Source organism: Vibrio sp. YT-18 (assembly GCF_033337345.1).
GTDB classification, from domain to species: domain Bacteria; phylum Pseudomonadota; class Gammaproteobacteria; order Enterobacterales; family Vibrionaceae; genus Vibrio; species Vibrio alginolyticus.
Map to the genome: position 1 here is coordinate 1 of NZ_JAWOQO010000009.1, position 57,671 is coordinate 57,671.

Here is a 57,671-nt window from a genome sequence, read left to right on the forward strand (position 1 = left end):
CTTTAAAATACAAAACGCCCGATGAAGTACATCGAGCGTTTTAGTTAAAAAGTGTCAACCCATATCAGGACGGGTCAGATTGATGAAACGACGCACTAACTTAGTACTGGTCCCTGATTGAGTGTGGAATCACTTTTTTGTGAGGATCTTGAAGCGATAGGCTCGGAAGCCACTGTTTTGCTTTCAACAAGCGGTTCAACAGGACCATCAAGTTTCTCTTGCTCTGGGTGAACATGCTCAGGCAGCATTGCCCATGGCTTAGGTTCGCGTCGAATACTATGAAACAGCGTTAAGCTCATCACCGCGATAAAAATGGCGATAGGGAAACCGGCAATAATGGAGGCCGTTTGCATTGCTTTTAACCCTCCTGCGTATAGAAGTACTCCCGCAATGGCTGCGATCATGATCCCCCACAATACGCGTATAGAGGTAGGAGGCTCACTGTGCCCAGCGGCATCGAGGGTACATAGAACCAAGGTACCCGAGTCTGCGGAGGTAATGAAATAAGTACCGAGCAATAGACACGCAAGTACGCTAAGTAGTTTACCAAACATACCTGTATCTAGATTGTCGAATAGCGTAAACAAAGCGCGTGTCGTATCGGCTTTAGTCGCTTCAAGAATCGGGCCGCCAGAAAAATCCGCAGGTGGTGTTTGTTTGGCTTCTTGTGCCGCAGTGACTTGCTCTTGATGAGCAACACGAGCGTCTTGCTCTACCTTCAACGCTGCACCACCAAATACTGAAATCCATAAGAACGTGATCAGCGTGGGTACGATGAGAGCACCGCCGATAAGTTCACGTATTGTGCGTCCTTTAGAGATACGAGCCACAAACATGCCAACGAAAGGTGCCCAAGTCATCCACCAAGGCCAGTAATAAGCCGTCCACCAGTTTTGCCAGCCAGAGTCATTCTGTGCATCGCTCCATAAGCTCATACCGACAATGTTTTGTGCATAAAGCCCCGTACTTTCGAGTAGCGTATTTAAGATATAGCGAGTTGGACCAATGTAAAGTACGACTAGCACGAGTGCGAGTGAAAGCAGCATGTTCCATTCTGATAAACGGCGAATACCTTTTCCTACACCAGATAGCACCGACGCAACCGCACAAGTACAAAGGGAAACGATAATAAAGAGTTGAATCCCCAAACTAATGTCTAGACCAAAGGCTTGATTCAAACCAGAGTTTATTTGGATAACTCCCATCCCCAAGGTTTGAGAGATACCGAAAGCTGTCACCGCGACTGTTAGGATATCAACCGTGTGCCCGATAGGCCCATAAATACGATCACCAATCAAAGGGTACAAGATAGAGCGTAGGGTAAAAGGCAGATCTTTACGGTAGGAAAAGTAAGCTAATGCGAGTGCAACAATGATAAAGACAGACCAAGGATGTAGACCCCAGTGAAAGAATGTCAGTTTCATTGATGTTGTTGCGGCTTCATTGGTCAGGCCTTGAGTAAATGGGTTGTCAGCGTAATGCCACATCGGTTCGGCGACCGACCAGAAAATTAAGCCTATCCCCATACCTCCGGAAAAAAGCATGGATACCCAAGACAAATAACTAAACTCTGGTTTTTCGTCATCTTTACTCAAACGAATATGCCCATATCGACTAACCATAAGGTAAAGAAGAAAACCGACAACGAGTGAAACAAGTCCGATGTAAAACCACTTCATATTCTGTAGCAAAATGCCAGAAATCGTTTCGAAGTATTGGCCCGCTTGATTGGCGAGAATGGCGCAGAAAAGTACAAAACCGATAACGACGATCTTTGATGCGATTGTCACAGTCGGATTGAGTCCTTTCAATATCCCAGATGTTGCTCTCATAGGCATCCCTCACAGTGCGTTTGTTTTAACGTTATTGTTTGTTGCGTTATTGTTAATTTTTGAAAGAGAGTAGAGAGAGGGCTTTTGTGTTTCAACTGATTAATACTCATCGGTTAATGAGTATTAATCATGACAAGAAGATCATTGTTAATTAAAAGGTTATTTTTTTGTTCGAGATCAATGCATGAATGACAAAAACTCATCCAAGCCCGGCGAAAAAGTCGTTTGTTTGTTGCCGGGTTGTTAATCACAATTATCTCCACTAACACAACACGATGTTGTACGCACTGGATGCAACTCGACTCTCGGAGATATGAATATGAGCAATGTCAACCAAACCATTATTCCTGTTGAACTTGTTGATAATGTACTGAACCCAATCAGTGAAGCAACAGGAATGCCGAATCAGGCCTACACCAGCGAAGAGTATTTTACTTTTGAGCGTGATCAGGTGTTTGGTAACACTTGGGTATGTATTGGTTTTGCATCAGACCTGCTTAAAAATGGTTATGTGATGCCACTTGATTTCATGAATCTTCCACTACTCATGATGAGAAATCGCCAAGGTGAAGTCCAAGTTTTCCACAACGTATGTAGTCATCGTGGTATGAAGCTGGTTCATGAGGCAGGCGAAGTTCAAGGCATGATTCGCTGTCCTTACCATTCATGGACGTACGATCTTGACGGCAATCTAAAAGGCACACCACACATCGGTGGTATCGCAAAACACAAAGATGACCGATTTAAGTGTGAAAAGCATGGCCTTAAGCCACTTCGTTCAGCCGTTTGGATGGACATGGTATTCGTCAACTTATCGGGCAAAGCAGAAAGCTTTGAAGAGCATATCGCGCCGCTAGAGCAACGTTGGCAGCAATTCTTAGGTGAAGAAGGATTAGGGCTTCTTCGCCGCGTGAACATGGGTGGCAACTTAGAGATAGAAGTGAAAAGTAACTGGAAGCTTGCCGTAGAAAACTATTGTGAAGCTTACCACTTACCTTGGGTGCATCCGAGTTTGAACAGTTATTCTCGCCTAGAGGATCACTACAACATCATGTTTGCAGAGCGTTTTGCTGGCCAAGGTAGTCTCGCATACAACCTCTCTGATACTGCAGGAACACACTTACCTAAATTTCCAAGCTGGCCAGAAGATAAACTGCGTCATGCAGAATATGTTGCACTCTTTCCAAACGTGTTGCTTGGTATTCAAGCCGATCATGCCTTTGCGATGATGATTGAACCAATCACTGCGAATAAGAGTGTTGAGCACCTACGTGTTTTCTATGTGGGTGATGAAGCAACGAAAGATGAGTTCGCTGCGTGCCGTACTGCTACCGTTGAGTCATGGCGAGTCGTATTCGGCGAAGATATTGGAGCGGTCGAGGGCATGCAGGAAGGTCGTTACTCACCTGGCTTTGGTGGTGGTGTGTTCTCACCAGAAATGGATGTTCCGACGCATTTCTTCCAAACCTGGTTGGCAAAGCAAGTGAAAGCGGCACTGGAGCAGTAATATGATGCATTACCTTAATTATATTGATGGTGAGTGGTGCGATTCAGAGCAAGCGCTGACCGTCATGAACCCTGGCACAGCCGAAGCGTATGCGACGATTGCAGAAGCCACTATCACCGATGCAGATCGCGCAATGGCAGCGGCACGCCGAGTGGTCAATCAAGGCCTTCTTTCGGACGTTCGTCCAGCCGTCAGAACCGAGTGGATGTTAAAAGCCGCCGCAGCTATTCGTGAAATGGTTGATGAAGGTGGGTTAGTTGCCTGTCGTGAAAATGGGAAATCTTTGCAAGATGCCAAAGATGAGTTTTTAGAGTCGGCACGTTACTTTGAATACTACGCAGGCATGGCCGACAAGCTGGAAGGCACATCAATTCCGTTGGGTAAAGACTATGTCGACTTCACTCAATATGTGCCGTTTGGCGTGTCGGTGCAGATTGTGCCGTGGAATTTCCCTGTCTCTATTTGTGCACGCTCATTGGCACCTGCATTAGCCGCAGGTAACGCAGTGGTGATCAAATCGCCAGAGATTTCCCCACTTGCCATGACTCTGTTGATTCAAGCAATTGAAAAAGCGGGCTTCCCGAAAGGTACGATTAACCTTCTATGCGGTAAAGGCTCAGTCGTTGGCAGTCATTTGGTGCAGCACCAAGAGGTCGATCAAATTGTCTTTACGGGTTCCGTTCCAACCGGCCAACACATCCTGCAAGATTCAGCGCAACGCGCTACTCCATCGGTGATGGAGCTGGGTGGTAAATCGGCTGCTATCGCGCTGAAAGATGCGAACCTCGAAACACTTTTGAAAAGCGTTCAGGTCGGTATTTTCTTTAACGCTGGTCAAGTGTGTTCGGCAATGTCTCGTTTGCTGATTCAAAAAGAGCGTTATGAAGAAGTAAAAGCGGCAGTAGTGGAAATGGCAAAAAGCCTAACCATTGGCCAAGGCGAAAGCCAGCCGGACATCACACCGTTGGTATCTGCTGATCAACAAGCACGCGTGCTTGAAATGATAGAACAAGCAAAAGCCGACGGCGCGAATATCCTAACGGGTGGCTACGCACCTGATCTATCGGGTTACTTTGTGGCACCAACAGTGATTGAAGCCACGCCAGATATGCGCATTGCACAAGAAGAAGTGTTTGGTCCTGTATTGGTGATTACACCGTTTGAAACTGAGCAAGAAGCAATCGAGATCGCGAATGGCACCGATTTTGGCCTGGTCGCTGGTGTTTTTGGTGAAAGCCTAAACCAAACATTACATGTGGCACAGCAACTGCGTGGTGGTCAAGTGTTCATCAATGAATGGTTTGCTGGTGGCATCGAAACACCATTTGGTGGCGTGGGCTTGTCCGGTTTTGGGCGAGAAAAAGGACAAGAAGCGATTTATAGCTATGTCCAGACACGCAATATTGCCATTCGTTTGCAGCAAGACAGCAACGTATAGCTACCGTGTAACTGTATTTTCATCACCTCGTACCGGCTTGGATTTCAGACCACAAGCTAGGGCGAGGTTGATGGAATCACAACAAATCTGACAGCGGTTTGTAAACACGGAAATTCTGAACAAGGTAGTTGGAGTATAAGTGATGAGAAAGTGGCTCTGTATTATTTGCGGCTTAATCTATGATGAAGCACAAGGTTGGCCATCCGATGGCATTGCACCAGGAACAGCATGGGAAGATGTGCCGGATGATTGGTTATGCCCCGATTGTTTAGTGGGTAAGGCCGATTTTGAAATGATCGAAATCACCGACGATGCGCCAGTAGAAGAGGTCGTGGCAGTGTCTTCGGTATCGGTAGAAGCGTCTGTTCAGCCAAATACGGCTCAGCCACTTCCATCTGAAGTCACTCAACCTATATTTTCAGCTGACCCTATCGTTATCATCGGCAGTGGCCACAGTGGTTACCAGTTGGCAGCGGCACTTAGAGCACAATCTGAAACGGTTCCGATCACTGTCTTTACCGCTGATGATGGCGCACTGTACAGCAAGCCTGCCTTGTCTAATGCACTGGTCATGAATAAAGACGGCGACGCGCTACAAAGTGAGAGCGCGTTGGAGTGGGAAAGCCGTCTCAACATCCGAGTTTACCCGCATACCCGTGTTGAACAGATCGATCGTGCCAATTCAACGTTACATACCTCCATCGGTAAACACGCCTACAGCCGCTTGGTACTGGCAACAGGTGCATCACCGATTGAAATCCCAATTGAGGGCGATCGCTCTTGGGTTATGAGTGTGAACGACTTAGTTGATTACCGCCGTTTCAGAGCGGAGCTGCAAGACAAAAAGCGCATCGCGATCCTAGGTGATGGCTTAATTGGCTGTGAGTTCGCAAATGATCTGATCGAAAGCGGTTATGAAGTAACAGTTATCGGGTTGGGTCAATGGCCAATGGAGCGTTTGATCCCGCAACAGTTGGGTGAATCATTACAAAGCGCACTTGCCGATCGAGGCGTGCAATGGGCTCTACAAGACAGTATCACCAGAATCGAGCCAAGGTCCGCATCCAGTGCGGTTTTACATCTAAACAGTGGCAAGCAGATTGAAGCAGATCTAGTGCTGAGCGCGGTTGGACTCAAGCCAAATGTTTCTCTGGCTGAGCGCGCGGGGCTTGAAGTTGGCCGGGGCATTAAAGTGAATCAATTCGGCCAGACGAGTGATGAGAATATTTACTCGCTAGGTGACTGTGTTGAAACTGAGCAAGGTTGGCAGCCCTATATTGCACCGATTAATCAAATGATCCCTTCTGTAGCGAAAAGCTTGCTAGGCGATGTCGCCCCTATCTCGTTAACACCAACTCCAGTGATTGTAAAAACGCCGATTCTTCCACTCACGATTTTCCCGGTAGCCGCTGAAGAACAGGGACAATGGTACATCGAGACCCAAGCAGATGAATTGACCGCTGCGTTTTATTCACCAGAAGGAGCAATGCTCGGTTTTGCGTTGCTAGGAAGAAAAGTACAGTCATTACGCGGCCCTTGGCTAGATCAATTGTCATTGAAACTGTCAGCAGCGTAGCGGAGAAAAAAGATGATTCATTTACCCAATGATGACGTGACGTGTGGTTGGTACCATGCGTTGCCAAGTATTCCAGAAAAATCGGCGTTAAAAGGTAAACAAAGTGCTGACTATGCCGTGTTAGGTGCCGGTTTCGCAGGCCTAGCTATGGCAAGACGTTTAGCTGAACTTATGCCTAATGCACGAATTATACTGATTGATGCGCAACGTATCGGCCAAGGGGCTTCAGGAAGAAATTCGGGCTTTGTTATCGATTTGCCTCATAAGTTTTCACTTGAGCATCCCGACCCTGAGCACAAACAAAAGTTATTGTCGCTCAACCGTTCTGCGATTGCTCAGCTAAACACTTTAGTGTCGAAGCACAGTATTTCTTGTCAATGGTCAGCAAAGGGCAAATATCAAGGAGCCGTAGGGGCGCGCGGTGAAGCGTATCTCGATCACTTTGAGCACCTAATGAAAGACCTTGGCGAACCATACTTCCATGTTAATGGCAGTGAGCTGGCGAAAGTCTTGGGAACCAACTACTACAGCCGCGCAATTTACACGCCAGGTGGTTATTTAATGCAACCTGCTGCTTTGGTGCGTGGGCTAGGGGAAAGCCTTCCAGAGAACGTCGAGGTGTTAGAGAACTCGCCAATCCGCAAGCTCAGTAAAGAAAACGGTTGCTGGGTATTACATGGAGATAGTGGCTCTGTTGAAACCCCTGAACTGCTGCTTGGGACCAGCATTTTTACTCGGGAGTTTGGTTATCTTAAAAACAGACTACTTCCAGTGATGACGTTTGCAAGCTGGACGCGTCCATTAACCGACGCAGAAATGCAACGATACGGAGGTGAGCTGAATTGGGGGTTAACTCCAGCTGATCATGCGGGAACGACGTTACGTATGACCGCCGATCGACGTATTTTGATCCGCAATACTTACAAACACGTGCCGAAATATGGCTCAAGCATGAACGATAAAGTCAGAGAACAAATTCGCGACGATCATCGTCAGGTCTTTCTGGCGCGTTATCCCGAGCTGGCCGACGTACCATTTACTCACACATGGGGTGGGGTGTATGCAATCTCTCGTAACTTTACTAACTTTTTCGGTCAATTAGATGAAGGTGTTTATGCCAGCGCTTGTGACAATGGTGTTGGTGCTGCGTGGGGAACCATTTCTGGAACACTGTTAGCTGACTATGTCGTTGGTGCGACATCTAAATCATTGGATGACATACAGCAAGTGACAGGAATGCCTTGTTTGAATCCGCCAGAGCCTTTTTTAGGTTTGGGAGTAAAAACGCGTATCCAATTAGCAAAATGGCAAAGCCGGAGTGAATTATGAAGCCAGTCAAACTTGTTGATAGTAAAAGTCTAGATTTCAATGTTCGTGGTGATACGCCAGGAATGGCGTATGTTGCCAGGGCGTTAAGCCCAGAAATTTCACCAAACATAGGCGTAGGCTTTGCTAAATGGGAAGGCGCTAAAGTGGCTTGGACAGTGCTTTATGATGAGGTTATTTTCGTGATTGAAGGCTGTTTCGAGCTGACCGCAAATGGTGAAACACATTTTGTGCACCCAGGTCAGATGCTGTGGATACCGGAAGGGACTGAATTGGTTTATGGTGGGCATGCTCTGTTCGGCTATGTGGTTCATCCAGGAAACTGGAAAGAGTTACATGGTATTGAATGACTTTTATCATTTAGTTGTGTTTCGGAAAGGCAAAATAAAAATCTGATTTTTAACCATAACTTTTCGCAAAAGAACTTAATCTCAATGGAGCAAGGGTTTCATACTTGCTATGTTTCTTGGTCACGTTTCCAGACGTGTTAGACCTTTCTCAATTGCTATTTTATCTATCAAAAAGGGAAGCCTTGGCTTCCCTATAATGAGTCTTCTTTTGGCTTGGCTAAAGCTTTTATTTTAGCTCAAATTTACCCTGCATGATTGCCCAGTGACCCGGGAACGAACAGAAGAATGAATAGTCACCGCCGGCTTTCATTTTCTCAGTACTGAACGTAATGCTGGTGCTTTCACCGCCACCAATTACTTTTGTGTGAGCGTAGACGCGATCATCATTTGGTTTTACGTAGTTATTTTCTGCTCCAGCTGCCATGCCATCAGTACCGACTGCTTGTAGGTTGGCTGTGTCAGAGATGACCACGTTGTGACCCATCGATTGCGCTGGCATCTTACCTGTGTGATTCAGCGTTAGTTTTACCTCTTTACAAGTGGCTGGTACGCTCAATGTTTTAGTAGAAAACTGCATCATATCGTTAGCATCTAATGACACTTCACACTCGGCACTGGCTTGGGCACCAAAGCTCATTCCTACTAATGCGAAGGTTGTTGCTAATAAACGTAAAGACATATAACACTCTCCATTTTGTATTTTAGGCTGACTTGGATTGATCTTATCCAATAGTTCTCATTATCAGCCAATTTTCACTCCAAAAACGTGCTTCAATCGGTATATTGACGTTTTGTTGCAAGCTTGTACTGGTCAGTTCCGCTATTTGATCACTCAAATGCCTTATTTCATGCGATTGCGTGAGTTAAATCAAAAGTCGTGATTAGCCAGAGTTAAGGTGAAAATAATCTCTCTAAACGGGTGGCAGAATTGTTTGGTTTTACGGTATTGGAGAGGTTTCAAGAAAGAAGCTCAGCTAAATTGCTGAGCTTCTAGAGAACAGACGACAAGTAAACCTAGCGAGTTTGCTTTAACGTGTGCAACACATCATGCAGTGAAGGTGCGACAGTATGGCCTAATTGTCTTATTTCGTTGCAAGGCTCAACCAAATCAGGAATTTGATAAGTGATCATGTTCGCTGCTACCGCAGCACGTACGCCATTATTTGAATCTTCAAAAGCGAGACATTTGGTTGGATCTACGCTTAGACGACTTGCTGCAAGCAGGTAGATCTCTGGATCAGGTTTGCCGTGTGACACTTCACAGCCTGTCGTTAAGTTGTCGAAATACTTGCTTAGGCCCGCTAACTCCAACTTCTTCTGTGCCACTTCTTTTGCTGTAGAAGTGGCGACTGCAATTGGCAACCCTTGGCCTTTCAACCACTCAAGCAGCTCAATCACCCCTTCTTTTACCGGTATCGCTTGGTGCTTAACCACAGCGTCGTAACGGTCGCGCCACTCTTGGTGTAAGCGGTCAAGATCATCCCCATAAGCTTTACGAAAAATCACTTCAATGCCCGCTGCATTGCGACCAATGATTGAAAGGTAAACATCTTTATAGAAGGGTAGGTTCTGGGCTTCACATGCTTCTTGGAAAATATGCATACAGACGCGCTCAGTATCAAGGAGCAAACCATCCATATCAAAAATAGCAGCTTGGTAGTTCATTACATTAAGACTTTTTGGTTGGGATGGCGCATTTTGACACAAGCAGATCGGTTTTTCTTCTAAAAATTAGAACTTGATTTTGATCCTATGAGTTCACATTGCCTCTGAACACACTATAAACAGAGTCTATAAATTAGGTGTGAAATATAATATTTTTAAAATTATAAAAATTTCAGTTAAATATATAAAACTCTATCTTAATATAAGCTAGAGTTTTATTAATATTCTATTGTAATTTTAACTATTGGATAATTTATTAATAGTTAAAATTAATAATAAAATAATACCAAGTCACGATTGTTTACGACTGCATGAGTGTACCAGCTCTTGACTTCAGATATTTGTTGCTCTGATAAGCCTCCGAAGTCAACGTTATCTTGGTGAATATCTTGATTTTTTATCATAAAAACAACAGGGAAATCGTCAGGGAATGGGAATTTTATAGGATAATCGGTATTAGTGAATGGAATATCGCAGAAATCGTTTACATCGCAAGGATACCAAGAGTTATTGGATAAGTAATAACCAGTTATCTTACATATAGCTTCAAGCAAGTAAGCATAGGCGTAACCCAAGTGACTGTATTTTATCTCTTCAGACAGCATCTGCATAAGAAGCTCTTCAGCTCGGATGCTTTCGCCACTACTTTCCAGCATTTCATTAATCACTTTAAAGGAGTCTTGACACCTTTCCATGATGGCTTTTTCTAGCTCTGGATTACGCTCATTCTTTAGTACGTTAAAAACCTTTTCAGTATCTAATGAATATACTGTCGCCCCATATCCCATATTTTATTCTCCTCACTTTTATACAGTTAAATTCATTTAAGTGTTTTTATCGAAGGGATTATATTTTGATGTTTTTTGAAGGTAAAGTGTATACATAGAGGTTGTATTTATTATGATGAACTTTGAAAGTTTAGATTCTTAAAATAAATACTATATATTTAATTTTATTAGAACTGGCTCATAAAAATACCTTAACTATTATTGTGTTTATTGTTAAGGGTTATTAAATCTGTGAGGTGGTTCAAGACAATAAAATTTAGAAGAAAATACCGTCAAACTTAGGTGGCTATTCTATCTGAGCACTCAGCTCACTACTTATAGTGGGCTGAGCGAGCGGTTGGGCATCGGCTCTTTATTTGGCGATGAATATGCCATATTAGGTGATATTCGTTAGTGTCTATTTTATCCCTAGCCGTTTTGCTAATCGGTGCAAATTGCCGTTATCTAATTCAAGCTGACGTGCCGTTGCTGCCCAGTTACCTTGGTTCTCTTCCAGAACTCGAACAATCATCGCTTTTTGGAAGGCGTCTGTGGCAGGCTTTAATCCGCCTTCTGGTAGCTCAAGCCGAGATTTTTGTTCCGTTTCTTCAACGTTCTTGATGTTCTGATTCGGCGTTCGGATGTCAAAATCTTGCTCAACTAACTCAATGTCCATGGCGTGGGTACGCGCTTTTGCCAAAACACCAGCACGTTTAATGACATGTTCAAGCTCTCGCACGTTGCCTGGCCATGAATAGTCTTTGAGTGCCTGCACCAAAGTGGGGGACAAACGAATGCTGTTCAATCCCAATTTGCTTCTTAAACGTTCGGCAAAAAAGCCTGCGAGTAACACCACATCGTCTTCACGTTCACGAAGAGGTGGAACATGAAGCGGGAAGACGCTTAGGCGGTGATATAAGTCGGCTCGGAAGCGACCAGCAGTCACTTCTTCATGCAATATACGGTTGGTGGCGGCGACAATGCGTGTATTGACTCGAATATGGCGGTCATCACCCACACGTTGAATGTCGCCGTATTGTAGGGCTCGAAGTAACTTGGCTTGCAGCTCTAACGACAGTTCGCCGACTTCATCTAAAAACAGTGTGCCGCCATCGGCTTGTTCGAACTTACCCTCGCGATTGCTGATTGCGCCTGTAAATGCGCCTTTGATATGGCCGAACAACTCGCTTTCCGCGACTGATTCTGGCAGCGCCGCACAGTTGAGGTAAACCAAAGTATTGCTAGAGCGGCTAGAGCGATGGTGAATAGCGCTGGCAACCAACTCTTTACCTACGCCCGTTTCTCCCATCACCAGCACAGACAATTCCGTATCGGCGACGGCATCAATCTGCTCTTGAAGATTCTTCATACCCTGAGAGTTGCCAATGATTTCATTACTTAAGGTGCGCTTCTCGGCGTAAGAGTCACGTGGCAGGCTCGCTTGTGTTTCTAATTGCTCTAACAGGAGTGCAGTGTGTAGGCCACCTGCTGCCAACGCGCTGACAAAACGTAACTCTTGGTTGCGTAGCCCATCAAATTGATTGGGGTCGAAGGCGTCAATCGTAATGGCACCAATCAGTTGATCGTCGATCAGCAGAGGTAAACCAATGCAGGAATGGACATGCAGTTTGTCATCGTGGTTTGGAATCAAGCCATCGTATGGATCAGGTAAGTCGCTGTCGGAGGGAAAGCGCACGATATCGCCTGCTCGGGCAATGGCTTCTAATCTTGGGTGCTGCTCAATGGAGAAACGGCGTCCAAGGACCTCTTTCGCCAATCCATTGATCGCTAAAGGTTTAAAGTGCTGGTCTTCATACAAAAGAAGGGCAGAAGAGTCACACTTCAATACCTCTCGAATCGTGGTTAATAACGTGTCAAAGCGAGCTTGTTGAGTGAGCGCCGAGTTAAGGTCTTGCGTGATGTGTAGCCATTGCGCGATTAAAGAAGTCATAGCCAATACCGATTGTGTCAATATGACTATTGTAGTGTCTAAATGACTATTTTCAACTGTGTCTAAATGACAGCTATTAAAGTTGGGTTTTAATTAAGCTATTGAAATATATAGAAATTAAAAGTTGGCACGCCCAGTGCAATACAAGAAGAAATTATTTTTGTTTATCCCGTCATTCAAGGTAGTAATTATGACAATTCACGTAAAAAACAACATCCACTGGGTAGGTCAACGCGATTGGGAAGTTCAAGACTTCCACGGTACAGAATACAAAATGACAAAAGGTACCAGCTACAACAGTTATCTAATTCGTGAAGAGAAAACCGTATTGATTGATACGGTCGATCATCGATTCAGTCAACAATTCATCCAAAATTTAGAGATGGAAATCGACCTTAAGTCTATCGACTTTATCGTGGTAAACCATGCAGAAGAAGATCACTCGGGCGCATTGTCTGCATTGATGGAGAAAATTCCGAACACACCAATTTACTGTACAGAAGCGGCGATTGATTCGATTGTGGGTCATCACCACCATCCTGAGTGGAACTTCAAAACCGTAAAAACGGGCGATAGCATCGATATCGGTAATGGCAAGCAACTAGTGTTCGTGGAAGCGCCGATGCTGCATTGGCCAGACAGCATGATGACTTACCTAACGGGCGATGCAGTGTTATTCAGTAACGACGCATTTGGTCAGCACTACTGCGATGAACGCTTATTCAATGATGAAGTGGATCAAAATGAGTTGATGGAACAGTGTTTGCGTTACTACTCAAACATCCTAACGCCATTTAGCAGCTTGGTAACCGCAAAAATCAAAGAAGTGCTGAGCTTTAATTTGCCTGTCGACATGATCGCTACGTCACACGGTATTGTATGGCGCGATAATCCAGTTCAAATCATCGAGCAATACTTAGCATGGGCAGACAATTATCAAGAAGATCGCATTACGATTTTCTACGACTCTATGTCAAACAACACTCGAATGATGGCTGATGCCATTGCGCAAGGCATTCACGATGTCGACCCTGGCGTGGCGGTCAAAGTCTTTAATGTCTCTAAGCATGATAAGAATGAAATTCTCGCCAACGTATTCCGCTCAAAAGGTATTTTGGTTGGTTCGTCTACCATGAATAACGTCATGATGCCGAAGATCGCAGGCATGCTAGAAGAAATTACCGGTCTGCGCTTTAAAGCGAAGAAAGCCGCTGCGTTCGGTAGCTACGGTTGGAACGGTGGTGCGGTGGATCGTATCCATGCTCGATTGACCGACGCAGGCTTTGAAACCGCAGTGAGTTTGAAAACCAAATGGCGCCCAGATGGTAAAGCGATGCGTGAGTGCCGTGAGCATGGTCAGAACATCGCGAAGTTGTGGGCAAAGCATGACCTGACAAGTCCTGTTATTTCTCCGGCGATTGCTGCGTCTGCACCACAAATTCAATCACAATCCGCTGCGCCAGCGACAACACAGGCGGTAGTAGATGCTTCTAGCAATCCTACTACCGAGGCGCATCCCGCAGATTGTCAATGCATGGTTTGTACCGTTTGTAATTGGGTATACGACCCAGCGAAAGGCGAGCCTAATCAAGGCGTTGAACCGGGTACGGCATGGTCTGAAGTGCCAGATTACTTCTTGTGCCCAGAATGCCATTTGGGTAAAGACGTCTTTGTCGAATACAACGGGTAAGGGGGCGAATATGCAAGCACCTATTGTGATTATTGGTAGCGGCTTTGCGGCTTACCAGTTGGTGAAAACAGTGCGTCGAATGGATGCACATATTCCGCTGCAAGTGTTTACTGCTGATGATGGCGCGGAATACAACAAGCCCGATTTGAGTCATGTATTCAGTAACAAGCAAACTGCCCAAGACTTAGTGGTTAAAAGTGGTGAAGCGTTCGCACAGGAACACAACATCGAACTGCTCGCCCATACCATGATTGAGCATGTCGACGTGCAAGCTCAGCAAGTGGTCGCCAACGGCCAAACCTATCCTTATTCCAAACTGGTGTTTGCGACAGGCGCGAAAGCCTTTGTGCCGCCAATATCTGGTGGTGCAGCACCTGAGGTGATAACGCTGAACTCGCTACAAGAATATCAATTAGCGGAAGAGCAAATTAGCCGCGCGGAACGAATTCTAGTAATGGGTGGTGGTTTGATCGGCGTCGAGATCGCCATGGATCTCGCAACCAGTGGTAAAGCCGTTACGGTGGTTGAGCCAAATCCCCGTTTGCTCGCTAACTTGATTCCTGAATTTGTTGCATTGCCGCTGGAGAATCAACTTAAGCAGCAAGGTATTCAACTTGCCTTAGAGACTGGAGTTGTCGCGATCAATCACTCGGATGATTCGCTGGTGGCAAGCTTGAGCAAAGGTAAGGAAATCGAAGCCGATGTAGTGATTTCAGCTGCGGGTTTACGTGCTAACACTTGGTTAGCGAAGGCTTGTGGGTTGAGTGTCAATAAAGGCATCGAGGTGGATGCTCGATTACAGACATCAGCAGCCAATGTGTTCGCATTAGGCGATTGTGCTGAGATCCAAGGTCGAATGATGCCGTACCTCCAACCGATCGTGCTAAGTGCCAATGCTTTGGGCAAACAACTACTGGGGCAAGAAGCAGAGTTGAAACTACCGCCCATGATGGTAAAGGTCAAAACGCCGAGCTACCCAATTCAATTGGCAGGCGATTTTAGTTCGGTGACGAACTGGAGCGTGCAGATTTCTCAAACTGGCATTGCCGCGAAAGCAGAAGATGAAAATAGCCGACTCATGGGCTTCGTCGTGACGGGAGAACAAGTTACGCAAGCATTTCCATTGCTTCGAGAGTTGTCTCAAGCCGGTCAGGCTTAACCGATTTAAACGAAAAGAATTGTAATTAGAGAGGGTATTATTATGTCGCATCTACGAATTCCTAAAGACTGGACTGTTCAACGTTCAACGCCTTTCTTCACTAAAGACAATGTGCCACCAGCGCTACTGACTCATCACAATACCGCTGAGGGTGTGTTTGGGCAGCTGTGCGTCATGGAAGGGCAAGTGACTTACTACGGCTTTGCTGATGAAAATGCCACAGAGGCAGAAGTAGTGGTGGTGATTAATGCAGGCCAGTTTGCTACAAGTCCACCGCAGTACTGGCACCGCATTGAGATGAGCGATGATGCTCAGTTCAACATCAATTTCTGGTCGAACAAGGACAAGAGTGGGCAAGCGATGTTCCACGCTAAGCAGTAGTGAACCTTTGTAAGTGCTTTGACTGTTACGCTAATCGTCAAGTAAAGGGGGGTAGAAGGCGCAATAAACGGACTGCAATGCAGGATCATCGAGACCGAGGAAAGAGAAATCACGAGTAATGATTTCAATTCTTTAGTAGCATGTTACGAAACATTTCAGTCAGGTGAACTAAGGGAAGCGTGCAATGGAAAAACAACGAGTAGCATTTATTGGTCTGGGTGTGATGGGATACCCAATGGCTGGTTACCTAAGTAAAGCGGGCTTTGAAACCAAAGTATACAACCGCACAAAAGCGAAAGCCGACAAATGGGCTGAAGAATACCAAGGCGTAGCTTGTGAAACACCACGTGAAGCGGCAGAAGGCTGTGACATCGTTTTTACCTGTGTGGGTAATGATGATGACGTTCGTAGCGTTGTTTACGGTGAAGAGGGCATTCTGGTCGGCTTGAAAGCGGACGCAGTGCTAGTCGATCACACGACCACTTCTGCAGACCTAGCGGTTGAGCTGGCTGAAGCGTGTGTTAAGTACGGTAATCACTTTATTGATGCGCCAGTTTCTGGTGGTCAAGCGGGCGCAGAAAATGGTGTTCTAACCATCATGTGTGGTGGTGAACAAAGCATTTTTGACCGTGTGTCTCCGGCGATGGATGTGTACGCGAAGCAGATGACGCTACTGGGTGAAAACGGTCAGGGTCAACGCTGTAAGATGGTAAACCAAATCTGTATTGGTGGCGTTTTACAAGGGCTGAGTGAAGCTTTGTTGCTGGCACAAAAATCAGGCTTGGACATCGCTCAAGTTGTAGAAACGCTTAAGCATGGCGCTGCAGGTTCTTGGCAGATGGAAAACCGCGCAAATACGATGGCTGAAGACAAGTTCGATTTTGGCTTCGCTATTGATTGGATGCGCAAAGACTTAGGTTTCTGTCTGCAAGAAGCTGAGCGAGTGGGTCTAGAACTTCCACTGACTAAGAAAGTGGATGAGCAATACGCAGACCTTCAACGTGATGGTTTAGGTCGCATGGATACATCAGTACTGATCAAAGCGGTAGCTAAAAATCAGTAGTTGATGAATCAGTAATAGATAAACAGTTCTTTGGTATCAAAGAGCTTAAAGAAATCTAAGTTAATCATAATGAACCTCCTTGAGCATGGTTTATGACTTTTGATTAAGGATTAGTGATTTGAAATCAGGAGGTGCTGTAGAGCACCTCCTTTTTTTCGTCTTTAAATCACACAGTGTAATGATTGCAGCGTTCGCTTACTTGTTTAAGCCTAGTGCAATTTCAAGACCTTTGCCGTACGCTTCGTCCGCTTGGTATGCGTGGTTTACGTGACGTTCTTTAATGAAGTCTGGCACACCATCCATCGCTCGTGCGGTGTTATCAAACAGCGCTTGGCGTTGCTCTTCGTTCATTAGTCGGAACAGGTCACCTGCTTGGCTAAAGTAATCCTCATCAACACGATGGTCGTAATGGTCAGCATGGCCGCTAATTCGCAATGGTGGCTCTGAATAATCAGGCTGCTCTGCCCATTCTTGTTTGTAGTTTGGCTCGTAACCCAGTGTTGAACCAAAGTTGCCATCAACGCGCATTGCGCCATCACGGTGGTAGCTGTGAACAGGGCAACGAGGTGCGTTCACTGGGATTTGATGATGGTTCACACCTAGACGGTAACGCTGAGCATCGCCGTAAGCGAACAGACGACCTTGTAGCATCTTATCTGGAGAGAAGCCGATACCAGGTACAACTGCTGCTGGGTTAAACGCTGATTGCTCAACTTCTGCGTAGAAGTTTTCTGGGTTACGGTTCAGTTCGAACTCACCAACTGGGATCAGTGGGTAGTCTTTTTGAGACCATACACGTGTTAGGTCGAATGGGTTGAAGTTGACTTCATCCGCTTCTAACTCAGGCATGATCTGTACGTACATCTTCCATTTAGGGAAGTCTTGACGCTCAATCGCTTCGTAAAGGTCACGGTGATGGCTTTCGCGGTCTTTACCTACGATGGCTTCTGCTTCTTGGTCAGTCAGGTTCTTGATGCCTTGTTGAGTTTTGAAGTGGAATTTCACCCAGTAACGTTCGTTTTCTGCGTTGATGAAGCTGAATGTGTGGCTACTAAAACCATGCATATGACGGTAAGAAGCTGGGATACCACGGTCACTCATTACGATAGTCACTTGGTGGAATGCTTCTGGTAGTGATGTCCAGAAATCCCAGTTGTTGGTAGAGCTACGCATGTTAGTGCGAGGGTCGCGTTTTACTGCGTGGTTTAGGTCTGGGAATTTTAGTGGGTCACGTAGGAAGAATACTGGTGTGTTGTTACCAACCAAGTCCCAGTTACCTTCTTCAGTGTAGAATTTTAGTGCGAAACCACGGATGTCGCGTTCTGCGTCTGCTGCACCGCGCTCACCAGCTACAGTAGTGAAGCGAGCGAATAGTTCTGTTTTTTTGCCGATGTCAGAGAAGATCTTAGCGCGCGTGTACTTTGTGATGTCGTGCGTTACTGTGAACGTACCGTAAGCACCAGAACCTTTTGCGTGCATACGACGCTCAGGGATCACTTCGCGGTCAAAGTGTGCCAATTTTTCAAGGAACCAAACGTCTTGTAATAGTTGAGGGCCACGAGGACCTGCAGTCATAACGTTTTGGTTATGTGCGACAGGGCAACCTGCTGCTGTAGTCAATTTCTTGTTTGTCATTTTTCTTCCCCCTCCAGGGCTCAATACCTTAGAAACTGTAGAGGAGGTTATTACGGAAAAGCTGGGGGAGAAAACTGATATTGCTTGTCAATTCAATAGATGGTGACTATGGTCGAAACTATATTAGAATCAGAAATTTACTACATTAGCTTGATTGACATAACAATCGACGTTCTCGAATGCGATTGACTGGGGGGAGCGCTATCCAGTTAGCGTGTCTGCGATGCTAGTAATATCGCCCCTTAAATGAAGTTTTACGTGTCATCAAAGGGGCGAAAGGGGGGAAGTAATTAAGAGTACTTCACTTCAAGTTGTTCAGCTTTTGCAAATGCTGGGTGTGTCGCGAGCTGTTTCCCATAACGTTCAATATTAGGGAAGTGATTAACTAAACCAAACTTTTGAACCAATTCGACAATGAAAGACATCATGATGTCAGCGCCAGTCAGACGCTCTTCTACTAGGTAAGTTTTGCCTTCTAAGGATTGCTCGAAGTAGCCTAGTACATTCATTGCTTCCTTGTCGGCATAGCCTGATAAAAACTGAGTTTCATTTGGCTCTTTGCTTACGAAGATTTTTAGCAGCATAGGTAAAATTGCGGAGCTTTCTGCAAAGTGCATCCATTGCAAATATTCTGTGTGTGCTTTTGTACCGCGCTCAGGAGCAAAGGCTCCGTCACTGTATTTCTCAATCAAATATTCGGTCATTGCACCTGACTCAATGATAATCTCGCCGTTATCTTCAAGAACTGGTGACTTTCCTAATGGGTGAACACTTTTTAGTTCTGGCGGTGCCATGAAGGTCACGGAATCACGGACATAGGGTACAATTTCGTAATTTACATCTAGCTCTTCAAGTAACCAAATGATGCGCTTTGAACGAGACTGATTGAGGTGGTGAAGTTTAATCATTTACATATCCCTTTTTATAATGGGTCGTTAATCTGTACTACAAGTTTGCCGAAATTCTTACCTTCCAACAGACCGATGAATGCTTCTGGCGCATTATCCAGTCCTTGTACTAGATGTTCGCGGTATTGGATCTTTCCTTCTGCCAACCATTGATTAATATCTTGCGCAAATTCACCGTAACGATGTCCGTAATCATCAAAAATGATGAAGCCTTGCACCTTGATTCGTTTGGTCAGGAGCTTACCCATTAGTAATGGAAGGTGGTCGGTACCTTCAGGCAGCTCTGTCGCGTTGTACTGAGAAATCAAACCACAAAGTGGGATACGCGCGTTTGTATTCAGAAGTGGCATTACAGCCTCGAATACTTTGCCACCTACGTTTTCGAAGTAAACATCGATACCTTTGTCACAGGCATTTCTCAGTTGTTCTGCAAAGTCTTCAGCTCTGTGATCAATACACTCATCGAAACCAAGCACCTCTTTAGCGTAACGGCATTTTTCTTCTCCGCCTGCTATACCAACAACTCGGCAACCTTTGATTTTACCAATTTGACCAACTGTTGCGCCTACAGGCCCCGTAGCAGCTGCTACCACGATGGTTTCCCCTGGTTTTGGCTGACCAATGTCGAGTAAACCCATGTACGCGGTAAATCCTGGCATACCTGCAACGCCTAACGCGTAAGAAGGGTTTTGCGGTTCTTTACCAAGTTTAATGACCATCTCACCAGTTGAGATAGCGTAGTCTTGCCAGCCAACAGTGTAGGCAAGAACCCATTCACCCGCTTCGTAATCTGGGTGGTTTGATGTTTCTACCTGACAAACGGTACCACCGACCATTACGTCATCAATTGCAACAGGGTCAGCGTATGATTCGGCATCACTCATGCGACCACGCATGTATGGATCTAGAGATAAATAAACCGTTCTCAATAGCATTTCACCCTCTTTCGGAGTCGGTTTCGTTACCTCTTCTAAACGAAAGTTTTCTTGTGTCGGTGCACCATGGGGACGTGACGCGAGTACGATTCTGCGATTTGTTGCGTTAGTCATATCTATCTCACTTTTTGATTAGACCGGTCGTCTAGTATTTATTTCAAAATATCCCGCTTATTTAAAGCGGGAAGGTTTACTGTGTTAACACTGACGCTTTTTCTGACAGTGAAACGTGTGTAGGGTGTTCATTCTGCTTCCACGCCGCCTGTTATGGACAAGTGCGCGTATTCTGCAGTAAGTGTTGAGTATAGGTCAGACTTTGCGTCAATGCTGCCTGATCTTGATAAAGTTTGTTCAGCAAGCTAGCGCCATTCCAAAGGTAGTATATCTGCCTTGCTAATAACGCACTGTCACCATTGGGGATTGAGCCATCTTGAATGCCGATGTCTATGCAATCCGCTATCGCTTGAATGGTTTTGTCTGCTCCTTGGCGTAATGCCAAGCGCATTGACTCAGAGAGATCGGAGACTTCTGCACTTAACTTAACCAATAAACATTTGTTCGCATTACACACGTCGTCTTCTACTTTGACCATTTCTTCGAAATAGCTCATTAGGCGTTGGTAGCCACTCAGTTCAGTATTGGTAAAGCGTTCGTTTAAACACTCAAAATACTTAGTAAAGTAGTCTTGAATCATCGCTTCACCAAATTGTTCTTTGGATTTGAAGTAATGATAAAACGAGCCTTTTGGCACTGCGGCCTTTTTTAATAGCTCTGAAAGACCAACACTCGTGAACCCTCGGTTTACGATCAACTCGTATCCGACGTCGAGAATATGTTGGCGTGTGTCATTCGTCTTTGCGTTCATGAAGTGTACTATAGAATGAATTAGACCAGTCGTCTAGTATTTGTTGTGGGTTATTTAATCAGCTCATACTCAATAACAAAGAGCGTGTCGGTATTTGGGTAGATTTCTCGAATTAACTGCTTGAGTTTTGGTAGTTCGATGGCTTCTTGTTCTGCATGAAACTCATTAATATCTTCAAAGTGAAGTGGTTCTACAGAACGTATCTTGATATCGCAGACTTTACGATCCGTTTCTAAGGTAAAAACTTCGACTTCTGTATTGGGAACGTAATGGCTTTCTGATTCATCTCGAATCGTTATCGTCTTTTTGCCTGACGTGATCAACGGGGTTAAGAGTTCAAAAAAAGTTATCTTGGTTGGATGAGATGGCATGATGTACTCGTTAGTCTGGTTGTTTGGCGTAATTATATACCCAAATCCCCCAGAGATTCCTGTATTACTAGAACGATCGAGTGCGGATGAAGCGAATTAACTTGGCACCAAAGTAACCTGAGATAACGCCTATCCAGTTGGTGCTGAGATCATCAAAACTAAATGATCGATTTGGAATAAAAAGTTGGCTTATTTCTTCCATTGAAACGATAGCTAACAGCAGTAGCAAAAGACGAATCCCAAAAACGTCGGTTTTATTCGAGCTCACCAGAGAAGGGAACGTGAAGACCGATAAAAAGCCGATCAATAAACTGAAAGTAAAGTGAAGCGTACTTGATCCGCCTAAGTAGGTTTCCATTTGCAGGTAAGCAGTATGGTGTAGGTCAGAGCTTTTCCACAAAGAGAGTGAAGCGGTTAGCATCAGGACTAAAACAAAACTCGTGCGTGCCAGTATTAAAGCCATAATTAACCTATTGGAAAGAAGCCTAAGTAACGTTTTACAAAGTACAGTGCAGCTAAATTCTGGATAGCCATGCCAATTGCCATTGCCCACGCTGCACCAATCACACCAAACATTTGACAAAGCGTAACAAGTAGGCAGATGGACACCGTACCGGAGGAAATTGTAATGTATTTCATGGTTCTCTCATGACCACTCATTAATAATAAAAAACCTACTGAACCAGTCGCAACATTGACTAACTGCCCCAGAGAAAGGACGACTAATAGTGGTGCCGCGGCGAGAAACTCCTCACCAAAAAACTGCATTACAAACTCGGGGAAGAGGGTGCAAATAATTACGGGTACAATCGCTAAACCAACATTGGCTCGGCACGCCAAGCGGCTCAGATTCTGCAGTTTGCGCATTTGGCGTTCTTTGTAGAGAGAGGCAAACATCGGGGCGACCACAAAGTTAATGGTAATCAGCACAAAGCCAATCAGTAGTGATGTACGTTGGGCTGCGGCTAACAAACCGAGTTCCGCTGTTGAGATAAAAAAGCCCGCAATAACAAGGCTTCCCCATTGAAGAACATTCGTGAAGATACTGCCAACCCAGACTTGCTTGGCAGAAGAGACCATTTTTTTGTTTGGTACGAAAGCCGATGTTTGATATTGATCTGAGCCTAGCCAATTGACACTAGATATGACCGCGACACCTATGCTCGCTAAAAGCAGTGCGGTCATTAGATTGTTGATATTTTGCTGACCGATATAGTCTAGGGCAAAGACAAAAATGACCATCAACATGCTTACCCCAAGCTGCAACGCAAACAGAGATGATACAACTTTTCTACATGCTTGAAGCACCCGACTGTTGGTTTGCGCAAGCACCAAGAAAGGTATGCAAAGCAAGCATAAAATAATCGCATACATCGGTGATTGAGTCTGGTTTAGCTGTTCTGGAAACAGATTAAACCCTGCCAACAAAACGCCTATGGCGAGCAAGCAAAATGCCATACTTCGATAAAGTGCGGTTTTATAGTTTTGGCTTTGTTCAAGCTTCTCTTTGTTATTAAAAGCGATCGCATTGTAACGAACTAACGAGACATCAAAACCTAGCTGAGAAACGATAGCGAGTAGCGAGACTAGGTTGAATAAAAAGAAAAATTGACCGGCCGTCGAAGCGTCACTGGTCTTCGATACAATCAGAGTCAGTAAAAAAGCAAATAGCGCACTCAACACACGCGTGATTGCGGTTTTTAATCCAGTAGATAACAAGCTTTTTTTACCGCTGGGCATCAACAGTAATTTTTGTTGAACAGTGTGAAACATAGGGGCATTTAACCGTAAAGTTTATTGAGTGCGAGGCGCTGTTTTTCTTCACTGAAGGCATCGTTTAATTCTGCTGTATATTGGCGAAAATCGATCTCTTCATAATGATTGACACAATGCGCGATCTGCTTGGCCATTTCTTCAGGTGTGAGCGCTAAAAACGGGTAGTTGAGATCTTTGGTTGCGCCGATGGTCCGAATAACCATAGGAAGATGTAACTTGGATGCTTCTAGAATGGTTAACGGCATCCCTTCCCATGCTGCAGTATGTAGATAAAGGTCTGAACCCTTGAGCTTTTCAACTACCTCATCGCGAGGCAGCATGCCCGTTACATCCACATTTTCAGTGCGTAATTTCTGTTCGAGTACGTGGTCACCGCCACCTATCCATGTGATCTCTATCGGGCGGTTAAGCGCATACCGATTAAGGAACTGCAATGTGCTGATAAGAAACTGAGGATCTTTTTGGGGCGCGACACGACCAAGTACAACGAGCTTCAGCGCTTCTTGCTTGTTTCGCTCTATACGATCTTCACTTTGATAAGACACGTAGTTGTTGAGCAGTTCGGCACGTTTCGCACCAATGCTAATGGCTAGGTCACACTCTCGTTGGCTACAGCCTGCAACCACATCAATTTTGCTCAGTTTTACTTTCTCTAGTGCTTTATAGATCTGGCGTGCAAGCTCTGAGATATCTTCACGTTCGAAGGCATAACAGTGCGGTGTGTAAACCAAGCGTGCCTTGCCAAGCTTTAGAAATCGGCCGAGAAATCCTGCTTTACTCGAGTGCAAATGCACGACGTCGGGACCAAGTGATGCAATCATGTGGTTTGCATCGCGAATAAATTGAAGCAAGCCGCCTTCTACCCACTTTGTCTGTACGAAAATGTGGTGGTTGTTCTCATTGGTCAAGTCGTTTTCTCGGGCTCTGGCTAGCAAGAAATGCTGATAAGGCTCGTCTCTGGATGAGTGAACATAACTATAGAGGGCGGTTTGAACGCCACCTCCAAATGCTTCTGTAACATGGAGCACTTTCTTCATGATGATTTTGTCCCTGGTGTTTGCATCCATTTGTGTTTAAAAGCATCACGCTCTTGCTCTGAATAAACGTGGCGATACAAGGGAAGATCGTACATATAGAACAGTTTTGAGAAGTCGTAGTGATTCTTAAAGTGTTGGTGGATATTGGAGTACCACTTGTTTTTCGCTTCGTTGCTGTTTTTCAGCACGAAGTCTTGCAACTCAAGAAACTCACCGATTTCTTTATCAAGAGAACTGAGCTGTTCGCACTTGATTAGCATGACGTTGGCCTGATCGTTCTGGAATGTGAAGAAAGGTTGAGTGTTGTCCAGCTCTTGGCGCATCACATCGATATTGAAATTACGCTTTAACTCGTTGTCGAACCAGTCCGCAAAATAGTTGAGATTGATATAGTTATCAAAGCAATGCTCGAGGTGCTGATACGTGACTTCCATATCTCGGTGAATTGCATCATTCTTTTTGCCTTCGATAAATTGCAAATGGAGGTCTTGAAAGAAACGAGAAAAGACAGTTGCGATTGGATCGCGGACCAGCGTAACGATTTTAATCTGCTCGCGTTTTTGTAAGATACGTTTTCGCTGCTTGAGCACTAAGCGATAGAGTGCGCGGTTTCGGAAGTCGAAGAATTTACTCACGTCTTTTTTATTGTGATACATGTGAAATTCTTCGTGATCATCAAAGGTGTGGATGTGATAGCTCGGGATATTTTTCTCCCCTAGCGTGTGCTCAATTGATGAGGAGCCAACTTTGCCCATTTGGTAAACTAAAACAAAATTATCAGCTTGGAGTTCTCGGTTCTTTTCAAATTGTCGAGAGATTGAATACTTCATCTATCCTATCCTTGATTATTCATATTCGTGGTGATGGTTTACCGGAAAAGTATGAGCAATGGCCCTTGAGTCGTTGCTCATGCTGATCATGACGGGTAATAAGAGTATTAAAATTATGGTGGTGTTTACCGCAACGAAAAACACCATGATGAGGGCGTATATCGCAAGTAATAGGCTTTTTCTGTTTTCATTAAGACTACGGAAGCAAAAGCGAATAAAAAGAAAATAACCACCAAACAGCAGACCGATACCAAGCAATCCGTATTCAATTGCGGTATCTAACACAAAGTTGTGGGTGTAGATCGCCAGCTCATCATAGTTAAAGTAACTGATCATAAAGTTGGGTAACATTTTCGCGCCGACACCTAGCACTGGGTGTTGAAGTAAAATATCTAGCCCATTGGCAAGTAAAAGTTTTCTATGAAGATTCGATACCCAGCGGGCTTCACTTTGGTTGGCAAATAAGACGTCTTCTTGGGTTATTTCCAATGTGTCTGCTAGAGTTTCAAACCCAACGTAGAGTGTGGTTGTGACGGCAGTAAACACAATGAAGCTCAAGGCTAATAAAATCGCCCACGTGTACGTTTCGCTGAGCGATTTTCTCATTAAGTTTTTTACGAGCAGTTGGTCAAAGAAGAAAAGCAGACAAAAACCAAGTAGCGCTTTTCTTTCTTGTGACAACACCAGTAATACTAAAGCTACGAGCATCAAAAGGTGAAAAGCGCGAATTTTATCTCGATAAAGGTACAGTAGTGAGCACAGTACACCGAACCCGTATTTACTTACCCCGAGTAACTTAAACCCGCTTTGATAACCCTGAGCAAAGTGCCATAAGGCAACGAGCGTACAGATGAAAAACAACAGATACGTGAAATAAACCATTACCCGTTCGTCATCAAACACGCCATAGGCGTACATTAGGCTCAGTAGGCACAAAATCGCTAACCATTGCACAGTTTCTATAACTAGCGGCATTAAAGGGACGCGATTTAGCAGACCATTTATGAACACATACCCAGTGAACAATACGAGGAACCCCATACAGGGATGCATGAGTTTTTCAGCTTTTCCTTCCAATACCACTAATGCAGTAAAACCAATAGACAAAAGGCTTGCGATGTCAGATGGGGCTAGCGCTATTCCTCCAGCACGAAACTTCATAGGAATAAAGAACAATGCTAATAGGCATGCTGCAAGCAATGAGGCGCGATGGCTCGATGGCGCGGAACTATTTGTTGGCGCAAAGCTGCTGGTAGATTCCATAGTAACCTTCACGAAATTTATCGATGGTGTAGAGAGAGGCCCTATTGACGGAGTATTGACTTGCAGCGTCGTACCGCTCAACACTTTCACACAGCTGGAGAACTTTTTGGCTCAGTTCAGTGGCGTTACCAACTTGAAATAAATATTCGGCACGTCCGGTGACTTCATCCAAACCAGGTACGTCCGACGATAGTACGGGTAAGCCTGCTGCCATCGCCTCAACCGCCGCCAAACCAAAGCCTTCGACGTGCGACGATTGCACGTAAATATCCATGTCGTTCAAAAAGGCTGGAATGTCAGAAACTACGCCATGAAAGTGAACACGTTGCGCGACGTTGATTTTTGTTGCCAATGCTTGCAGTGACGATTTTTTTTCTCCATCTCCCGCAAGGTGGAGTTCGTATCGTCTTGGTAAATGGATAAGTGCTTGGATAAGCGTTTCATGATCTTTATGTTGGTGAAGTCGGCCCACCATTCCAATCTTGATAACTGGTTTGTCGATTAGGTGGCTGGCGCATCTTGGCGTCATAGAAAACCTTTTTAAATCAACGCCATTGTGCACCACGTGATATTTGTGTTGGTAGCGAGGCATGAACTTCACCAGTTCATCTTGTACTTTTTCACTAATACTGACCGTCAAGTCGTGGCCCCAATACAAGACGTATTCCATGAACTTAAACAGCGGATAGTCACGTCGACGGTTATAAGAACAGTGCTCAGTCTGGATTCGTTTTTTACCTACCGCCAATAGCGCTAGGTAAATGGAAGGGTAGAGGTGCCCGTGAACGACATCCGGCCAACGCAGCAAAGAGAATTTCTCACTCAATGGCAATGTGCGCCAGTTAAAACACTCTATGCCTTGGGCGGATAGCATTGGTAAGTAATCATTTTCATCACACAAGACCAAAATTTTGATTTCGTATTCAGGCTTATGTTCTAAAACAAGGTCGACTAAGAACTTCTGAGCACCGCCGTTCTGAGAAAGATCATTGATAATATGTAGAATCTTGGTTTTCATGATTAATTGGTCAGATATTGCTGTTTAAGGTCGGTGATTTCTGCATTTGAGAAAAAGTGCTTCGTCAATTTAGAATTCAGCATTTCTTCAACGTACTCGGGTGTAGGTTGAAATTGCGTTTTGAATTCTTTCATTAGTGGCGAGTACCATTTGTTGTCTGATTGATTTTCATAAACAACATCCACGGGGTAACCTAAAAAGTCTTCAACTGCGGAGTTAGCCTTCGTTAGCTTGTCACTTCGAATTACCAACAGTGAGAAGTTATTGTTATGGTATGTTTGATAGCCTACTTCGTGATTAAAAGACTCGTTAAACACATCAATCCCTGTTAGTTGTTTGATCTCGTTGTCAAACCACTGCAGCGCATATTGATGATTCATGTGCTTATCAAATGCTTCTTGGAGTAATTGCGGTCGTTCGGTACGTATTGCGCTGTCATCCTTTAGATATTTGTCCGCCATCCAAAAAGGAAGTGCTTGAAAGAACATTGAGACATTTCGTCCGATCGGTTCACGCACCAGCGAGATAATTCGAACTTTTTTCTTACGCTTTAACATGTGGCTCATTGTTATGCGCTTTAGTCGTCGCTTTAACGCATTGATCTGAGGCTTATGCAATTGCGCTCTAACAGGGGATATTTGTTTTTGCGCATCGACAGTCATAAGGTCGTGCAAGTGAATCGAGTTAGGAATGGAATGCTCTAATGCACTCGAACCTACTTTGCCCATTTGATAGATCAATACCGGTTGTTCTTGGCTTTTCAAGGTTTGGTACCAAGATAGGTTTACGTTAGTAGGCGTATTTCTGGACATAAAGCGTCTCTCCTTCCTTGGCCTTGGCTTGTGTGATTAAGACGCCAAGAGATGGAACTGAGTGTTGTATTTGTTTAGATAACGCAAGGTTAACCAGTGATGATTTTGTTGATTCTGAGCGAATGACGGTAATCAGACCATTGGCATATTGACCAAGAATAAGTGCGTCACTCACTGACAGTAGGGGCGGTGTATCGATAATGATCCGGTCATACTTATTTTGAAAATGTTCGAGCAACTTTTTAAAGCGATCAGAAGCCAGTAATTCCTGTGGGTTTGGCGGAATTAGGCCGGCCGATAATACATCTAAGTTGGCTTCTTTTATATGTGTAACACAATCTTTGATTGGCGTATCCATCGTCAGGATATGCGTTAAGCCAGGGCTTGATTCAGCAATACCGAATCGCTTTGCGATGGAAGGTCGACGTAAATCGCAGTCGATGATCAATACCTTTTCCATTTTTGAAAACGACACCGCCATATTGATACTGGTCGATGTTTTTCCTTCTTCTGGAATAGCAGAGGTAAAGGGCAATATCTTTTGCTTCGTGTTGGTTAATCTGAGCAGAAGCGAGGTTCTGACGGAGCGGCAAGCTTCACTAAATAGCTTTTCTTCATCATCTAAATACGCGGTATAACTGACGCCGTTTTTACGCAAGTTGCGTTTTTTGACCATAGGAATCACACCTAAACACGTAACACCAAGTTTTTCCTGCACATCGGCTGTGCTTCGGATAACTTCTCGCATCGTTTCTAAGATGATGACTAGAGCGCAAGCAATGGCAAAGCCAAAAAAGGTGGCAATCAGTACCAGTTTGATTCGTTGTGGTGCCACCGGGAATAGAGGAATGATGGCTTTATCAGTAAAGCGAGCAGTGACATTCTTGTAGTCGCTGGTGGCGTTGGTCTCTTTCTCACGATTTAAGAACGCTTCATAGAGTGCCTTATTGGATTCAACCTCGCGTTTTAACTGTTCGTAACGCGCTTTTTGTGACCCTAACGATTGGAAGTCTGACTTTTTGTTATCGAGTTCTGCTCGAAGCATGTCCTCTTGCGCTTTTGCAGCAAGAAGGTCTTGCTGCTTACTGAAGGAAATGTCACGAATGAGTTGCTGGGTTCTTGATTGAATTTCAGCAAGCTGTGCTTTCGCCTGAATCATTCGATCATGCTTAGGTCCGTAGCGCTGTGCCAGTTCAGAGAGATTTTTGGCTGCCTGTGCTTCCGACAATTTTAGATCGCGGATTTGCGCTTGATTAGCGAATTCATCAATTGACAACAAGCTGTCTAAACTTTGCGAAGATTTACGTCGTAACAGTTGGATTAACGTCTGCGCTTCAATACGCTTATTAACAGCGATATTCAGCTTGCGAGTGAGTTCTTCTAGCTCATTTGCGTAAATTTCATCAATACCGTTGATATCGATCAACCCTTCTTTTAACAAGAATTCTTGCAGCGCTTGCTCCGAGTTACGTAATCGCTCCTCCAATTTTTGAGAGTTATTTGTCAACCAAGTAGCCGCATTTTGTGTAACGACCAATTTGGCTTCAAAATTTGCGTCAATGTAGGCTTGGCCGACCGCGTTGGCGATTGTCGTCGCAAGCTTAGGATCGGTAGAACGAAAGCGAATTCTGACTAATTGGGTGTTACGTACTGGCTCAATATCGAGTTTACTTCTGAAAGCTTGAAGTGCCTGATAATAGGACTCTGAAAACTGGGCGGTTTCTTTTGGGCTTGGTGCCACATTCAGTAGGTCTTGAACAAAAGGAATCGACTTTATTTGGTCGATTTTTTTATTTAACCCCCCTGAGCTTGTGAATTCAGGTAATTGGGTGAGGTTCAACTCTCTAATGACCTTATCTGCAATATGATTCGATTTTAAAATGGCGATTTGCGTTTGAAAGTACTCTTTTTTTGTCGTGTCGACGCCATATACTTCCTCGATTGAAAGGGCGCTTTTTTGCTCCTCTTGGATGAGTAGCGTAGCTGTAGCTTGGTATATCGATGCTTTGGAGTAGATATACCAAGTACAAGTTAATGAGAACAGAAGCGTGAATGCTGCGATGCTTAGCCAATTCTTTTTAATCGCTTTGAAGTGATGGCCAAAACGAATCAGTTCTACTTTGTTCATCTGGAGATTATTTGGATGAGTCCCGTTCATTTGATTCCCTGTCACTTAAAAGAAGCTCTGGTCAATAAATACAATGTCACCAGGTTCAACGTTGCGGTGCATACTGACCCCTTCCATCGTTTGACCCGTTTTATGCTTGGTTAGGTTAATGCCTTTGCGTGAGGCTCTGTCGGTCAAGCCGCCTGCTAGAGCGATGGCCTTCTCTATGGTTAACCCTGGACGGTACTCAAATCCACCTGGTTTCCGGACTTCGCCATTAACGTAAAACAGACGAAAATTATTGATGGTGACCATCACTTTTGGATTGATGAGATAATCGCCTTTTAAGCCCGTTTCTATTTCGTACTTGAGTTGTTTCGGTGTTTTTTTGATTGCTTTAATTCGACCAAGGTAGGGGTAATCAAAATAGCCATCTGACGTTATTAGAATATTTTTAATCGTAAGATCTTCTTCACCATAGACCTGCACGGAAATGGTATCGCCAGTATCGAGTAAGTAATCTTCCTCGTTTGAGTCAGCGTTGACCAAAGTGCTAAATAGCAACAACGCTACACTCATGAATTTGATGAATGCCTTCATTAATAATCCTTTTTACAGAGAAAACTGTGCGCTTAAAGTCCAAATGTTTTGTTCGAAGCTATAACCCGATCGGCTAGAGTTTTTATCTTGGTATTGCCAATCGGCTTGCAGCTGTATCCAACGTTTGATCTGATAATCGATACCAAAAGATAGAGTGTACCGATCGTCGTTTCTGGAAATTCCTGTGTAATCATCTTGTTGATAAACAGCACCTAAGCGAGTTGCAAGGTAACTATTCCAATCGTGCTTCAGGTTCAGTCGGTAACGAGTTTGTAGGTTGTAATCGCCATCTTGATCGGGGTTAACCGCCGCCTGAGTGGTTTTCACGCTGACTAGAGTTTGTTCTTGAGGCAACCATTCAAAGCCGATATCCCAACTAAAGCCTTTAAATGTCTCTCGTTGAGCGCTGTCAAAATCTTTGATTTGATAACCGAGTCGAGCGATGCCTTTGGTTTTTCCTGTAACTTCCCATTCGGCACCGGTGTAATAGAAACTGGTGTTGTTATCTTTCGATGGCTGCGCAGAATTTCGGTGCTGATACTCGGTTATGATTTGGTTTGTTCCGACTAACCAATAGGTTCTTGGCGTCGCTCTTAAATAGAACTCCAAATGTGCATTGGGAGCTCGAAAATCGTTGTATTTAGTTTTAGCGTTTGGGCGACCAGGCAAGCCGTCACGATAGTTTTGATAGGTTTTATCACTGTAGCCTAAACCGAATTCGAGTCTGCCTTTGGCACCGTTAGATCCAAAGACATAATTGGTTTTTACATCGTTACGGTTGAACTCTATTGGTGAGTCGATTGCGCTACCATTACCTTCGGTAATATCTTCTCCTCGAACTTCATGCTGGGCGCGAAAACGGTAATCAACCACTAAACGATGACGATGATTAAATTCGAAAAAGTTGGAAAACTGAAAAGTGTGGTCGTCGAAGTCGTTGCGATCGTCAGATGAAAAGCCAGCTTTTAACTTATATAAAATATCTGCGCGATAGCGATTCCGTTCTATACGTGCTAGTAAGCTTGGTTCTATACCCCAAATATTGACCGATTCTACATTGCCGGATTTTTCCGCTTTATTGATGTTGTCATCTCCCTCGTAGAAAGTTTTTACGAGGGGAATCAACTCTATACCAGACTCGGTTTGGTAAGCCATCGGTTCTGCGAGCAAGTCAGTAGAAAACAGACTTAATGCTATTGCCATTGTCAGTTTCTTCATAATCTCAACCTTAGTACGCGTTAGCACCAGTGAAGCCTTTGAAAACGGTCATAAAGATGATTTTGATGTCCATCCAAACCGACCAATGGTGGATGTAATCCAAATCAAACTCGACTCTCTTTTCCATTTTTTCTAAGGTGTCGGTTTCGCCGCGATAACCATTAATCTGCGCCCAGCCAGTAATGCCTGGTTTTACTTTGTGACGTAGCATGTAGCGATCCACGATCTGACGGTATTCTTCATTGTGTGCCACGGCATGAGGGCGTGGGCCGACAATAGACATGGTCCCTTGCAGTACATTGATAAATTGAGGTAGTTCGTCCAAAGAGGTGCGACGTAGAAATCCGCCAAAAGGCGTAATACGAGGATCGTTCTTTGTCGCCTGTTTCACGTTGGAACCTTGATCCATGGTTGTCATTGAACGGAACTTCCAGACTTCAATCTTGCGTCCATCAAGACCGTACCGATGTTGTTTAAAGATGACAGGGCCTTTAGACGTTGCCTTAATGCCAATCGCAATGACGAATAGAATAGGGGCGATTAAGACCAAAATAATGCTCGAAAACAAGATGTCTTCAAACCGTTTTACCCAAGAAGAAATTCCAGCAAAAGGTGTATCAAAGACACTTAGTGTTTGAACTTGGCCGATCTGCGCCCAACGAGAATGTAAAAGGTTATAAGTGAAGAAGTCGGGAATCAGATACGTATTTGCGGTGGTATCTGAGAATTGGTTAAGAAGTGACGCAATGCGCTCTTTTGCGTGCATTGGCATCGCGATATAGACGTAATCTACTTCCCCTTTTTTAGCTCGCTCAAGGGCGTGGTCAACAGCTCCTTTAATAGGATAATCAGAATTTGGCAATCTGTCGGAAGATCGTTCGTCGTAAAAGCCATCAAAAAGCACGCCGTGTTCTGTGTGGTTTTGAATTTCGTTAGCTAGGGTAATGCCGTGAGGAGTTTGGCCGATGATGATCGCAGTGCGAGTGTTGAATCCTTTTCTTCTCAAATAGGCTAATCCGGTACGGAATGTTACTCGCCATGCCAAAAGCAGAGCGGGCGTAATCGCAAACCACAGCACTAAAATTGTGTTATCAAATAAGGTATGGACTTTAGAAAAATACAGCACAATAAAGATAAGTGCAGAAGTCACCGCCCAAGCAACACAGACAATAAACATCTGCTCTTTAAACGAACTGGTTCGCCAAGAGCGATACAGATTGCCGCTTTCTGCCATAAATAGAAAGGAGATGCCTCCAACGAAAGCCAATATGACGTAATCTTTCCCCATCGCAGTATTCATGTCTTTGAACACTAAAAGCAGCATAAAAGAGACGATGACAGCAAGATCTGAGATGCGATATAAAAAAGCGAACTCCATCTCATGAGAGCGGATAAGTCCTTTTTGTTTCATGACTCAGTTTCCCTTCTGACACGCTACCGCCCTTGGGTGTCTTCCCCAATTGCCGTGTCGTGAACGTTATTAGTAGTTAGTGCACAGAGCATTCTGTGGAATGCTGCTGAGTTTTTTGTCACGTGTAATTTCGTTGATAAGTGTAAAAATTTGCTTTGTTGAGGTAAGTGGAAATAAGAATGATATTTAGCCCTTTGGCTAAGTTTGGCGGGTTAGGAAAAAGCTGGTACTTACTTATGAGGAATGAGGAAAAGTATTAAAAATGAAGTATCAGTACAAAGACAATGGTTTATGTGAGGGTAGAAGAAACGGGTGATTTGATTCGTTAACGATTAATGATTTAGTATCGAATTGCTGATATTTATTAAGATAAAAAAATCCCTCTCACTTGAGAGGGATTTTTTTGAGTAAGGACGAATGAACTATTCGACTTCTACGCCGTTTTCTTTGTATAGGCGGCGGCATGCGCGACCATCACTGTGGAACAGGTGACAACGATGAGCTGGAATACCGATCTCGATTTTATCGCCAGTGTCGACTGCAAGCGTGTCCGGCTGACGGAAAATAACGTCGGCGTCCGCACCTTCTAGGTTTAGGTATACTTGAGTTTCGTTACCTAGCTTCTCAACAATCATCACTTCACCGTGAATACTTGCATCAGCTTCAGAAGCGGATAATAGGTGCTCAGGGCGAATGCCTAAAGACATTCGGTCGCCGCGGTTAACTGTTGTACCATCCACCGGAATCCAGAAAGATACGCCGTTAGATAGTTGAACTTTGACGCGCTCTGCTTCTACTTCATCAATGAATACGCTCATGAAGTTCATTTTCGGAGAACCGATAAAGCCAGCTACAAAGCGGTTTTGTGGGTAATGGTAAAGCTCAAGCGGCTTACCAACTTGCGATACATAACCGCCGTCTAGTACAACGATTTTATCTGCCATTGTCATCGCTTCTACCTGATCGTGCGTTACGTAGATCATGGTACAACCAAGTTGGCGTTGTAGCTTAGTAATTTGTGCACGCATGTTTACACGCAGTGCCGCATCCAAGTTTGATAGTGGCTCGTCTAGAAGGAATACATTTGGCTGCGATACCAATGTTCGGCCAATCGCCACACGTTGACGCTGTCCACCAGAAAGTGCTTTTGGTTGGCGCTCAAGCAAGTGGCCTAGTTGTAGGATTTCTGCTGCTTGTTCAACACGCTTGTCGATTTCTGCTTTGTCTGCTTTTGCTAGTTTCAAGCCAAATGACATGTTGTCATATAAGTTAAGGTGCGGGTAAAGAGCGTAAGACTGGAATACCATACCAACACCACGTTTGGATGGTTCGACGTCATTCATGCGCTGGTCACCAATATACAAATCACCTGAAGTAATGTCTTCAAGACCGGCAATACAACGTAAAAGGGTAGATTTACCACAACCTGATGGACCTACAAAAACAACAAATTCACCTTCGTTGATTGTTAGGTCTACGTTCTTAGAAATCAGTACGTCGCCATACGCTTTACAAACATTTTTTAACGTGACACTCGCCATGTAGCTCGTCCTCGATCAATTTTTTATTATTCACCGCTCATCATTATATGAATTATCTAGCGAGCAGTAACAGTAGGAATCGGTAAGTTCTTGCGGTTGGTAAGAAAAGTAGGGTAGCACTTCAATAAAATGTCCTGAATAGAAGTGCTACCCATCATAGCCAAGTACGAGTTTCTCTCCCCCACATTATTCGTATTGTCTCCCCCGTGAAATAATTACCACAAACAACACTAATAATGACATTCCACTCGTCTGGCAATGCAAAACCAGCAAATCTTTTTCCTAATACGTAGGCACTGCTGGGAAAGGGTTCTTACCATCCACTCTTGGATGACTGCAGTTTCTAAGATTGTGCGTAGTGCGACATCCTCCTAATAGAAATAATTGTAGGGGGAGTAGAAAGGGAGGAGTAAAAAAGGAGGAGGAAGAAAGCAGTTGGTCGGAAATCACATTATTGCACCACCTAAAGTTGAAACCGATCACAGGAACTATCCATTTTGTGATTTGAGTCTCTTACCCTTGGCGATTTAGATCACGAAAATACGTCATAATTGTAAGGGCGTAGGGATTAGGAGGATGAGACATATTGGATTATTTCAGATGATATATGTCGAAATACGGCTGAACCTCAATGGACTAGCCCTACATCAAAAATATAAAAAGGATACGAACATGAAAAAGTTAAGCGCTGTAGCACTAGGTACTCTTGTTGCTTTGGGTTCTTTTGGTGCTAATGCTGCCATCGAAGAAGGACAACTTACTATCTGGATCAACGGTGATAAAGGCTACAACGGCCTTGCTGAAGTTGGTAAGAAATTTGAAGAAGACACAGGCATTAAAGTGACTGTGGCTCACCCAGATGGCCTTCAAGACAAATTCCCTCAAACTGCAGCGACTGGCGACGGTCCTGATATCGTATTCTGGGCTCACGACCGTTTCGGTGGTTACGCAGAAGCTGGCCTGCTAGCAGAAATTAAACCTTCTAAGAATATTCAAGAAGGTATCGTTGATTTCGCTTGGGATGCGGTACGTTACGACGGCAAATTGATCGGCTATCCAGTTGCGGTTGAGTCTCTATCTCTAATCTACAACAAAGACCTAGTTCCAAACCCACCAAAGTCTTGGGAAGAGGTTGCAGCATTAGATGCAAAACTTAAAAAAGATGGCAAGTCTGCAATCATGTGGAACCTAAAAGAACCGTACTTCACTTGGCCACTAATGGCGGCTGATGGCGGCTACGCGTTCAAATACACTTCTGAAGGTTACGATGTTAAAGACGCTGGTATCGCGAAAGAAGGCGTTAAAGACGCAATGAGCTTCGTAAAAGGCTTAGTTGATAAAGGCGTAATCTCTGCGGATATGGATTACTCCGTGTCTGAATCTGCGTTCAACCAAGGCAAAACAGCGATGACGATCAACGGTCCATGGTCTTGGGGCAACATTGAGAAGTCTGGCGTTAACTACGGCGTGACTACGCTACCTAAGTTCCAAGGTCAATCTTCTAAGCCATTCGTTGGTGTTCTAACGGCTGGTATCAGCACTGCGTCTCCAAACAAAGACCTAGCAGTTGAGTTCATTGAGAACTACCTACTAACAAACGATGGCCTACGTATGGTTAACAACGATAAGCCTCTAGGTGCGGTAGCACTTAACTCGTTCCAACGTGAGCTAGATTCAGATACTCGTATCGCAGCAACAATGGACAATGCGATGAACGGCGAAATCATGCCAAATATCCCTCAAATGAACGCATTCTGGGGTGCGGCTAAGAACGCAATCATCAACGTAGTTGACGGTCGTCAAACTGTCGATGCAGCTCTTGCAGATGCAGAAAAACAAATGACTAAATAATTAAGTAAGACCTTTTTAAGGAGGAGGCAACTCCTCCTTACTTTTCTATATTTATTCTATATTCGCTAGCAGGTTCCCTATGCAGTCAGTTCAAGGTACAAATGCTATGACAGCACCAGAAGCCAGCCTTCCGAGCAGCAAAAAAGTGTTCATGAAATGGTCACTTTTAGGCACAGTCGGCATCATCAATGGCTACGCAACAATCCTTATGTATTCTCGCGGTGAGATTGCGTTTGCACTACTTACGCTCATTCTTACCGCTTTAGCGTTGTTCATCTTTGGTAGTAAAAAGACGTACGCACACCGTTACATTTACCCTGGTATAGCAGGGATGATCCTTTTCATTCTTTTTCCTTTGGCGTACACCATAGGTTTGGCGTTTACCAACTATAGCGCGAAGAACCAACTCTCTTTTGATCGCGCTCAGAACGTACTTTTGGACCGAACTTACCAAAGTGGTGATAGCTACCCGTTCACTTTGTATAAAACGGAGCAAGGCCATCAACTTGTGGTTGAAAAAGATGGTGAGCTACTTGCAAGCCCGACTTTTCAGCTTGATAACCTTTCAGCATCGGAGTTTGATCTTTCACCAATTGAAGAAGTAACGGGTGAAAAAGAATCAATCAAGGCGATTGTTAAGAACCGCAGTGCGTTGAGCAGTGTCGATTTACATTTGCCAAGTGGTGATGATATCCGCATGAGTGGGCTGCGCAAATTTGCTGCAGTTGTGCCTTTGTACACATTACAAGAAGATGGTGAAACGCTTTACAACAACCGGACTGAAGAAACGCTACGTCCAAATATGGAAGTAGGTTACTACCAGCCTGTCGATGAAAACGGTCAATTTGTTGGCAGCACAGTGTCACCAGGTTTCGTGGTGAACATTGGTACCCACAACTTTGAGCGTGTTTGGAAAGATGATGGTATCAAAGAGCCGTTTATCAGTATCTTTATCTGGACCATTGTTTTCTCTGCGCTAACCGTATTATTTACGCTTGTTATTGGTCTTGTCCTTGCCAGTGTGGTTCAGTGGGAAGCACTTAAAGGTCGCTCAGTTTACCGTTTGTTGCTAATCCTGCCTTATGCAGTTCCGGCGTTTATTTCTATCTTGATCTTTAAAGGTTTGTTTAACCAAAGCTTTGGTGAGATCAACATGTTGTTGGAAGGCTTATTCGGCATTAGCCCGGCTTGGTTCTCTGATCCGTTCATGGCGAAAACCATGATCTTAATTGTTAACACTTGGCTTGGTTTCCCTTACATGATGATTTTGTGTATGGGCTTACTAAAAGCGATTCCAGACGATTTATATGAAGCATCAGCAATTGATGGTGCGAACTTTGTCACGAACTTCACACGTATCACACTACCAATGATGTTGAAGCCGTTAACACCATTGTTGATCGCGAGTTTTGCATTTAACTTCAACAACTTCGTACTTATCCAGTTGTTGACAGGCGGTGGTCCAAACATGATTGGTACATCAGAGCCTGCGGGTTACACCGACCTGCTAGTAAGTTACACCTACCGAATCGCATTCGAAGGTGCTGGTGGTCAAGACTTCGGTCTAGCAAGTGCAGTAGCAACGCTTATCTTCCTATTGGTTGGCGCATTGGCACTTATCAACCTACGCGTAACTAAAGTAGCTCAGGACTAAGGAGAAATTACAATGGCAATGGTACAAGGTAAGTCATTAAAATATCGTGTTTGGGCTACTCATATTGCAATGTGGGCATTCTTGGCACTGATTATTTTCCCTTTACTGATGATCATCGCGATTTCATTCCGTGAAGGTAACTTTGCAACGGGTAGCCTGATCCCAGACAACCCAACACTTGATCACTGGAAATTGGCATTAGGTTTCTCGGTGACTAATCCAGACGGTACAGTTACACCGCCACCATTCCCAGTAATGACATGGCTGTGGAACTCTGTAAAAGTGGGTGGTATTTCTGCAATCCTAATCGTGGCGCTATCAACCACATCGGCTTACGCGTTTGCTCGTATGAAGTTCAAAGGTAAGAACACCATTCTTAAAGCGATGATGATCTTCCAGATGTTCCCTGCGGTGTTGGCACTGGTTGCTCTGTACGCGTTGTTCGACAAACTGGGTCAGTACATTCCTTTCCTTGGCCTGAACACGCATGGCGGTCTGATCTTCGCTTACTTAGGTGGTATCGCACTGCACGTTTGGACCATTAAAGGCTACTTCGAAAGTATTGACTCGTCTCTAGAAGAAGCGGCGGCTCTTGATGGTGCTACACCATGGCAAGCATTCCGTTTGGTATTGCTGCCACTGTCTGTGCCAATCCTAGCGGTAGTCTTCATCTTGTCGTTCATCATGGTAATTGGTGAAGTTCCTGTAGCGTCACTACTGCTTTCTGATGTAGACTCGTACACACTTGCAGTGGGTATGCAGCAATACCTATATCCACAAAACTACTTGTGGGGTGACTTTGCCGCAGCTGCTGTACTTTCAGCAGTGCCAATCACTGCCGTATTCTTACTTGCGCAGCGCTGGTTGGTTGGTGGTCTAACCGCTGGTGGTGTGAAAGGATAATCTCTTGTGGTCTGAGATTGATAAGAATAACTAGAAAAGGGCGACCACATGGTCGCCCTTATACTTAGCACGGATATTACAATTTTGGTTTGGCCGCCGATCAGTAATATCTTGGCTTTTATTGGCGTTACGCATAGCTGGCTGTTAGCTTAGTTCCTTACGATTCAATCACTAACAGTTTTTGTAACCATAACCTGAGTTTAGACTCAGGTTTTTTTATGCCTGTTAAAGGCAATTTTGCAATAAGTAGATAGAGATTAGCGGCTTTGCAATGGATTACACAGGGCTTGAATAATGCCCTGCGTAGCACTTCACATAAATAACTAGAGCTTAGTAAAAAGCTAAATTGAGGTAGGGAAGGAAGAGATTAAAACTCTCGGCTGGAAGGTGCGCATCCAACGTATTGAAGCAGCGTGTACAAACTTTCTTGCTGCAGTGCGACGCGACGAAATAAATTAGCAAAGGTAACATCACCGCCAAAGCAAGTTTGAATGTAATGATTAATTTCTGTTTCGTTATACCCCTCGACGTACATGGTTCTCACCCACTGGTACTCGACCGCTTTTAAATTGGTCAACGTCTCTTCACTTAAGGTCGTTTCTTTTAGTCTCAAGATCCAAACTCTATCCAACTCTAAAATAATGGATGGATTTAAGCAAAGCTAGGTGAAGGATTTATGACAGAGAAGGGCGAGCGTGAAACAAATGGCGAAACCATGATGTTGCTCCACACTCTGGGTCTAGGTAACGTTGAGGTACTTAATAGCGTTCTTAACGGATGCCAGTTACTTGAGATATTTAACGTGTGCTTCCATTTCTTCCCCAATCTCTTTACGCATGTTCATAAGACGGATAGCGGATTGCTCTAAGGCTTTGTCTTCACCTGACTCTGGAATCCATTTCGGTACATCGGTTGGTTTTCCGTTTTCATCTACAGCAACCATGATAACGATACAGTGAGTGGTGAGTCTGTTTTTCATTTGCTTTGGATCACTGGCTTGCACGTCAATCGCAATGTGCATTGAGCTTCGTCCGGTATAAATGACTTTCGCGCTAACTTCGACTAAGTTGCCGACATGAATCGGAGCAACAAACCGAATGCCGCCAGCATATGCGGTAATGCAATATTTACCACTCCACGCTGCAGAGCAGGCGTACGCTGCCAAGTCGATCCATTTCATTACGGCGCCGCCGTGCACTTTTCCGCCAAAATTTACGTCGCTGGGTTCTGCTAAAAAGCGAAGGGTAATGTCTCTTTGACCACTGCTCATCTGTCTTTCCTTGATGGGTTATTGTTTTCCCAATTTAGCAGCAAGATGAATTTTCGGGAATAGCGAATGAAACAAAATTTTAACTTTTATTCGAACGCTGGAAGTGACAAGCCACAGCGTAGTTCTGTGGCTTGGGGTGTAGATGTTAATTGGCGGTAGAGGCAATCTCAGAATTGGATAATGGTTTTCTCTGTCTTACTTTTACTTGCGACAGGATAACGCCAGAGATGACTAACAACCCACCAATAATGTGGTAAGCGTAAATTTTCTCACCAATTAGTGTTGAAGCAAGTATGACGGAAACCACAGGCATTAGGTTCATGAACATAGCACTTGAATCAGCACCAATTGAATCAATCGCTTTGACCCACATCAGCGGCGCGAAAATGGAAGCAGCAATACCAGCATAAGCGATTAATGGTAGCGCATCTTGGCTTGGTAACAGTTGCTCACTAGAGAGCCAAAGTGGTGTGAGCATCAAAACAGAAAAGAAGCCCTGCATGTAAACCAGAGTTAAACTACTGAATGGCATTTTCCAGCGTTTTAGCAGAACACAATAAGCCGCGTATACCATGGCAGCAACGAGCATTAAGCTGTCACCTTGCGTTAAGTCTTGATGTAAAAAGTAAGTGATATCACCGTGACCAAGCATAAATGCCAAGCCGCCGAGCGAAATGACACCACCGACGATACTTAACATTGATATAGATTTACCGAGCAATGGGACACTTAAAAACACACTGATCAAAGGAACTAAAGAGGTGATCAGGGCCATATTAGAGGCCGTTGTTGTTAAACCGGCATAGTATCCAAGTGACTGGTTGAGAACCATACCAAGTAACGCAAGAAACGCCAACTTAGCTAAGTAAGGTCGAATAATGTGTCGTTGTTTGATGATTGCAGGCAGGCAAAATGGCGTTAGGAGTACCATTGCGACAAACCAACGGTAGAAACTCATCGCACTTGGTTCAATGGCGCTCGCAGCCATCTTGTTCACAATTGAGTTACCACCCCAAATCATAACGGTGAAAAACGGAAGTAAATAAATCATGAGAACCCTATAGCACAATTATTGATGGCGCTAGTCTGGCAGGTCTTTATAATAAAAAGTATCTCTTAAAAGACATCGTAAGCGATAGGAAGACAATTTTGAAAAAGAGCGCCAGAAATCTTCACCCCTCCTTATCAATCGATCGTGCGCCATCAGATGTATTTATGAATTTCGAAGCGTTTCTCTCTAATACAGAAACACGAATTCATAGCCACCCTTGGGGGCAAGTGCAACTGATCAGCGGTGGGATTCTGGAGATGGATGCAGAAGACACAAGATTTCTAGCACCTCCACATCTTGCTATTTGGGTTCCCGCCGGAATTCGTCACACTAGCTACAACCGTAAGCCAATCGAATATTGTTCTTTGAACATTGCCCCTGAATTGACAGCGCATTTTCCTACCAAAACGAGCTTGATCAAAGTGACTCCAATCGTGTCATCTATTATTGAGGACTTTCGTCAGCGAGACATTAACGTGGCGCAAACTGATGAAGACAAGCGCTTGGTACAAGTGTTATTGGACCAGCTTGCAAAGCAAGAAGTCGAACATCACTTTTTACCGACTACCGACAATAAGTATCTTGAACCGATTTTAAAAGCAGTAGAAGAATCGCCGACGGATGAGATCAGTTTGGCGGAGTGGGCGGCAAAAGTGCATACCACAGAACGCACGTTAGCGAGACATTGCCAGAGTGAATTAGGAATGAGCTTTACTGAGTGGCGCTTACGTGTACGTTATTTGCATTCTATGGAGTTGCTGCGTAAAGGGCAGACCGTAAAAGAAGTCGCTCTGACGTTAGGTTATAACCAAGCTAGCCCTTTTATCGCGATGTTCAAGAAATACTCCGGCATGACACCGGAGCAATACAAGAATCGATTGTTATAGCTGAGCGATTATGTAATTCAAACCACCCACCACGGCTGCAACCTGTGCATCGTTACATTCTTCGTCGGTCACCGTTGGGCTGTCTGGGTACACTTCCGTTGTCGTGCCGTAAACGCAATTTGTTACGCCGCCACACAGGCCCAGTTTTACCATTGGGTAGTTGATAACGCCAAACTGTACGACGGGTGAACCAATGATTTCGCCGTTTTCATCTGCTGGTGCAATGTGAGTCACTTTTGCAACTGACTCAATGACCGCTTTTTGGAAGTCAGGCTGAGGGTTTTCACTATCTCCCACCGTGTAAAAGCCATCTGGGATCATACCTTCAATGTACTCAATACCATCACGAGCAGCTAAGGCTGGACGGAACTCAGTTTCGTCAGAATCTGTCGTTTCATGTAGATCAATGTGCATTGACACATCGCCTAAAGTTGCAACGAGCTTCATGAGGTTAGCGGACTCTTCGGCAGGGCTATCCTTATAGAAAGAGCGGTTTGGATCAATCGCGTTTGGATTCCAGCGGTTGATCACCTCGTAACCCCAAGGGCTTACGCAGGGTGCAACGACAATATTGAAATGCTCTGCATAGCGCTCTGCTTCTGTTTCTACAAACTTTAATGCGCCATGTACACCGCTGGTTTCGTAACCGTGCACGCCGCCTGTGACCAACACAGCAGGTTTAGTTGAATCCCAATTGCGTGTTTTGATACAAAACAGAGGGAAGCGTGCCTCGTTGTATGAGAGCGCACCATATTGTTCAACATCAAAACGCTCGCGTAGGGCATCGATTTTACTGACGACTTCATCTTGGTAGCTACGTTTTACTTCTTGCGTTGCTAACCAAGCTTTACGTTCTTCTTCGTTCCAAGGTTGGCCAGGAGTACCGATCGGGTAAATGTATCCACTTTTCATCTATACTTTTTCTTTTGACTGCTGAAAGGTATCACAAGACTAGACCTGTCTTATCTTTACGGCAATATAAAACACCATTTGGGGTGGTATTCTTTGCAAAATCATCACTTTGATGAGTGATTCATTGGTGTTACATTTTGTTACTTACTCAATTTCATATAAGAGACAAAAAATGGCTGGAGCAAGTTTACTCACACTGTTGGACGATATTGCCACGGTGCTTGATGATGTCGCCTTAATGTCAAAAATGGCGGCAAAGAAAACCGCAGGTGTATTGGGAGATGATCTAGCGTTAAACGCTCAACAAGTGTCTGGTGTTGCATCTGAGCGAGAGATTCCAGTGGTTTGGGCGGTTGCAAAAGGCTCATTCAAAAATAAATTGATTTTAGTTCCTTCAGCTTTACTTATTAGCGCGATTATTCCATGGCTTATTATGCCATTATTGCTAATTGGCGGCTTATTTCTCTGCTTTGAAGGGGCAGAGAAAGTACTTGAGAAAGTGTTTCCTCACTCGCATCCGCACGAAGAAAAAGAGGAGCTAGTTAATACTGGCGAGTCGATAGAAGAGTATGAAAAGCGTAAAGTTTCTGGTGCGATTCGAACAGACTTTATCCTTTCAGCAGAGATCATCGTGATTGCGTTAGGTACCGTGACAGGAGCCAGTCTTGTTACGCAAATTTTAGTTGTCAGTTTAATTGCAGTGATTATGACGGTTGGAGTTTATGGACTAGTCGCTGGGATTGTGAAGCTAGATGATTTAGGCCTTTACCTTGAAAGTCGCTCAAACGGTAAAGGTTGGGTAGCGAAAGTCGGAGGGGCCTTGGTCGCTTTTGCACCAAAGTTGATGAAGTTGTTAACCATTGTAGGAACTGCTGCGATGTTTTTGGTGGGTGGAGGAATTGTGGTGCACAACGTGCCAGCCATTCATCACTTTGTAGAGCCGATTATTATGAACTTTAGTGGTCATTCGGTTGCTACAGCCATTTTGCCTATTTTACTGAACGGTATTATCGGCTTTGTGGCGGGGTTGGTTGTGGTTGCGGTATGGACGATGGTTGAAAAGCTTCGTGGTCAATAATCACATCTAAAACATGAGACGATAATAACAAGGGTCATGACTTCTTTTTACAAAAAGCATGACCCTGTTTTATGGGTGAAACGTCAGTAAAGTACTTACTTCACTTTCCACTCGATCTGTTCATTTGCTCGAATAGGCACAACGATATCATTGCCAAATGGCATCGTTTCTGGCACATCCCAAGCGGATTTTTCTAACGTTACTGTATCTGTGTTACGTGCAATGCCGTAAAAATCAGGACCGTTGAAGCTTGCGAAAGCTTCCAAGTTTTCCAACTTGCCTTCTTTTTCGAAGACTTCTGCATAAAGCTCTAGCGCAGCGTGTGCAGTGTAAGAACCAGCACAACCGCAAGCCGATTCTTTTGCCCCTTTCGCATGTGGCGCTGAGTCTGTACCTAGGAAAAACTTCTTGCTACCACTAGTTGCTGCTTCGATCAGCGCTTGCTGGTGGGTTCCGCGCTTAAGAATTGGCAAACAGTAGAAATGAGGTTTAATACCACCCACAAGCATGTGGTTACGGTTGAAAAGAAGGTGGTGGGCAGTGATGGTAGCCGCTACGTTGTCTGAGGCATTGTTAACGAAGTTTGCTGCGTCGGCGGTGGTGATATGTTCTAGTACGATTTTAAGATTAGGGAAATCATTGACGATAGGAGCGAGGACGGTATCAAGGAATTCTTTTTCTCGGTCGAATATATCAACATCGTGATGTGTTACCTCCCCATGAACCAAAAGTAACATTCCTACTTCTTCCATTGCTTCTAAAACGTGATAAATGTTTTTCGCATTGGTCACACCGGAATCTGAGTTTGTTGTGGCGCCAGCAGGATAGAGCTTGGCAGCAACAATGTGTCCGGTTGCTTTAGCCTTACGTATTTCGTCTGGTGTCGTGTTATCTGTAAGGTAAAGCGCCATTAAAGGCTCAAACTGTTCGCCATGTTGCTCTTTGAGAATTCGGTCACGGTAGGCTAGGGCGAGCTCAGTTGTAGTAACAGGTGGGACGGTATTTGGCATAATCAGCGCACGGCCATTGTAGCGGCTGATGTCGCGAACGGTGTCTTTAAGAACTTCCCCATCGCGTAAGTGAACGTGCCAGTCGTCAGGACGAGTGATAGTCAGTGTTGTCATTAATTGCTCCCACCATTGAAAAGTTGTCTGATTGGAGCCTAAGCGCCGTATTTGCTTTTGAGCAAACGCTTGCGCTTAGGCGACAGGATGATAGAGGAATTGCCCTCATATTTCATCCCATTTTTCAATTTTATAAAGAGTGAGAGTGTAAGTGGTTACTTCATTGTTAACCAAAGCGCGTGGATCGTACCTGGTAGAAAGAAGAAACACGTCAATATTAGATTAATCAAAAAGTCTTTATTTAGACCTTTCTCCATAAACACCGCGACAGGCGGAAGAAAGATACATAACAAAATCAGAACCAGTTTTCTTGTATCCATAATTAAGCTCCAAATCGATAAATGGGAGTAGTGATAACTTGGGTGAATTATGTGTGTCGTATCACACTTTATCAAACGGTATTTGGTCAGAACGGTGTTAAAAAACGCGAATATTGAGTGTAGTAAATACTTGTCACTAAAACCAAATTTATAAGAATATGGTTTCGAGAAAGTTGAAATGGATGAAGAGGCAGTAGACTCTGCAACTTAATGTGATTTGAGTATACAATACCGCAACAAATAAAAAACACCCGTAGGAAGAAGGCTATGTCGCAACCCGTTTTATCCCAAATTAATGTTTTTCCGGTTAAGTCAGTTGGCGGATTATCGCTGTCGTCCGTATGGGTTGAGAAGCAAGGATTGAGCTTCGATCGTCGCTTTATGATTGCGAAAGCTGATGGCTCGATGATCACTGCGCGAAAGTATCCGCAAATGGTAACCATTAAGTCTGCCTTATTGTCCGATGGAGTGGTGTTTAGTAGTTTGGGTATGGAGCCACTTAAAATCCGTTACCAAGATTTCAAAATGCAGGAGACACCTGCAACGGTTTGGAAAGATACGTTTACTGCCTATACCACGACAGATGATGCAGATGACTGGTTTAGTCGTGTGTTGGGGCAGCGCGTTGAGTTGTTGTTTAGTGGTGAGCAATCGAATCGTGTCCGTGAAAAGCTAGGTCAAAACGTCAGTTTTGCTGATGGTTATCCGGTTTTAGTGATCAGCCAAGCTTCACTTGATGAGCTGAACCGAAGAAGTTCAGAGCTACACTCAATGGATCAGTTTCGTACTAACTTAGTTGTCTCTGATACTAAGCCATTTGAAGAAGATTCATGGAAGCGCATACGAATCGGTGAGGTAGAGTTTGAGTCTCTCAAACCTTGCGAGCGCTGTATCCTGACTACGGTGAATACCCAAAGAGGCACATTCCGTGAGAGCAAAGAGCCGCTCAAAACCTTGCAACAGTTCCGTGCAAACGATGTCGGTGGTGTGTTCTTTGGCCAGAATCTTGTCGCGCGAAATGAAGGCATTATTCGTCAAGGCGATAAAGTTGAAGTATTGGAGTACAAAGAGCCGGAGTTTTACGCAGATAACTCGCCAGTGCGCATGAAGCTTACATGTGTTGAGCGTGAAGAAATTGCCCAAGACTTTGTGACCTTATGGTTAGAGCCAAACAAAGGTTCGTTGCCTAATTACTTGCCAGGACAACACCTGCCAATAGAGGTGAATATTGATGGTAAGAAAGTGGGTCGACGCTATACCTTATCATCCAGTCCTTCTCGCCCGGGTCGTTATGCTATTTCTGTAAAGCGTATCGCGGGTGGAAGAGTCTCTAACTCACTCTTAGACAACTTACAAGTCGGTGATGTTTTAGAGGCAGAACAACCTGATGGCCAGTTCCACCTAAAAACGCATGAAGCGCAGCCTCTATTGTTACTCTCTGCGGGTAGCGGAGTAACACCAATGCTATCGATGGTACGTTACTTAGCGGATCATAATCAGTTGGAGAACGTGGTTTTCTACCATCAATGTCGGACCGAAAATGATATTCCTTGTCGCTCAGAGTTGGAGCAGTTAAAGCGTGAGCACCCAGGGCTAGAAGTAAAAGTCTGTTTAACGCAACCTGCTGTTGATTGGTTTGGTTTGAAAGGGCGTTTAAGTTTGTCACACATTAAGCAAATCAAAGATGTTGAACAGCGGCAGGTGTTTGTGTGTGGTCCTGATGGTTTTATGGAGAAAGCGAAAAATCTCCTGCTAAGAAAAGGGCTGCCAGAAGAAAACTACCATCAAGAAGCGTTTGGAGTTTCTTCTCTTACGTCAAAGCCAGAGAAAAGTCTCGCTATTGACTTTAATGGAACTAAAGTCGTAGGCAACAACCAAAAAACGTTGTTAGATCAGCTCGAAGATGCAGGGAAGGTTGTTAGTAATAGCTGTCGTGCTGGCTTATGCGGCGCGTGTAAGGTTCAGCTTACGTCGGGTCAAGTACATCATCCGGACGTGCCCGCGTTGACTGATGAGGAACGTGCAATGGGAATCGTATTGGCGTGTTGTGCTGTGCCAGAGACGGATGTAACAGTAACCAACTAGGCGAGAACGTCTTTGTCCTTCGACAAAAACTGTTCCTAGACAAAAAAAACGCTGCTATTTTTAGCAGCGTTTTGAGTTTTAAAGAGAACGAAAATATCGTTTAGTCGTAAATCGTCGGGATTGGCTGGCGTTTGTGCTGCGTTGCTTTGTAAATCGCTACCAGACGGTCACTCACTTGCTGTGGAACAGGTTTGCCCTCTAAGAAGTCGTCGATTTGCTCGTAAGTTAGGCTTAGGGCATCTTCATCTGCTTTTTGTGGAGCAAGCTCTTCTAAGTCTGCTGTTGGCACTTTCTTAACTAGTTGCTCAGGTGCACCCAATGTAGCAGCTACTTCACGAACTTGGCGCTTACTTAATCCGAACAATGGTGCCATGTCACAAGCGCCATCACCAAATTTAGTGTAGAAACCAGTGATGTTTTCTGCTGAGTGATCAGTACCAAGAACAAGGCCGCCTACGTAGCCCGCGATCTCGTATTGAGCAACCATGCGAGCACGCGCTTTTACATTGCCTTTTACGAAGTCGACTTTTGCTGCATCAGTTGGTAGAAGATCTGTGCCTTCTAATGCAACGTGAGAAGCCGAATGAAGCCCGTCAACACCTGCTTTGATGTTCACCGATACAGAATGGGTTGGCTGGATAAAAGACAGAGCGAGCTGAGCCTCATCTTCATCTTTTTGCTCCCCATAAGGCAGGCGAACTGCGATAAATTGGTAGCTATTGTTGCCCGCTTCTTCGTTCAGCTGGTCTACAGCCAACTGAGCTAAACGACCACATGTCGTTGAGTCAACGCCACCGCTGATGCCAAGAACAAGAGACTTACAGCCCGCTTCTTGCAATTTACGCTTAATAAAAGCGACACGGCGTTCAATTTCAAAATGCGGATCAATTGAAGGGAGTACGCGCATTTCGTCACGGATGGATTGTTCCATTTAGGGTTCCTTTTCCTGCAAATATTTCAGACTCTAAAGCACATTTGCTCAAATGGTGATAAACCATACAGTTGAGGCTCATTAAACGCGACTTTAGGGTCAAAAGCTGTAAAGATTAGTAGTATCATACCGAAATCATCAGATTAGAAAACTCTCTTCAACCAGGTAATCACCGGATATGAAAAAAATCGCCATTTTTGGTAGTGCATTTAACCCACCTAGTTTAGGGCATAAAAGTGTTATTGAGTCATTGAGCCACTTTGATCTTGTGCTACTTGAGCCAAGCATTGCACACGCTTGGGGCAAGAACATGCTTGATTACCCAACTCGGTGCAAAATGGTTGATGTGTTCATCAAGGATATGGGGCTTTCTAATGTTCAGCGTTCTGATGTGGAGCAAGCTTTATACCAACCTGGACAAAGTGTGACGACCTATGCGTTGTTAGAAAAAATTCAAGAAATCTACCCAACTGCCGATATAACTTTTGTCATTGGTCCTGATAATTTCTTCAAATTTGCTAAATTTATTAGAGCTGAAGAGATTACGGAACGTTGGACTGTTATGGCATGTCCTGAAAAAGTAAAAGTCAGAAGCACAGATATTCGCAAAGCATTGGCCGAGGGTGAAGAGATCGGCGCCTATACAACACCTTCCGTACGTGATTTATTACTTAGTAAAGGCTTATACAGAGAAACATTGTCTGGGAACTGAGAGGTCAGATTTTCATGGTCAGAGTCGTTTTATTTAGTGCATGTGCGCTGCTTGTGGTGACAAAAGCTCATTCCGCGTGTAACTATTTTTCTGATCGTTCCGTGGTGTTTGAAGATAACACGCTTCCAATCTGTGAAGAAATTTTAGATTCCATCGGCGTGTTAAGTACTGAAGCATTGATTTGGTATGCAGCGGAAGCGAAGCTTGAAGGACCAACAGAAAACTATTGGGAGGAGTGGGCGATTAAGCCGGAAGACACCCCACTTCTAACTCAAAACTTAGAAAAGAATTACTTTGGTCTTGGTTTTTGGATGCCGGAAGAGCTTCGAGACGAAGAGAGTAAAATGGATACAGAAGAGTGGTTTCGTAGTCACGGGTTGATGTTCAGCGTTGGTTTTGGTGATAAATCCGACGGACAGCCAAGAATGCGGTTTGATTATCGTTGGCACGAATATTATGACGCTGACTGGATGATGCAGATAGAGGTACCTTTCTAGACACCTCAAGCAAATGAAAAAAGGGCGTACATTATCAATGTACGCCCTTTTTGTTTTAATCTACTTTCTGTGTCCGTAATTCTACGTAATGCTGAACACGTAGCTTGTTAAAGAGCAAGTTATAGCACTTCTCCAAAGACTAAAAAGCAAAGCTGTTCATATTCTTCGGTGTTACCAGCAAAAAGAGAGTCAACAATTTGCTCTTCCTTCTTCCCCGACAGTTTCATTTTTCTTGCTTCACGTAGTGTTAGTACCAAGCAAAGCTCTTTAGAAATATTCATGTCACAGCCAGGAGTCCATTGATTGATGGTTCTCGTTAACGTTGAGTGCGCTAGTTTAGGAGACAGCGTCAATACTTCATGTCTTACTACTGTCAGTAGATCGGTTTGCAGATCCGAGCGTTCGGCAGTTGTTGCTAGCTTCTCGACGAGCGCTTTTAGTAGCGGTGAAGGCTTCACAAAGCCCGCCTGTTGTGAGAAGTCGTCATTTAAACGCACAGAAAAATCACAACGATATACACGAGAATTAGGTAAAAAGGTGAGGGAGCTCAAACATCCTTGAGGAATCCAAAAATATTGGCCTGGTTCAATGGCATACTCCTGCTTACCCAATTTAATGACGGCTAACCCTTCGATGACAGATAGTAGACTGTGCTTCAGTGCTTTTTTACGCGCAGCTACATCAAGAAAGGGGTATTTAGCGTCGTGAAATTCAATTGCGTAGTTCATTATGAGTACCAGTGTTTTTTGGCGCTAAGGGTAACGTTAAACCCATACGATTCCAACCGGCTGAGAGAATTTTTTAGCATGATAAATGGTGGCTTAACTGGTATGACCATGTTAAAAGTATGGGTTGAAATGCTGCTTGTCAGCAAAACTATGCGTAAAATGTGCCAGCTTTTTTTGATATGTAATGAACAATGACAGCCAATACCGATCCTTATATTGAAATTCGTCCTTACAACGACGAAGAAATTCCAGCAGCGCTGGATCGTCTAATCCAAGATGATGAATTTATCACTGCTATCCTAGAACATCGCTTTGCTAATAAAGCAGCATGGTTCAAAACGCTAATGAGCCCGATCCTGCGCATCTACCTGAAAGCCAAGTGGAGCAAGCTTGATTCTGTCGAAGCAATTCAGATTGAAGTGAAGAAGTATCTGAAAGATACATTGAATAAGACAACGGATGGCGTCACTTTTTCTGGTTTGGATAAGCTGGATAAAAACACGTCATACCTATTCGTTTCTAACCACCGTGATATTGCGATGGACCCTGCGCTCGTAAATTATGGCTTGTACCAAAGTGGGCACCGTACAGTTCGTATAGCGATTGGCGATAACCTGCTGAAGAAGCCATGTGCGACAGAATTGATGCGACTCAATAAGAGCTTCATCGTTAAGCGCTCTGCTAAAGCGCCTAGAGAAATGATGAAAGCATTGGGACAACTGTCAAGCTATATCAAACATTCGCTTGATACTGGCAATTCAATTTGGATTGCCCAAAAGGAAGGCCGTGCTAAAGATGGAAACGACTTTACTGATCCTGCGATTTTAAAAATGTTCCATGTTGAAGGTCGTAAACAAAAAATCAGTTTTGGTGAGTACACGCGTTCTTTGAAAATCGTTCCTGTCTCGATTGCCTATGAAAATGATCCATGTGACATTGCCAAAGCAAAAGAGCTGTACGAAAAAGCAGAAAATGGCCGCTATGAAAAAGGCGAATTTGAAGATATCGAAAGCATCATTCAAGGTATCGTTGGCTATAAAGGCCGTGTGCATGTCGCGTTTGGTGATGTGATTGATCAAGAGTTTGAAACGCCAGAATCTCTTGCCGGCGAAATCGACCGCCAAATTCACAACAACTACAAGTTGTACCCAATCAACTTACTAGCTGCTGGACGCGAAGATTCAAGCATCATCACAGAGGCGGTGAAGCGTCACCTCGCGGATAAATTGGAGCAGTTACCTGAAGGGGCAAGACCTTATTTGGTGGCGAGCTATGCCAACCCAGTGAACAATCAAGAGTAGTATTCATCGCTGAACTTGATGGATTATGAACGCCTTAAAGCCTCGGTTTCCCGGGGCTTTTTCTTGTCTGCTTTTTAAGGTGCAACAGCCCCGCCAAGGGTTAAATTGCTAGGCCACTTGGTGATCTTGTTACCACCTAAATAGATATTCCCTTTCACCGTCATTGTGTCTGGAAATACTTTCAGCGCTGATCCTCCAATATAAAGATTACCATCAACCACCAATCCTTCAGGAAGTTCAGAAATGGGAGTGCGAATAACACTTAGATCACCCTTTACTCGAAGTTTAGCTGGAAGCGTTTTTAACGGTGTATCTGTCAGATTTAGGTAACCGCCTAGTTTGATGCCTTTAGGCCAGTTTTCGATCTTACTACCTAGTAGGTTTGCATAGCCTTTTATCTTTGTTCCTGAGCGAATAACTTTGAGTGCGCTGTTAGTTGCTTCCAGACTGCCTTCAACATCAAGCCCTTTAGGCAAGGTTTTGATAGGGGTTTGTGAGATGTTTAAGTTGCCCTTTACCACTAGGCCAGAGGGTAGTTGGGTGTAAGGCTTGTTTCTAAGATCAAGATTGCCGTAATTATCGATGTGACCAAACTTAGAATAGTAATCTAGCTCATATGCCAAAGGAGACGAGCAGAGCAGGATTGAAGTAAGGCATAGGGAAACAAAACGCATAGTCAAAGAGTTAGTTAAATACCGAGATCAACAGGTGCTTATCTTATACTTAAATAAACCTATTATGCATTTTTTGCTCACAGTTTTTGATTCATAACTTAAATATTCAAATTAGAGATGCACGCTAAAAGTGTGCGCTTCTTTACTGCGCTAAGTAACTTCAAGCTTACTAAAATGAGATAAATTAAATGATTGAATGTGAAGCAGATTCAAGCGTAGAGGTGAGAAAAATATCAGTAGATATTTGAATAATATGAGATTCTTCCAAGAACTTCACAAGGGTCCTTGTTAGTATTATTGAGGTTTGAGGGAGATTTTCATGAAGTTAAAAAGTGTATCTATTTTTACCGCTGGTGTTTTTGCAGTACTGCTGTCGGGTTCCGTTTTTGCTAAATCATACAGTACACCAGAAAACAAAGCGCTAATAGTTGCTGACGGTAAGGTAGGTCAGCGTATCTGTTACTACGATGATAAAGCCTACACCACAGGGGCCGTGATTAATGTTGAAGGCGTATTACTGATGTGTACCGCTGAGAACGATTTTGAAACCAATGGCTCGTTAAAGTGGGTCGTGTTCAAAAAAGATAAATAAACGCGCCGAAGTTGTCTGTTTCATTTAGAGCGGTTTAAGATTAAGAGATTGGAAAAATAAAAAGCGAGCATCATGCTCGCTTTTTTCATTAACGCGCGAGTGAGCGAGTTTTTAATTCAAAGATAAGTTTTTCAGCACTTACTTCAAATTTGAATCGAGCCGTCGCTTGGTTCGATTCTTCGGTTATTTCTGAAACATTGTATTCAACATCAGCACATACTGATTTAGCGAGCTCGATGTATTTTTGTAGTTCAGACTCTAGCTCTGTTTTTGTCTGTGCGAAAACCGTTACGTCGGCAACTTCGTCACCTTCTTTGATGATAAAGCCAATCTCGCCAGCACAGCCGCAGGCCTCACATACTTGGTTTTTTTCTAATTCGACACTCATAACGAATCCTCTTGTAAATACTAAGGGTATTCTATCAGGTATTTGATCTGTATCTACAAAAATGACGACTTTTGCGTAAAAAAGGAACAGAATAGGCACTTGTTAAGTAAGGGTTAAAGATTGGATTACTAAATCATCAAGAACGTTAATGTGATATATATCAACATTTAAAATCAATTAACGAACATAGTGACGAGATTTTGCTCAGTCCAGTTGAACTAATGGTTAATTTATAAGACTATTTCTTGATTGATTATTTTTAATAATTATCATTCTTGGTCTTTGAATAGTTTCGATGAATAATTGGCGCGAGGTTTTGATGAGACTAACTTTTCGCCTTATTTTGAGTAGCATGTATTGACAAAAACATAACTGAAAATTACACATTACGCAGTGTAAAGACGTTATGGTTTGGAACTCGACATGATATTAAATAGTCGCAATACATATACCCAAAGCGCTTTAAAGTGCAGCGTTTAGCAACCTGATTTCTAGGTTTTCGCTAATCGAACCGCATCGGCGAGCCGGGTATAATGCTAAGAATGATTTCATTCTGGCCTCATTTAATAGTGAGTTAGATGGATTTACAAAGAGAAGAGCTTAAAATATGCCAAAGCGTAGTAAAGAAGATACCGAAATCACTATCCAAAAGATCATGGATGCCGTTATTGATCAGCTACTCAGATTAGGTTACGACAAAATGTCGTACACGACGCTAAGCCAGCAGACAGGTATATCGCGTACCGGTATTAGCCATCACTTCCCTAAGAAAACGGACTTCACCGCCGCACTGGATGGCCGTATCTTTAAAATGTTTATTGAACACTTAGAGTTTGATAAAGGATTAAATGCATTTTCACAAAGTTGGATTAAAGCGCTGGAAGATGCTGAGTTCCTCGCGATTTTACGACTTCTATTCCATCACATTGTCACCGCTGAAAATGCGCAAGAATTTGCTGCTAATGGTATTGACCGCTTATACAAAATGGTTGAAAGCCAGTTTGGTGCGGGTGGTGACAAAGAGCTTGAGTGGTTGATTGGTCGTTCATTGATCCAAATGAGCAAGTAATAGCGTTTAAAGCAACAAATTCTGCCAATATAAAAGCAAAGGCCCGCAACTCTCATATTGCGGGCCTTTGTCGTATCAAAGTGTTTTCGAGACGGCTTTAGAGGAGATACGCTTTATGCTGCGGCATGCACTTGAGGGAAGTCTAGCGTCGGATGTTTTGTCACAATAGAGCGATAGCCATAAACTTGTTCAATGCGCTCTGACGTTAGTGCATTCCATGGCGTGTCATCACAAACTAGTTTCCCGTTATGCAAGAGTACAAGGCGGTCCGCGTACTGAGAGGCTAGATTCAAGTCATGTAACACCACAACCACCGCAGCGTTCTGTGCTTTTGCCGTTTCACGAGCAATTTTTAACGTGTTGTGTTGATGGGCGAGATCCAACGCTGAGGTAGGTTCATCAAGCATTAAGATTCGTTTTTCGCCAGATTGATGTAGTTGTGTCATCACTCGTGCTAGATGCAGTCGTTGCTTTTCTCCACCAGATAAAGACGGGTACAGGCTTTCTGCTAAATGCAATACGTCGGTTTGTTCCATGTAATGTAAAGCCAGTTTAGTGGTTTCTTTATTGGACAGTGATAGCGGTATTGCCCCCAGCTCTACGACTTCTCTGGCTAGAAATGGGAAGGTTAAGGTGCTGTGCTGCGGGAGCATTGCAATATGTTTGGCGCTTTTTTCAGGCTCCCAATCATGCTTTTGTTTACCGAAGTAGGTGATGTGATGATTCGAAGAGATCTCACCGCATAGAAGCTTGAGTAAAGTACTTTTACCTGCGCCATTGGGGCCGAGTAGGGCGGTCACTTCACCAGCTCGGATATCAATGTTGATGTCATCGAGCACCACACGGTTGCCATATGTCATCGAAATGTTTTTCCCCGATAAAACGATCTGGTTCATTACAAAATCTTCCCTTTTTGCTGGAACAATAAGTAGATGAAAAAGGGCGCGCCAATCAATGCGGTCACGATTCCAACTGGTAATTCAGCTGGTGCCACGGCAACACGAGCAAACATATCTGCGGCAGTAAGAAGCAGTGCTCCCATTAAGGCAGATATTGGTAATAGCGTTCGATGGTCAGGCCCAGCGAGCATGCGCCCTAAGTGAGGAATCACGAGCCCAATAAAGCCAATTGCACCACTGATGCTCACCGTAATACCAACACCCAGTGCAGAAAGTAAAATAAGCTGACGTTTGAGTTTTTGAACCGGAACTCCTAAGTGTCTTGCTTCTGATTCCCCTAACAACAGAGCATTCAGCGCCATCGACTTCTTCTGGAACCAGAGTAATAGGATGACGAGTGTTACAGCAGATAGAGCAATCCCTGACCAATTTGCACCAGCTAATGAGCCCATCGACCAAAGCGTCAAGTCTCGCAGCATCTGATCATCTGCGATAAAGTTCATGTAGCCAATCGCAGCACCCGAGAGCGCACTGATGGCAACGCCGGCTAACAACATAATTGTAACTGAGGTACCAAACTTACTTGTGCCGAGTTTATAAACGAGAATAGTCGTTAGTGCACCGCCAAGGAAAGCAAAAAGAGGCAAAGCCGCTAAGTTCATTAGTTGCGGATAGTTTTGGCTAAATTCAGCAAATACAACAATAGCGAATGCACCACCAAGAGCAGCGCCAGCAGACACACCAATGATACCTGGCTCGGCTAATGGGTTACGGAACAAGCCCTGCATAACCACACCACAAATTGCCAAAATGGCGCCGATGAACATACACAAAATGGTGCGAGGCAATCGGATTTCGTTAATGACCAACTGAATGTGAGGAGCGAGATCAGAACTGCCTCCCGTTAGGCTACGCAAACTGTCAGCAAAGCTAATGTTCATTGGGCCAACGGTAATAGAGGCGATAGCAATAAATGCTAAAAATCCACTAAGCACTGATAACGTCGTTGAAAGGGGGATACGTCTTAACAACATGTCATGTCTCTATGGGTAAAGCAGTGCATTCAAGCGTTTAGCTTCTGCAAGGCTTTTAAGGCCCAAACCACCTACCAGAGCATGGCCATCAATCGTTATGATGTCTTTGTTCTTTCCAGCGGGTGTTGCAGCAAGAAGCGGCATTGCTTTTAAAATTGCATCGGCACCACCCAACGTTTCATAGCTGCGACCACTAACAAGAATCACGTCAGGCTGCATCTCTACCATCGCTTCTGTGGATAGAGGCTTGTAAGACGAGAGTTGTGTAGCGGCTGGGTTTTGTCCGCCGGCGAGTTGAATAATTGCATCGGGTGTCGTTTGTGAGCCCGCAACATTTGCAGGTCGCCCTTCATGGATCAGCAGAAAGAGCACTTTCTTTTTCTTTGCTTGATCAGGCTGGTTTGCATTGAGTGCTTGTACTTGCGCCTGGACATCTTGCTTTAAGCTTTCAGCTTGAGCTTTGCGATCCATAAGGTTCGCAATTTGATCAATACGTTGATAAAGGCCCTCGACATTTGCATCAGTATTAACGATTTCTACCTCTACGCCAGCCGATTTCAATTGGCTCAATGTTGTTTTCGGCCCCATCTCATCAGAACCAATGACTTTTGTCGGACGTAAGGCGAGCAACCCCTCCGCTGAAAGACGACGATGGTAGCCCACTTTAGGCAGTTCCATT

The 57,671-nt window shown here is 44.2% G+C and carries 55 protein-coding genes and 1 pseudogene (1 of these 56 running past the window's edge); 21 read left to right on the forward strand and 35 right to left on the reverse strand.

Features of this window, described 5'->3' with window-relative positions; all coding sequences use genetic code 11:
* Positions 1-95: 95 nt before the first annotated feature.
* Positions 96-1,832: a BCCT family transporter gene (locus R7M72_RS13565; protein ID WP_138939664.1), complete on the reverse strand. Its 1,737-nt coding sequence runs from the start codon at positions 1,830-1,832 to the stop codon at positions 96-98.
* A gap of 319 nt (positions 1,833-2,151) precedes the next feature.
* Here R7M72_RS13565 and R7M72_RS13570 point away from each other — a divergent pair, with 319 nt between their 5' ends.
* From R7M72_RS13570 to R7M72_RS13595, 6 genes and pseudogenes are all read left to right on the forward strand, one after another.
* On the forward strand, positions 2,152-3,339 hold the full coding sequence (locus R7M72_RS13570; RefSeq protein WP_017635305.1) for an aromatic ring-hydroxylating oxygenase subunit alpha: 1,188 nt from the start codon (positions 2,152-2,154) through the stop codon (positions 3,337-3,339).
* 1 nt (position 3,340) lies between these two features.
* Positions 3,341-4,777 carry an aldehyde dehydrogenase family protein gene (locus R7M72_RS13575; RefSeq protein WP_104980126.1) on the forward strand — a complete coding sequence of 479 codons (1,437 nt, stop codon included), beginning with the start codon at positions 3,341-3,343 and terminating at the stop codon, positions 4,775-4,777.
* Positions 4,778-4,919: 142 nt separating this feature from the next.
* Positions 4,920-5,081, forward strand: a pseudogene (locus R7M72_RS13580) (rubredoxin); the annotation flags it as partial.
* Complete coding sequence (locus R7M72_RS13585; protein WP_242013377.1) at positions 5,070-6,353, forward strand: NAD(P)/FAD-dependent oxidoreductase; 1,284 nt, start codon at positions 5,070-5,072, stop codon at positions 6,351-6,353. The pseudogene R7M72_RS13580 and the gene R7M72_RS13585, both read left to right, overlap by 12 nt.
* Before the next feature lie 12 nt (positions 6,354-6,365).
* Positions 6,366-7,682, forward strand: coding sequence for an NAD(P)/FAD-dependent oxidoreductase (locus R7M72_RS13590; protein WP_005385877.1), 1,317 nt, complete (start codon positions 6,366-6,368; stop codon positions 7,680-7,682).
* Complete coding sequence (locus R7M72_RS13595) at positions 7,679-8,029, forward strand: ethanolamine utilization protein EutQ (protein WP_017635301.1); 351 nt, start codon at positions 7,679-7,681, stop codon at positions 8,027-8,029. Before R7M72_RS13590 ends, R7M72_RS13595 begins: the two co-directional genes overlap by 4 nt.
* 226 nt (positions 8,030-8,255) lie before the next feature.
* Here R7M72_RS13595 and azu read toward each other — a convergent pair whose 3' ends face one another.
* The 4 genes from azu to norR form a co-directional block, all read right to left on the reverse strand.
* Positions 8,256-8,708, reverse strand: coding sequence for an azurin (gene azu, locus R7M72_RS13600; protein WP_005375211.1), 453 nt, complete (start codon positions 8,706-8,708; stop codon positions 8,256-8,258).
* A gap of 335 nt (positions 8,709-9,043) precedes the next feature.
* Positions 9,044-9,694 (reverse strand): HAD family hydrolase, encoded by a 651-nt coding sequence (locus tag R7M72_RS13605; RefSeq protein WP_171342478.1) that lies wholly within the window; start codon positions 9,692-9,694, stop codon positions 9,044-9,046.
* Positions 9,695-9,963: 269 nt separating this feature from the next.
* The gene (locus R7M72_RS13610) at positions 9,964-10,482 is read right to left on the reverse strand and encodes a hypothetical protein (RefSeq protein WP_005375218.1); all 519 of its coding nucleotides are present in this window, start codon (positions 10,480-10,482) and stop codon (positions 9,964-9,966) included.
* A 397-nt stretch (positions 10,483-10,879) separates the two neighbouring features.
* Positions 10,880-12,412 (reverse strand): nitric oxide reductase transcriptional regulator NorR, encoded by a 1,533-nt coding sequence (norR, locus tag R7M72_RS13615; protein ID WP_258663118.1) that lies wholly within the window; start codon positions 12,410-12,412, stop codon positions 10,880-10,882.
* Positions 12,413-12,602: 190 nt separating this feature from the next.
* Between norR and norV the strand changes: the two genes are divergently transcribed.
* The 4 genes from norV to R7M72_RS13635 all read left to right on the forward strand — a co-directional run bounded on the left by norV (position 12,603) and on the right by R7M72_RS13635 (position 16,705).
* Entirely contained in the window at positions 12,603-14,102 is a 1,500-nt protein-coding gene (gene norV / locus R7M72_RS13620) for an anaerobic nitric oxide reductase flavorubredoxin (RefSeq protein ID WP_171342479.1), read from the forward strand.
* A gap of 10 nt (positions 14,103-14,112) precedes the next feature.
* Positions 14,113-15,261 (forward strand): NADH:flavorubredoxin reductase NorW, encoded by a 1,149-nt coding sequence (gene norW / locus R7M72_RS13625; RefSeq protein WP_171342480.1) that lies wholly within the window; start codon positions 14,113-14,115, stop codon positions 15,259-15,261.
* 42 nt (positions 15,262-15,303) lie between these two features.
* Entirely contained in the window at positions 15,304-15,642 is a 339-nt protein-coding gene (locus R7M72_RS13630; RefSeq protein WP_005375231.1) for a DUF1971 domain-containing protein, read from the forward strand.
* Between the two features lie 184 nt (positions 15,643-15,826).
* A complete protein-coding gene (locus tag R7M72_RS13635) occupies positions 15,827-16,705 on the forward strand; it encodes an NAD(P)-dependent oxidoreductase (protein ID WP_017821261.1) in 879 nt (292 codons plus the stop codon).
* Between the two features lie 195 nt (positions 16,706-16,900).
* On the opposite strand, the gene R7M72_RS13640 is transcribed toward R7M72_RS13635, so the two are convergent.
* From R7M72_RS13640 to malK, 17 genes are all read right to left on the reverse strand, one after another.
* Positions 16,901-18,340, reverse strand: coding sequence for a catalase (locus R7M72_RS13640; RefSeq protein WP_171342481.1), 1,440 nt, complete (start codon positions 18,338-18,340; stop codon positions 16,901-16,903).
* 290 nt (positions 18,341-18,630) lie between these two features.
* Positions 18,631-19,248 carry a glutathione S-transferase family protein gene (locus tag R7M72_RS13645; RefSeq protein WP_005375238.1) on the reverse strand — a complete coding sequence of 206 codons (618 nt, stop codon included), beginning with the start codon at positions 19,246-19,248 and terminating at the stop codon, positions 18,631-18,633.
* A 14-nt stretch (positions 19,249-19,262) separates the two neighbouring features.
* On the reverse strand, positions 19,263-20,297 hold the full coding sequence (locus tag R7M72_RS13650) for an NADP-dependent oxidoreductase (RefSeq protein ID WP_171342482.1): 1,035 nt from the start codon (positions 20,295-20,297) through the stop codon (positions 19,263-19,265).
* Positions 20,298-20,448: 151 nt separating this feature from the next.
* Positions 20,449-21,048, reverse strand: a complete 600-nt coding sequence (locus R7M72_RS13655) for a TetR/AcrR family transcriptional regulator (RefSeq protein ID WP_171342483.1) — start codon at positions 21,046-21,048, stop codon at positions 20,449-20,451.
* Positions 21,049-21,098: 50 nt separating this feature from the next.
* Complete coding sequence (gene yqfB / locus R7M72_RS13660) at positions 21,099-21,419, reverse strand: N(4)-acetylcytidine aminohydrolase (protein WP_318056224.1); 321 nt, start codon at positions 21,417-21,419, stop codon at positions 21,099-21,101.
* Between the two features lie 67 nt (positions 21,420-21,486).
* Entirely contained in the window at positions 21,487-21,882 is a 396-nt protein-coding gene (locus R7M72_RS13665) for a VanZ family protein (RefSeq protein WP_171342485.1), read from the reverse strand.
* 2 nt (positions 21,883-21,884) lie between these two features.
* Positions 21,885-23,192, reverse strand: a complete 1,308-nt coding sequence (locus R7M72_RS13670) for an oligosaccharide flippase family protein (protein WP_171342486.1) — start codon at positions 23,190-23,192, stop codon at positions 21,885-21,887.
* Positions 23,193-23,200: 8 nt separating this feature from the next.
* Positions 23,201-24,232: a glycosyltransferase family 4 protein gene (locus R7M72_RS13675; RefSeq protein ID WP_017821257.1), complete on the reverse strand. Its 1,032-nt coding sequence runs from the start codon at positions 24,230-24,232 to the stop codon at positions 23,201-23,203.
* Entirely contained in the window at positions 24,229-25,062 is an 834-nt protein-coding gene (locus tag R7M72_RS13680; RefSeq protein ID WP_005375258.1) for a putative capsular polysaccharide synthesis family protein, read from the reverse strand. Before R7M72_RS13680 ends, R7M72_RS13675 begins: the two co-directional genes overlap by 4 nt.
* Positions 25,063-25,077: 15 nt before the next feature.
* Positions 25,078-26,325: an O-antigen ligase family protein gene (locus tag R7M72_RS13685; RefSeq protein ID WP_171342488.1), complete on the reverse strand. Its 1,248-nt coding sequence runs from the start codon at positions 26,323-26,325 to the stop codon at positions 25,078-25,080.
* Entirely contained in the window at positions 26,291-27,343 is a 1,053-nt protein-coding gene (locus R7M72_RS13690; protein ID WP_171342489.1) for a glycosyltransferase, read from the reverse strand. Before R7M72_RS13690 ends, R7M72_RS13685 begins: the two co-directional genes overlap by 35 nt.
* A gap of 2 nt (positions 27,344-27,345) precedes the next feature.
* A complete protein-coding gene (locus tag R7M72_RS13695; protein WP_005375261.1) occupies positions 27,346-28,155 on the reverse strand; it encodes a putative capsular polysaccharide synthesis family protein in 810 nt (269 codons plus the stop codon).
* Positions 28,133-30,313 (reverse strand): GumC family protein, encoded by a 2,181-nt coding sequence (locus R7M72_RS13700; RefSeq protein ID WP_005385847.1) that lies wholly within the window; start codon positions 30,311-30,313, stop codon positions 28,133-28,135. Before R7M72_RS13700 ends, R7M72_RS13695 begins: the two co-directional genes overlap by 23 nt.
* 15 nt (positions 30,314-30,328) lie before the next feature.
* Entirely contained in the window at positions 30,329-30,862 is a 534-nt protein-coding gene (locus tag R7M72_RS13705) for a polysaccharide biosynthesis/export family protein (RefSeq protein ID WP_005375265.1), read from the reverse strand.
* A gap of 12 nt (positions 30,863-30,874) precedes the next feature.
* Positions 30,875-32,080 (reverse strand): outer membrane beta-barrel protein, encoded by a 1,206-nt coding sequence (locus tag R7M72_RS13710; protein WP_054701816.1) that lies wholly within the window; start codon positions 32,078-32,080, stop codon positions 30,875-30,877.
* Positions 32,081-32,090: 10 nt separating this feature from the next.
* Positions 32,091-33,491 (reverse strand): undecaprenyl-phosphate glucose phosphotransferase, encoded by a 1,401-nt coding sequence (locus R7M72_RS13715; RefSeq protein ID WP_213893292.1) that lies wholly within the window; start codon positions 33,489-33,491, stop codon positions 32,091-32,093.
* 422 nt (positions 33,492-33,913) lie between these two features.
* Complete coding sequence (gene malK, locus R7M72_RS13720; RefSeq protein ID WP_005375271.1) at positions 33,914-35,032, reverse strand: maltose/maltodextrin ABC transporter ATP-binding protein MalK; 1,119 nt, start codon at positions 35,030-35,032, stop codon at positions 33,914-33,916.
* 672 nt (positions 35,033-35,704) lie between these two features.
* Here malK and malE point away from each other — a divergent pair.
* The 3 genes from malE (at position 35,705) to malG (ending at position 39,440) form a co-directional block, all read left to right on the forward strand.
* A complete protein-coding gene (gene malE / locus R7M72_RS13725) occupies positions 35,705-36,883 on the forward strand; it encodes a maltose/maltodextrin ABC transporter substrate-binding protein MalE (protein ID WP_005375272.1) in 1,179 nt (392 codons plus the stop codon).
* Positions 36,884-36,962: 79 nt separating this feature from the next.
* The gene (gene malF, locus R7M72_RS13730; protein ID WP_005375273.1) at positions 36,963-38,537 is read left to right on the forward strand and encodes a maltose ABC transporter permease MalF; all 1,575 of its coding nucleotides are present in this window, start codon (positions 36,963-36,965) and stop codon (positions 38,535-38,537) included.
* 12 nt (positions 38,538-38,549) lie between these two features.
* The gene (malG, locus tag R7M72_RS13735) at positions 38,550-39,440 is read left to right on the forward strand and encodes a maltose ABC transporter permease MalG (RefSeq protein WP_005375275.1); all 891 of its coding nucleotides are present in this window, start codon (positions 38,550-38,552) and stop codon (positions 39,438-39,440) included.
* Positions 39,441-39,807: 367 nt separating this feature from the next.
* Here the strand turns inward: malG and R7M72_RS13740 are convergent, their stop codons facing one another.
* From R7M72_RS13740 to R7M72_RS13750, 3 genes are all read right to left on the reverse strand, one after another.
* Complete coding sequence (locus R7M72_RS13740) at positions 39,808-40,053, reverse strand: hypothetical protein (protein WP_005375277.1); 246 nt, start codon at positions 40,051-40,053, stop codon at positions 39,808-39,810.
* Positions 40,054-40,224: 171 nt separating this feature from the next.
* Positions 40,225-40,710 carry an acyl-CoA thioesterase gene (locus R7M72_RS13745; RefSeq protein WP_054728738.1) on the reverse strand — a complete coding sequence of 162 codons (486 nt, stop codon included), beginning with the start codon at positions 40,708-40,710 and terminating at the stop codon, positions 40,225-40,227.
* 145 nt (positions 40,711-40,855) lie between these two features.
* Positions 40,856-41,761: a DMT family transporter gene (locus R7M72_RS13750; protein ID WP_054574462.1), complete on the reverse strand. Its 906-nt coding sequence runs from the start codon at positions 41,759-41,761 to the stop codon at positions 40,856-40,858.
* Between the two features lie 98 nt (positions 41,762-41,859).
* Between R7M72_RS13750 and R7M72_RS13755 the strand changes: the two genes are divergently transcribed.
* Positions 41,860-42,648, forward strand: coding sequence for an AraC family transcriptional regulator (locus R7M72_RS13755; protein ID WP_005385013.1), 789 nt, complete (start codon positions 41,860-41,862; stop codon positions 42,646-42,648).
* On the opposite strand, the gene R7M72_RS13760 is transcribed toward R7M72_RS13755, so the two are convergent.
* On the reverse strand, positions 42,643-43,560 hold the full coding sequence (locus R7M72_RS13760; protein ID WP_171342493.1) for a M14 family metallocarboxypeptidase: 918 nt from the start codon (positions 43,558-43,560) through the stop codon (positions 42,643-42,645). The genes R7M72_RS13755 and R7M72_RS13760 overlap by 6 nt on opposite strands.
* A 172-nt stretch (positions 43,561-43,732) precedes the next feature.
* On the opposite strand from R7M72_RS13760, the gene R7M72_RS13765 reads away from it, so the two are divergent.
* Positions 43,733-44,638, forward strand: coding sequence for a DUF808 domain-containing protein (locus R7M72_RS13765; protein WP_017821242.1), 906 nt, complete (start codon positions 43,733-43,735; stop codon positions 44,636-44,638).
* A gap of 95 nt (positions 44,639-44,733) precedes the next feature.
* Here the strand turns inward: R7M72_RS13765 and pyrC are convergent, their stop codons facing one another.
* Both pyrC and R7M72_RS13775 read right to left on the reverse strand, forming a co-directional pair.
* The gene (gene pyrC / locus R7M72_RS13770; protein WP_005385019.1) at positions 44,734-45,762 is read right to left on the reverse strand and encodes a dihydroorotase; all 1,029 of its coding nucleotides are present in this window, start codon (positions 45,760-45,762) and stop codon (positions 44,734-44,736) included.
* 155 nt (positions 45,763-45,917) lie between these two features.
* A complete protein-coding gene (locus R7M72_RS13775) occupies positions 45,918-46,082 on the reverse strand; it encodes a YqaE/Pmp3 family membrane protein (RefSeq protein ID WP_005375297.1) in 165 nt (54 codons plus the stop codon).
* A 267-nt stretch (positions 46,083-46,349) separates the two neighbouring features.
* On the opposite strand from R7M72_RS13775, the gene R7M72_RS13780 reads away from it, so the two are divergent.
* Positions 46,350-48,167 carry a hybrid-cluster NAD(P)-dependent oxidoreductase gene (locus R7M72_RS13780; RefSeq protein WP_318056225.1) on the forward strand — a complete coding sequence of 606 codons (1,818 nt, stop codon included), beginning with the start codon at positions 46,350-46,352 and terminating at the stop codon, positions 48,165-48,167.
* A gap of 100 nt (positions 48,168-48,267) precedes the next feature.
* Here R7M72_RS13780 and nadE read toward each other — a convergent pair whose 3' ends face one another.
* Complete coding sequence (gene nadE, locus R7M72_RS13785) at positions 48,268-49,098, reverse strand: ammonia-dependent NAD(+) synthetase (protein ID WP_005375299.1); 831 nt, start codon at positions 49,096-49,098, stop codon at positions 48,268-48,270.
* A gap of 178 nt (positions 49,099-49,276) precedes the next feature.
* On the opposite strand from nadE, the gene R7M72_RS13790 reads away from it, so the two are divergent.
* Positions 49,277-49,810, forward strand: a complete 534-nt coding sequence (locus R7M72_RS13790) for a nicotinate-nicotinamide nucleotide adenylyltransferase (protein ID WP_318056226.1) — start codon at positions 49,277-49,279, stop codon at positions 49,808-49,810.
* A 14-nt stretch (positions 49,811-49,824) separates the two neighbouring features.
* The gene (locus tag R7M72_RS13795; protein WP_318056227.1) at positions 49,825-50,307 is read left to right on the forward strand and encodes a hypothetical protein; all 483 of its coding nucleotides are present in this window, start codon (positions 49,825-49,827) and stop codon (positions 50,305-50,307) included.
* Between the two features lie 119 nt (positions 50,308-50,426).
* Here the strand turns inward: R7M72_RS13795 and R7M72_RS13800 are convergent, their stop codons facing one another.
* Positions 50,427-51,035, reverse strand: coding sequence for an AraC family transcriptional regulator (locus R7M72_RS13800; RefSeq protein WP_170890005.1), 609 nt, complete (start codon positions 51,033-51,035; stop codon positions 50,427-50,429).
* Between the two features lie 191 nt (positions 51,036-51,226).
* Between R7M72_RS13800 and R7M72_RS13805 the strand changes: the two genes are divergently transcribed.
* Complete coding sequence (locus R7M72_RS13805) at positions 51,227-52,336, forward strand: 1-acyl-sn-glycerol-3-phosphate acyltransferase (protein ID WP_238975541.1); 1,110 nt, start codon at positions 51,227-51,229, stop codon at positions 52,334-52,336.
* Positions 52,337-52,410: 74 nt separating this feature from the next.
* Here R7M72_RS13805 and R7M72_RS13810 read toward each other — a convergent pair whose 3' ends face one another.
* Positions 52,411-53,010, reverse strand: coding sequence for a hypothetical protein (locus tag R7M72_RS13810; protein ID WP_238975540.1), 600 nt, complete (start codon positions 53,008-53,010; stop codon positions 52,411-52,413).
* A 319-nt stretch (positions 53,011-53,329) separates the two neighbouring features.
* Here R7M72_RS13810 and R7M72_RS13815 point away from each other — a divergent pair, with 319 nt between their 5' ends.
* Complete coding sequence (locus R7M72_RS13815) at positions 53,330-53,602, forward strand: YnjH family protein (protein WP_005375306.1); 273 nt, start codon at positions 53,330-53,332, stop codon at positions 53,600-53,602.
* An 88-nt stretch (positions 53,603-53,690) separates the two neighbouring features.
* On the opposite strand, the gene R7M72_RS13820 is transcribed toward R7M72_RS13815, so the two are convergent.
* Complete coding sequence (locus R7M72_RS13820) at positions 53,691-53,990, reverse strand: YfcZ/YiiS family protein (protein WP_005375307.1); 300 nt, start codon at positions 53,988-53,990, stop codon at positions 53,691-53,693.
* Between the two features lie 607 nt (positions 53,991-54,597).
* Here R7M72_RS13820 and R7M72_RS13825 point away from each other — a divergent pair.
* Positions 54,598-55,059 (forward strand): TetR/AcrR family transcriptional regulator, encoded by a 462-nt coding sequence (locus R7M72_RS13825; RefSeq protein ID WP_005385033.1) that lies wholly within the window; start codon positions 54,598-54,600, stop codon positions 55,057-55,059.
* A gap of 113 nt (positions 55,060-55,172) precedes the next feature.
* Here the strand turns inward: R7M72_RS13825 and R7M72_RS13830 are convergent, their stop codons facing one another.
* The 3 genes in view from R7M72_RS13830 to R7M72_RS13840 are tightly spaced (at most 9 nt apart) and all read right to left on the reverse strand, a layout consistent with a single transcriptional unit that may run on beyond the window.
* Positions 55,173-55,955: a heme ABC transporter ATP-binding protein gene (locus R7M72_RS13830; protein WP_005385036.1), complete on the reverse strand. Its 783-nt coding sequence runs from the start codon at positions 55,953-55,955 to the stop codon at positions 55,173-55,175.
* Positions 55,955-56,992, reverse strand: coding sequence for a FecCD family ABC transporter permease (locus R7M72_RS13835; protein WP_005375318.1), 1,038 nt, complete (start codon positions 56,990-56,992; stop codon positions 55,955-55,957). Before R7M72_RS13835 ends, R7M72_RS13830 begins: the two co-directional genes overlap by 1 nt.
* A 9-nt stretch (positions 56,993-57,001) precedes the next feature.
* On the reverse strand, positions 57,002-57,671 hold the 3' portion of the coding sequence (locus tag R7M72_RS13840; RefSeq protein WP_182016438.1) for a hemin ABC transporter substrate-binding protein. The gene runs 200 nt beyond the window's last position; the window shows 670 of its 870 coding nt (coding positions 201-870); its start codon lies beyond the right edge, outside the window; the stop codon is at positions 57,002-57,004.

Coding starts and splice junctions, on each gene's coding strand:
- R7M72_RS13565 (WP_138939664.1), bottom strand. CDS start 1,832: ATGAGAGCAACATCTGGGATATTGAAAGGACTCAATCCGACTGTGACA.
- R7M72_RS13570 (WP_017635305.1), top strand. CDS start 2,152: ATGAGCAATGTCAACCAAACCATTATTCCTGTTGAACTTGTTGATAAT.
- R7M72_RS13575 (WP_104980126.1), top strand. CDS start 3,341: ATGATGCATTACCTTAATTATATTGATGGTGAGTGGTGCGATTCAGAG.
- R7M72_RS13585 (WP_242013377.1), top strand. CDS start 5,070: ATGATCGAAATCACCGACGATGCGCCAGTAGAAGAGGTCGTGGCAGTG.
- R7M72_RS13590 (WP_005385877.1), top strand. CDS start 6,366: ATGATTCATTTACCCAATGATGACGTGACGTGTGGTTGGTACCATGCG.
- R7M72_RS13595 (WP_017635301.1), top strand. CDS start 7,679: ATGAAGCCAGTCAAACTTGTTGATAGTAAAAGTCTAGATTTCAATGTT.
- azu (WP_005375211.1), bottom strand. CDS start 8,708: ATGTCTTTACGTTTATTAGCAACAACCTTCGCATTAGTAGGAATGAGC.
- R7M72_RS13605 (WP_171342478.1), bottom strand. CDS start 9,694: ATGAACTACCAAGCTGCTATTTTTGATATGGATGGTTTGCTCCTTGAT.
- R7M72_RS13610 (WP_005375218.1), bottom strand. CDS start 10,482: ATGGGATATGGGGCGACAGTATATTCATTAGATACTGAAAAGGTTTTT.
- norR (WP_258663118.1), bottom strand. CDS start 12,412: ATGACTTCTTTAATCGCGCAATGGCTACACATCACGCAAGACCTTAAC.
- norV (WP_171342479.1), top strand. CDS start 12,603: ATGACAATTCACGTAAAAAACAACATCCACTGGGTAGGTCAACGCGAT.
- norW (WP_171342480.1), top strand. CDS start 14,113: ATGCAAGCACCTATTGTGATTATTGGTAGCGGCTTTGCGGCTTACCAG.
- R7M72_RS13630 (WP_005375231.1), top strand. CDS start 15,304: ATGTCGCATCTACGAATTCCTAAAGACTGGACTGTTCAACGTTCAACG.
- R7M72_RS13635 (WP_017821261.1), top strand. CDS start 15,827: ATGGAAAAACAACGAGTAGCATTTATTGGTCTGGGTGTGATGGGATAC.
- R7M72_RS13640 (WP_171342481.1), bottom strand. CDS start 18,340: ATGACAAACAAGAAATTGACTACAGCAGCAGGTTGCCCTGTCGCACAT.
- R7M72_RS13645 (WP_005375238.1), bottom strand. CDS start 19,248: ATGATTAAACTTCACCACCTCAATCAGTCTCGTTCAAAGCGCATCATT.
- R7M72_RS13650 (WP_171342482.1), bottom strand. CDS start 20,297: ATGACTAACGCAACAAATCGCAGAATCGTACTCGCGTCACGTCCCCAT.
- R7M72_RS13655 (WP_171342483.1), bottom strand. CDS start 21,048: ATGAACGCAAAGACGAATGACACACGCCAACATATTCTCGACGTCGGA.
- yqfB (WP_318056224.1), bottom strand. CDS start 21,419: ATGCCATCTCATCCAACCAAGATAACTTTTTTTGAACTCTTAACCCCG.
- R7M72_RS13665 (WP_171342485.1), bottom strand. CDS start 21,882: ATGGCTTTAATACTGGCACGCACGAGTTTTGTTTTAGTCCTGATGCTA.
- R7M72_RS13670 (WP_171342486.1), bottom strand. CDS start 23,192: ATGTTTCACACTGTTCAACAAAAATTACTGTTGATGCCCAGCGGTAAA.
- R7M72_RS13675 (WP_017821257.1), bottom strand. CDS start 24,232: ATGAAGAAAGTGCTCCATGTTACAGAAGCATTTGGAGGTGGCGTTCAA.
- R7M72_RS13680 (WP_005375258.1), bottom strand. CDS start 25,062: ATGAAGTATTCAATCTCTCGACAATTTGAAAAGAACCGAGAACTCCAA.
- R7M72_RS13685 (WP_171342488.1), bottom strand. CDS start 26,325: ATGGAATCTACCAGCAGCTTTGCGCCAACAAATAGTTCCGCGCCATCG.
- R7M72_RS13690 (WP_171342489.1), bottom strand. CDS start 27,343: ATGAAAACCAAGATTCTACATATTATCAATGATCTTTCTCAGAACGGC.
- R7M72_RS13695 (WP_005375261.1), bottom strand. CDS start 28,155: ATGTCCAGAAATACGCCTACTAACGTAAACCTATCTTGGTACCAAACC.
- R7M72_RS13700 (WP_005385847.1), bottom strand. CDS start 30,313: ATGAACGGGACTCATCCAAATAATCTCCAGATGAACAAAGTAGAACTG.
- R7M72_RS13705 (WP_005375265.1), bottom strand. CDS start 30,862: ATGAAGGCATTCATCAAATTCATGAGTGTAGCGTTGTTGCTATTTAGC.
- R7M72_RS13710 (WP_054701816.1), bottom strand. CDS start 32,080: ATGAAGAAACTGACAATGGCAATAGCATTAAGTCTGTTTTCTACTGAC.
- R7M72_RS13715 (WP_213893292.1), bottom strand. CDS start 33,491: ATGAAACAAAAAGGACTTATCCGCTCTCATGAGATGGAGTTCGCTTTT.
- malK (WP_005375271.1), bottom strand. CDS start 35,032: ATGGCGAGTGTCACGTTAAAAAATGTTTGTAAAGCGTATGGCGACGTA.
- malE (WP_005375272.1), top strand. CDS start 35,705: ATGAAAAAGTTAAGCGCTGTAGCACTAGGTACTCTTGTTGCTTTGGGT.
- malF (WP_005375273.1), top strand. CDS start 36,963: ATGCAGTCAGTTCAAGGTACAAATGCTATGACAGCACCAGAAGCCAGC.
- malG (WP_005375275.1), top strand. CDS start 38,550: ATGGCAATGGTACAAGGTAAGTCATTAAAATATCGTGTTTGGGCTACT.
- R7M72_RS13745 (WP_054728738.1), bottom strand. CDS start 40,710: ATGAGCAGTGGTCAAAGAGACATTACCCTTCGCTTTTTAGCAGAACCC.
- R7M72_RS13750 (WP_054574462.1), bottom strand. CDS start 41,761: ATGATTTATTTACTTCCGTTTTTCACCGTTATGATTTGGGGTGGTAAC.
- R7M72_RS13760 (WP_171342493.1), bottom strand. CDS start 43,560: ATGAAAAGTGGATACATTTACCCGATCGGTACTCCTGGCCAACCTTGG.
- R7M72_RS13765 (WP_017821242.1), top strand. CDS start 43,733: ATGGCTGGAGCAAGTTTACTCACACTGTTGGACGATATTGCCACGGTG.
- pyrC (WP_005385019.1), bottom strand. CDS start 45,762: ATGACAACACTGACTATCACTCGTCCTGACGACTGGCACGTTCACTTA.
- R7M72_RS13775 (WP_005375297.1), bottom strand. CDS start 46,082: ATGGATACAAGAAAACTGGTTCTGATTTTGTTATGTATCTTTCTTCCG.
- R7M72_RS13780 (WP_318056225.1), top strand. CDS start 46,350: ATGTCGCAACCCGTTTTATCCCAAATTAATGTTTTTCCGGTTAAGTCA.
- nadE (WP_005375299.1), bottom strand. CDS start 49,098: ATGGAACAATCCATCCGTGACGAAATGCGCGTACTCCCTTCAATTGAT.
- R7M72_RS13790 (WP_318056226.1), top strand. CDS start 49,277: ATGAAAAAAATCGCCATTTTTGGTAGTGCATTTAACCCACCTAGTTTA.
- R7M72_RS13795 (WP_318056227.1), top strand. CDS start 49,825: ATGGTCAGAGTCGTTTTATTTAGTGCATGTGCGCTGCTTGTGGTGACA.
- R7M72_RS13800 (WP_170890005.1), bottom strand. CDS start 51,035: ATGAACTACGCAATTGAATTTCACGACGCTAAATACCCCTTTCTTGAT.
- R7M72_RS13805 (WP_238975541.1), top strand. CDS start 51,227: ATGACAGCCAATACCGATCCTTATATTGAAATTCGTCCTTACAACGAC.
- R7M72_RS13810 (WP_238975540.1), bottom strand. CDS start 53,010: ATGCGTTTTGTTTCCCTATGCCTTACTTCAATCCTGCTCTGCTCGTCT.
- R7M72_RS13815 (WP_005375306.1), top strand. CDS start 53,330: ATGAAGTTAAAAAGTGTATCTATTTTTACCGCTGGTGTTTTTGCAGTA.
- R7M72_RS13820 (WP_005375307.1), bottom strand. CDS start 53,990: ATGAGTGTCGAATTAGAAAAAAACCAAGTATGTGAGGCCTGCGGCTGT.
- R7M72_RS13825 (WP_005385033.1), top strand. CDS start 54,598: ATGCCAAAGCGTAGTAAAGAAGATACCGAAATCACTATCCAAAAGATC.
- R7M72_RS13830 (WP_005385036.1), bottom strand. CDS start 55,955: ATGAACCAGATCGTTTTATCGGGGAAAAACATTTCGATGACATATGGC.
- R7M72_RS13835 (WP_005375318.1), bottom strand. CDS start 56,992: ATGTTGTTAAGACGTATCCCCCTTTCAACGACGTTATCAGTGCTTAGT.